Origin of the sequence: Bacillus sp. EKM501B (genome assembly GCF_011800505.1) — a bacterium.
GTDB lineage: Bacteria > Bacillota > Bacilli > Bacillales > Bacillaceae_G > Bacillus_A > Bacillus_A cereus.
This window is the reverse complement of sequence record NZ_JAALFZ010000002.1, coordinates 456428-514098: the sequence shown is the minus strand read 5'-3', so window position 1 is coordinate 514098 and position 57671 is coordinate 456428. Positions and strand designations below refer to the sequence as shown.

Here is a 57671-nt window from a genome sequence, read left to right as displayed (position 1 = left end):
GTGGTGATAAAAAAGCATACCAAAATGTTGAAAATATTTACTTCGGTATGAAAGTTTTAAAAATGATTGATGAATGTGAATATGAAGATACAATTAGGCAAACGAAAGGTTTATATGAAGGAAAAGGAGAGCGTTTCATGGAGGATGAAGCGATTAGAAATGCTTCGTTAAGCGCGATGACTTTTATGTACGCAGCTAAATATTATGGCTATGATACATGTCCAATGATTGGTTTCGATGAAAAAGCAGTACAAAGTGAATTAAATATGCCGGAGCATATAGTACCTGTTTTAATGATTACGATAGGAAAAAGTGATACGACTAAAACTCGCCCACGAGGATATCGAAAGCCGATTAGTGAGTTTGTTACATACGAATCGTTTTAATAAAGTGAAACTTTTAATCAGTGGGGGTCTTACTGCCCGTTAATGCGGGAGAAAATTTATTTAACTATAAAAACAAGGGGATTCTAAATGGAATCTTCTTGTTTTTGCAATTGACAAATGGAATGAAGTTTTATAATATATAAATCGTAATCATTACGTTTTAGTTGCGATTTTTGAAAGAAAGGAGAATTAAATATGCGTGTAAATATTACATTAGCTTGTACGGAGTGCGGTGATCGTAATTACATTTCTAAAAAAAATAAACGAAACAATCCAGAACGCATCGAATTAAAAAAATATTGTCCACGATTAAAGCGAGTAACGTTACATCGTGAAACGAAGTAGAAGACTAGAGATATCTCTAGTCTTTTTTTATAGTTCTTTAGTTTTGTTTGTTATAATTACCTTAAATTGTAATAAAGGGAGCAGTATGATGAATCAAAAAGATAAAGAAAGAAAAGAGCAAGTGGCTCATATTATTAATATTCCAGATGAATATAGTCTTGTTGTAGATGATCAAGAAGGGGTTGATGACCCGTATCATCTATTATGGTGGGAGCATAAAGAGGATCAGGAGAGAACGATACAAATTACATTGAATAGACATACTGGTAATTTAATTGAATTTAGGATAGATGATGAAAATCCTTTTTCAAGTGGCAAGGAAGCGATAGAGGAGAAGAAGGCAAGAGAGATTGCAAATGCGTTCTTGAAAAAATATACAAAAGAAGGATATGAATTCTATACATATGTAACGGTTAAGGACGACAGGCGCGGTTGGAAAGAAGTAAATTATATGCAAGAAGTGAATAGCTATCCATTGCCGAATACAGGGTGCGTTGTGCGAGTGCACTCTTCAGGTAATGTTGTGCATTTTCATTACAATGGACAAAAAGCTATAGAGAAAAAACCGTTATGGCCAAGTGAAATTGTTGAGGAGAATATCGTTTTAGAAAATTTGAAAGCTAGACAAGATATGAGACTTGTATTTATAGATTTAACATACTCTTCATGTGAGTATGAAAACGGGGAAGAAGTAAAAGGGTACCATCTTGTATATGAACCAGAGCCTAGTCATGCGTTTATTGATGCAAGTACAGGTAAAGATTTATTTGGACCAGATCATTATAAATTGCCTTCGGCTGTAGCTGTTGAAAAATCGAAAAAAGGTAACGAACGAGGTGAAGTATTCGAATTATTTGACTGGAATAAAGAAGGTTTTACAAAAGTAGATGAGACAGAAAATGATGATGAAATAAGGATGAAATTTGTTCCGAAAGAGGAATTACAAAAACAGAAAGAAGAAAAGAATCCATATTTAATGAATGAATTCTTTAAAAAGCATTTACCGATGTTGAAATATAATAATTTAGTTAGCGTTAAAATTGATAAATTAACCAATGAATTAACTGGTTTTATAAAACTGACAGATGATAAAGAAGTAAAGCAAATACTGTCTAGAGAGGAATGTTTACAAAAAGCACTTCAATTTTTAGAACGAGTTATTCCAGATATCACACAATATCTGCGTCTTTGGGAGGAACGTGAAGAAGCAGAAGATGGGATTGAAAGATTTATCTTTTCTGTATATATAAATGATATTCCGGCAGAGTATAACCAATTTATGATTAACATCAATGCAGAAAATGGTGCTGTTATGCACTACTCGGGGGAGTCTAGCAACTTTATAAAAGAATTGCTCACATACGAAATAACACCAAAAGTAACTAAAGAAAAAGCGTTAGAAATATACAGAGAGGCTATCCGAGTTAAATTAGAATGGTCTTTAGATCATGATGCAGAGGAAACGAAATACAAACTACTTTACAAACAAACGACAGATGAAAAACATAAAGAACCTTTTGATTGTAGGCGGGAAATTCGTTATATTGATGCCCAAGCGGGGAGAAAGATTTGGAGTAAGTAAAATAAAAAGAGTTATTTTTCAAAGAAAAAATAACTCTTTTTATTTTTATACTTTGCCTGTTCGTTTTTCAAAAGTAAATGTGATAGGAAGATTGGAATAAGAACTATCACTTTTAAATATTACTTTCCATTCTTTAGTATGGGCTTTAATTTCAAAATTAAGAAGATTCATCGCTCTACGTTTATCTATTTCTAAAAACATATTATGAATTTCTGGTTCTTGCTGTAAATTAAGAGCCTTTAGTGTGACTGTAAATGTGAAAAAATTCTGCCCTTCATATACTATTTTTGATATTTTTGTTTTTTGTTTATTTAACAGCACATAAAAACGGTCTGATGGAGTTAATTGTACAGAGTCATCAGTAATTTTATTCTCGCTATTATGAAGTTCAACTAAGTAAGATGTACTATGGGAAGAATCTTTTTTGCTTGTAATCTGTAATTCAGTAGGAATCATCGGTATTTCATAAAAATCATTTCTTATTATGTTGTTGTAATCCTCTGAAAATTTACGAACTTCTTTTGGAAAAGAGTCATCTTGTGTACTTAAAAAAGTTTTGTTTTGCTTTGGAATTTTTTTACTAAAATTTAATGTTTCTTTAAAGTAATAATTGGATCCAGTTAAAAATAAACAACTACAGATTAATAAAAAAATTCGATACGGATTTTGAAAGTGAAAGAATGATAGTATACATGTAATAATTCCAATTACATAGAAAATAAAGATAAGTAGTTCTAGTTTTGAGTGAAAGGAGAAACCATAGTTATGAAAAAATTTGATTCCAGTTATAATTTGAGCTCCAAAAAATAAAGAAATTCCAAATTGAAAAAATAATAAATCAGGCCCTCTTTTAATAACAAAAGTAATGAACGAAATGAAAAGTAAAAATACCCCTAAATAAATTGTTACATTTAATAATCGTTCTAATGTAATCATGAATAGTGTCCCCTTTAATAGCATATTCATATATAAATAACAATTTTATTTAATTATAATATAACGATAAAATATTTTAAATGTTAGAAGTGTTGAGTTTTATAAATAAACTGTACAGACACAAACAACCTCACGCCCACATACACATAATAAAGACCACTATTTTGGCGGAGGTGAAAGGTTTGAGTCTATTCGCCGCAATTGGATATATGGTTCGAGAAGTGTTTGTCTTTGTTTCTTATGTGAAGAACAATGCGTTCCCGCAGCCGTTATCATCAGATGATGAGAGAAAGTACTTAGAGTTAATGGAGCAAGGTGATGCTCAAGCGAGAAATCTTTTAATTGAACATAATTTACGGCTTGTAGCTCATATCGTTAAAAAATTTGAGAACACAGGAGAAGATGCAGAAGATTTAATTTCAATTGGTACGATCGGGCTCATTAAAGCGATCGAGAGCTATTCTGCAGGAAAGGGAACGAAGCTTGCGACGTATGCAGCACGCTGTATTGAAAATGAAATTTTGATGCATTTACGTGTACTAAAGAAAACGAAAAAAGATGTTTCACTTCATGATCCGATCGGGCAAGATAAAGAGGGCAATGAAATATCGCTTATTGATATATTAAAATCAGAGTCTGAAGATGTAATTGATATGATTCAGCTTAGTATGGAGTTAGAAAAAATTAAAGAGTATATCGATATTTTAGACGAAAGAGAAAAAGAAGTGATTGTGAAACGTTTTGGACTTGGGCTAGATAAGGAGAAAACACAGCGGGAAATCGCTAAGGCGCTTGGTATTTCTAGAAGCTACGTATCACGGATTGAAAAGCGTGCTTTAATGAAAATGTTCCACGAGTTTGTAAGGGCAGAGAAAGAGAAAAAAGCGAAAGAGTAAAGTGTATTAGAAGCAGCCATATTTAAAATGGGCTGCTTTTTTTATTGTAAATAAGAAAAGAAAACGCGTTATGCTAAGAAGAAATACATGTTCACTGTTGAAAATGACGGATTCTATCTGTAATATTAGAAGGTGCTAAATAATTTAAGAATAATACCATACTTAGTTTTCTGTATATATAATAAGGCTGCTTTATATGATATGTGGGAATAAGAACCAATTTTACATATGATATAGAAAGAAAAGAAGGGAAAACTAAAGTTATAGACTGATTAGGGGGTTTCGCAATTTGCGACGTACATTATATCGACTTATGATAGAACTTACAAATGGTCGCTTTACTTCTTATATATTACGTAAATTTGCACAATCTCGTTTGAGCTCTATCATTATTCCATCGTACGCGAAAGTTTTTCAAATTAATCAAGATGAGATGGAAAAGGGTTTGAAGGAATATAGAACATTGCATGAATTATTTACGCGTAAGCTAAAAGAAGGAAAGCGTAGTATTGATACAGATGCATCGAGTATTGTTAGTCCTGTTGATGGTGTTTTTGCAGATCATGGTCCTATTGAGGATACAAAAACATTTGATATAAAAGGAAAGCGCTATTCAATTGTGGATATGCTAGGTAATGAAGAACGTGCAACGCGATATGCAGGCGGTACATATATGGTAATTTATTTGAGTCCAAGTCATTATCATCGCATTCATAGTCCGCTTTCTGGTTCTGTGACTGAAAGATTTGTACTCGGTAGAAAATCATATCCGGTAAATGCAGCTGGTATGGAATACGGGAAAGAACCACTGTCAAAAAATTATCGTTCTGTTACAGAAGTAAGCAGTGATGGCGAGCATATGGCTCTTGTAAAAGTAGGTGCTATGTTTGTTAATAGTATTGAGCTTTTGCATGAGAGAGACACTGTTCAAAAAGGTGAAGAAATGGCATACTTTACATTTGGTTCAACAGTTGTGTTATTGTTTGAAAAAGATATGATAGAAGTAGTGCAGGAATTAAAGAGTGGACAAGAGCTTCGTCTTGGTGAAAAAATAGCTACTCGCTTAGCTCATAAATAAAGAAAAGCTTTTATAACCGTAAGTAAGAGTTATGGGCAAAGATACTTAATGATGAAATCCCCTAGATGGGAGTACTTGTTTATTCGAGAGCCATCGTAGGATGGCTCTTTTTACAGGGCATCTAATAATTTATCCTGTAACTGTTTGATTGGTAAGGGCTGATTAAACTTTCACTTTATATGTAATCAAGATGATTTGACAAGCTTGTCCTCTAATGAGCGTCTAATGATTTCTTGTTTTATAAGTAAAATGAAGTCGGGATTTAATTTTAGTTCTTTTGCTTTATAATAAGACTCAGTGAGTAACTCAGTGGATAACTGTTCCATATGTTTTGTTTTCAAGGTGAGTCACCTCCTAATAATATAAGGATTGATTCGTTGATGCATTTAATGTACCAAAAAAATATGACAGTCACAAACGAGTGGTTATCCACATACCTAGGTGGATAAAGTGTGTATAGTTTGTTAGTAAATTCCAAATTAACTGAAAAATTAATGTGGAAAATGTGTACAATTTTATCCACAGGTTATATATCGAAAAATGTTGTCGAAAAATTTTATGAAAAATCCTCAAAGAGGTGAAAGAAATTGAAACTATTTTTACCAAATGAATATGTGAAAAATGTATATCATGTTCAACCAGAAGATTTAAAAAAACGTGGGATTAAAGGCGTTATTACTGACTTAGATAACACTTTAATTGAATGGGATCGTCCCAATGCAACGCCGCAACTTGAAAAATGGTTCTTGGAAATGAAAGAGCAAGGCATTCAAGTAACGGTCGTTTCAAATAATAATGAGCAACGTGTGAAAGATTTTGCTGATCCATTAGGTATTCCATTTATTCATAGTGCACGTAAACCATTTGTTCGCGCATTTAAGCGTGCGATACAAGAGATGCGTTTGCAGCCAGATGAAGTTGTAGTAATTGGAGATCAGTTACTGACTGACGTGCTTGGTGGAAACCGAGTAGGCCTTCATACAATTTTAGTTGTACCGGTAGCACAAACGGACGGATTAGTAACGCGCTTTAATCGAAAAATTGAACGAAGAATTATGAAAAATATGAAGAAAAAAGGTTTAATTAACTGGGAGGAATAAAGTTTGACTGAAACAATTAAATGTATTGGTTGCGGTGTAGAAATTCAAACAGAAAATAAAAACGAAGTGGGGTATGCTCCTGCCTCATCTTTAGAGAAAGAACAAGTCATTTGTCAACGTTGTTTTCGCTTGAAGCATTACAATGAAATTCAAGATGTATCGTTAACAGATGATGACTTCCTACGCATTTTAAATGGAATTGGAAAATCAGATGCATTAGTAGTCAAAATTGTAGATATTTTTGATTTTAATGGTAGCTGGTTACCTGGCTTACATCGTTTCGTAGGGAATAATAAAGTATTACTTGTTGGAAATAAAGCTGATTTAATTCCAAAGTCAGTAAAACATGATAAAGTAAAACATTGGATGCGCTATAGTGCAAAGCAGCTAGGATTAAAACCAGAAGATGTCTTTTTAATTAGTGCAGCGAAGGGACAAGGAATTGCTGAACTAGCAGATGCTATTGAGTATTATCGCGGCGGCAAAGATGTTTATGTTGTTGGATGTACGAATGTAGGGAAATCGACATTTATTAATCGTATGATTAAAGAATTTAGTGATGAGACTGAAAATGTAATTACAACATCTCATTTCCCAGGAACAACACTGGATTTAATTGATATTCCATTGGACGAAGAGTCTTCTTTATATGATACGCCAGGTATTATTAACCACCACCAAATGGCTCATTATGTTGGAAAGCAAAGCTTAAAGCTTATTACACCAACAAAAGAAATTAAGCCGATGGTATTCCAATTAAATGAAGAACAAACGTTATTCTTTAGTGGATTGGCACGTTTTGATTATGTAAGTGGTGGTCGTCGTGCATTTACTTGTCACTTCTCGAATCGCTTAACAATCCATCGTACAAAGCTTGAGAAAGCAGATGAATTATATAAAAATCATGCCGGGGATTTACTAAGCCCACCAACGCCAGAAGAATTAGCAAATATGCCTGAGCTAGTGAAATACGAATTTAATATTCGTGAACCTAAAACGGATGTTGTATTCTCTGGATTAGGATGGGTTACTGTGAACGAACCAGGAGCAAAAATTGTTGCACACGTACCAAAAGGAGTAAGTGTTTCACTACGTAAATCTTTAATTTAATATGGAGAGGGATTTATGAAACAATTATATGGTGTAATCGGAAATCCAATTGGACATTCATTATCACCCGTTATGCATAATGATGCATTTGAACACTTGAATATGGATGCCCATTATCATGCGTTCCTTGTTGAAGAGGAATTGCTAGGGGAAGCAGTAAGAGGTTTAAAAGCATTAGGTATTTCAGGATTTAATGTAACAACTCCGCACAAGGTTGCTATTATGGAGTATTTGGATGAGATTGACCCATTGGCAAGGAAAATCGGTGCAGTAAATACAGTGGTTCATAAGGATGGAAGATTAATTGGCTATAACACAGACGGGATTGGTTTTGTTCGAGCGCTGCAGTCAATTAGTAATGAACCACTTCAAGGGAAACGTATTTTGTTACTTGGTTCAGGTGGTGCTAGCCGAGCTATTTATTTTTCTCTTGCTGATGTAGGTGTAAAAGATATTGATGTAGCTAATCGTACAGTAAATAAGGCGAAGGAACTTATTGCTGCACGTACGGCCGATGTTAATTCTGTTGCTTTGTCGTTAGAAAAAGCGACAGAAGAACAAGGAAATTATGATATTATCATTCAGACGACAACGATAGGTATGCATCCGCACGTAGAATATACGCCATTACAAATTTGTTCGTTAAAAAAAGGAACGATTGTATCAGATATAATTTATAATCCGTTTCAAACGAAAATTTTATGTGAGGCAAAAGAGCAAGGTGCAATCATTCAAAATGGTATTGATATGTTTGTTTATCAAGGAGCACTTGCATTTGAAATGTGGACAGGACGCACGCCAAATATCGAGAGAATGAAACAATTAGTTATAGAAAAGCTTGGAGGCTAACATATATGTTAACAGGAAAACAAAAAAGATTTTTACGTGCACAAGCACATCATTTAACACCAATTTTTCAAGTAGGAAAAGGCGGAGTAAATGAAAATATGATTAAACAAATTGCAGATACTTTAGAAGCTCGTGAGTTATTTAAAGTAAGTGTATTACAAAACTGTGAATTTGATCGCCGTGAGGTTGCGGAAGAACTTGCAAAAGGTGCACGTGCTGAAATCGTTCAAGTAATTGGAAGCACAATCGTTTTATACAAAGAATCAAGAGAAAATAAACAAATTAAGCTTCCTCGATAAAAAGATTAGCATGGGCTATTTTTATCGCTGATGCGTAATGATGTAGAGAGCGAAACCAATTGAACTTTTATTAATAGCAACTCTCTTCATTTCTAACCGAGGAGAGTTGCTGTATATAAAAGGAAGGGGCGTTTCTTTTGAGGAAAATTGGCATCATTGGCGGTACATTTGATCCGCCTCACTATGGACATTTGCTAATTGCAAATGAAGTATATCACGCTTTGAACTTGGAAGAAGTATGGTTCTTGCCAAACCAGATTCCCCCACATAAACAAGGGCGGAATATTACAAGTGTAGAAAGTCGTTTACATATGTTAGAACTCGCGACTGAGGCAGAAGAACACTTTTCTATTTGTTTAGAAGAGCTAAGTAGGAAGGGCCCATCTTATACGTATGACACTATGTTACAATTGACGAAGAAGTATCCGGATGTGCAGTTTCACTTTATTATTGGTGGGGATATGGTTGAATATTTACCGAAGTGGTATAACATTGAAGCTTTACTTAATCTTGTAACGTTTGTTGGAGTTGCAAGACCTGGGTATACATTGCATACACCATATAAGATTACTACAGTGGAAATTCCGGAATTTGCAGTTTCTTCATCCTTATTACGTGAGAGATATAAAGAGAAGAAAACGTGTAAATATTTACTTCCTGAAAAAGTACAGGTATATATCGAGAGGAATGGGTTGTATGAATCGTGAGAATGCACTGCATATTGTCAAACAACAAATGCATGAAAAACGTTATATACACACAATTGGTGTAATGGAGACAGCGATTGAGCTTGCTAAGTTATACGGTGTGGACGAGAAAAAAGCAGAGATGGCAGCTATATTCCATGATTATGCGAAATGTAGAGCAATTTCAGAAATGGAAGAGATTATTAAACGTGAAGATTTGCCGAAAGATTTACTTTGCTATAACAAAGAGTTATGGCATGCACCTGTTGGGGCATACTTAGTAGAAAAAGAAGTAGGCATTACGGATTCTGAAATTTTGCAAGCTATTACATATCATACAAGTGGTCATGAGAATATGACGATGTTAGATAAAGTGATTTATGTAGCTGATTACATTGAACCTGGGCGAAAGTTTCCAGGAGTGGAAGAGGCTCGTAAACTCGCATATACGGATATAAATCAAGCCCTATTATTTGCGTTAAAGAGAACAATTCAATTTTTAATGGAAAAAGATCAGACGATTTATCCATTAACATTCCAAACATACAATGCAGTTATCAAGGAGGAAATGAGTAAATGAACGATAAAGAATTATTAGTATTAGCGGCAAAAGCAGCTGATGATAAGAGAGCAGAAGATATGGTTGTCCTAAATATGCAAGGTATTTCACCAATTGCAGATTATTTCATTATTTGTCACGGAAATTCAGATAAACAAGTGCAAGCAATTGCACGTGAAATTAAATCAAAAGCACATGAGTTCCAAATCGACGTACAACGTATGGAAGGGTTTGACGAAGCACGTTGGGTATTAGTTGATCTTGGAGATGTAGTTGCTCATGTATTCCATAAAGATGAGCGTAATCACTATAATTTAGAGCGTCTATGGGGCGATGTGCCACGTGAAGATATTACAGAAGAGTTAGGCCAATGAAATACGAACAATTTGCATTGTTGTACGACGAACTAATGAATGATGTCCCTTATGATAAATGGGTGGAATTTACAGAGGGAAGTTTACAGCAGGCAGGTATGAAAGAGGCAAAAATTCTTGATGTAGCATGCGGTACAGGTAATGTAACCCTGCCGCTTGTGCAAAAGGGTTACGATTTAATAGGTGTCGATCTTTCAGAAGAAATGTTAACAGTCGCTCAGCAAAAACTAGGCGGAGAAGGGCATTTTATTCCTTTTTACCAACAAGATATGCGCGAGCTTGATGTTCCGGGTGAGTTTGACTGTGTAACGATTTTTTGTGATTCATTAAATTATGTATTGCAAGAAGATGGAGTACAAGAAACATTTAGAAGAGTATTTCACCATTTACGTCAAGATGGTTTGTTTTTATTTGATGTACACTCTTTATATAAAATACATCATGTATTTCAAAATGAAACGTATACAGTGAATGGAGAAGAAATATCTCTTATTTGGAATTGCTTCCCTGGTGAAGAATCAAATAGTGTAGAGCATGATTTAACATTCTTTGTTCAAGATCTAGAAGAAGATGTGTACCATCGGTTTGACGAATGTCACGTGCAACGTGCATATCAAGTGGAAGAGTTAACGAAATGGCTTGAAGAAGCAGGTTTTACAGTGCTTCGTGTAACAGGTGATTTTGAGCGACTTGAAGTTACAGAACAAACAGAGCGTATTTTCTTCATGGCGAAGAAAAACGGATAAAAACAAAAGCAACCGAGAAGGTTGCTTTTGTTTTATAAAGAAGATGTATTTTTAGTTCTAGCATAATCTAAAGATCGTATGCGTAAAGTGTGGGAATAGTAGTTGAAGTGAAAATGTATTGTAAAAAAGTAAGTATTTATAAAAAGGATTTGGAATGAAAATGACGTATTTATTATGTGTGTTTATTGAATTGCTGATCAACGCATTCTAAATCTTCATCAAATTTTTCATGTGTTCGCTCGATTAACTTATGGAACATATCTCCAACGTGTTCTTCTAAAACCCGAATGCCTTCCCCAGTAACGCCGCCTTTCACGCAAACCTTTTCTTGTAAGGTAGGTAATGTGAAGATTTCTTTTTCAAGTAATTTCCCCATCCCCACGACCATTTCACTTACTAAAGTAGTAGCCTCTTCGTGTGTAATATTTGTTTTATCTACAGCAGCGTTAATGAAGCATTGTAGTAAATAACTAAAGAAAGCAGGACCGCAACTTGCTATATCAGATGAAACGCGCGTTATATCTTCTTTTATTACAAGAGGTGTAGAAATGTTTTTGAATAGACGAAGTAGTTTTTGTTGCCATTCTTCAGAGCAATTATCTCCAAATGTAAATAGTGAGGCGCCAGAGAGAGCGCGATTTGTGATACTTGGAATGATACGCGCGACGTGGCAAGGTACGAGAGTCTCTAATTGTGATGGAGATATTGGACTTGTAATAGAAACTAAGCACGTTTCATCAGAAAAATGTTCAGCGTATTTTTTTAGGATAGGGTATATATCTATCGGCTTAACACAAATAAAAATAAGTTGTGATTGTTCGATTACTTCCGGGATTGTTTTTGCTATCTGAACAGAAGGGTATTTTTCTTTTATATGATATGCTTTTGCGGGCGTCCGATTAATGATTGTAAGGCAAGAAGGTTTGACAGCACGGGTTTCTAAAAATGCATCGATTAGTATATTTCCCATGTTTCCTGTCCCTATAATTCCTATGTTCAAAGTTTCATCCCTCCTTCGTAACAGCTTTCTCCTAAACAATATGAATGATGTTATAAATTTATGATTAGAGGTGTAAAATGATGTGGGATTTTCCGAAAAAGTGGTTAGGTTTAGTAGCTATTATTGGAACTTTACTTTTTCTTGTTTTTTGGAAAACGAATCAGAATGTAGAACGAACGCCTATTACAATGAATGTACAAGAGAAGGAGATAGAAAAAAAGGGTAAACCGAAAATATCGGATACAAAGGAACAGAAAAGAACAATTATAATTGATGTGAAAGGAGCGGTTAGTAAAGAAGGGGTATATGAAATGAAGGAAGGAGATCGCGTAAAGGATGCGGTTCAAAAGGCTGGTGGTTTTTTATCAGAAGTAGATATGAAAAAAGTAAATTTAGCACAAATTGTACAAGATCAAATGCTTCTTTATATACCGAGTAAAAATGAGTCAGAACAAGGTGTGCTTACTTCTTCTAAGGAAGATGGCAAGATTCGAATAAATACAGCGGCGAAAGAACAACTAGAAAAAATTACAGGGATTGGCTCTCGAAAGGCAGAAAGTATTTTGAAATATCGAGAAGAACATGGTCCGTTTCAGAAAATAGAAGATTTATTAGAGATTGATGGGATTGGTGCGAAGTCTCTTGAAAAGATAAAAGGTCAAATTATTATTCCGTAAAAGATTGACGAAGTTTTTCTTCTTTCGCTACACTACAAGTAGACAAAAAAGTAGGTGAAAAATATGGAACGAATTTCATGGGATCAATATTTTATGACGCAAAGCCATCTACTATCTTTGCGTAGTACATGTACAAGGCTTGCGGTAGGAGCGACAATCGTTCGCGATAAACGAATTATTGCTGGTGGGTATAATGGTTCAATTAAAGGTGGCGTACATTGTATAGATGATGGTTGTTACGTAATCGATAATCATTGTGTTCGGACAATTCATGCCGAAATGAATGCTTTATTACAATGTGCCAAGTTTGGTGCGAAAACAGAGGAAGCAGAAATTTACGTTACGCATTTCCCTTGTTTACAATGTTGTAAGGCAATTATTCAAAGTGGTATTACAGCGGTTTATTATGCACAGGATTATAAAAATCATCCATACGCCATAGAGTTATTTGAACAAGCGAACGTAACAGTGAAGCACGTTCCGCTAGAATATGATATTGCTGCATTAGAGGAGCAAAAACGTTATACAGAGTTGAAAGAATTATTTGCGTCTTTAGAAAAAGATAATTTATCAATGGAAGAATTACAGCATGTATTCACGAAAGCAAAAATGATGCTATAAGGAGTGAGTATAAGTTGCAGGAACAATGGGGGTATGTTGCAATCTCGTTTATAATAGGGGTTGCAATTGCCTTTTCATCGTCACTTTTATTGATAGTTTTTTGCCTCTTTTTAAATGTTTTCTTCTGTTTATATCGCACTTCGCGTAAAACCTTCATTTTTTGTATTGTAGCGTACTTTAGTAGCGCTATATACACTTCCTATGTTCAAACGTGGAATAAGCCTCTAGGGGATTCCTATGGAGTTACAAGAGGGGTTATACAAAATACACCGCTTGTTAATGGGGATCGCCTATCTTTTCAATTTGAAGATCAGAATAAAAATATAGTGCAGTTAAGTTATAGAATCAAATCAGTCTTGGAAAAGAAAAAAATGCAACAATTATACGCGGGGATATCATGTGTATTCGAGGGTGAGAGGAAAGAACCGGAAACAGCTCGGAATTTTCATGGTTTTAATTACCGTGATTATTTATACAAACAACATATTCATTTTACATTTGAGGCTACATATATTTCTGAATGCTATAAAACATCACTGTCGCTCACGCAATGGATTCTTCTTTTGAGGCAACAAGCAATCTCGAAAGTTACAGAAATGTTTCCAGAGCAATCAGGTGCTTTTATGAATGCATTAATATTTGGTGATAGACAACAAATGACGTTTGAAGTGGAAGAGCAATATCAACAATTTGGTCTTGTACATTTGTTAGCAATTTCAGGTTCGCACATTGTATTGTTAATGGTGATAGTATATTTTATTTTGCTAAGAAGCGGTGTGACAAGGGAGGTAGCAACAATTTGCCTTATCGTTTGTATTCCTTTGTATATGGTTTTAGCAGGGGCGTCACCCTCTGTTATAAGAGCTTCTATAACAGGAGTTTTGATGTTGATTGCTTTTATGTGCTCGATTCGTTTGTCTAGTTTAGATGCTTTAAGTGTAACAGCTATATGCATGCTTATATATGACCCTTATCTTGTTTTTAATATTGGATTTCAGTTTTCTTTTGTAGGTAGCTTCGCTTTACTTTTGTCTGCTCCGTTATTGTTAGGAAGTAGCAACGGAGTAATCCGGAATTCTATTTATATTTCTATCATTTCACAGCTCGTTAGTACTCCGATTTTGTTATATCACTTTGGTTATTTTTCTCCATATAGCATTCTCCTCAATCTCTTATACGTTCCGTTTTTATCTATCATTGTATTACCATGTAGCATTATTATTTTACTGTGTATGCCAATTGTCCCGTTTCTCGCAAAAGGATTTGCCGATGTATTATCAATAGGCTTGAGTATGTCTAATGATTTTCTAAGTTATTGTGAAAGTTTACCATTTACCCAGCTTATCTTCGGGGAAACGCCCTTCAATCTTGTAGCTGTATATTGCGCGAGTATTGTCAGCATATTGATGGTTTGGGAACGGAGAGCGCCGAAAAAAATAGTTTGTATAGTTGCGAGTGTATTTCTTTTTATTAGCACATGTCATTATATATATCCATATTTTAGAGGAAGCGGAAGTGTAACATTTATTGATGTTGGACAAGGTGATGCAATATTAATTCGCCTTCCGTATGATAAAGGGATTTATCTTATTGATACAGGTGGAACGCTTCGTGTGAATAAGGAAGAATGGCAACAAAAAAAGCATGAATTTTCTGTTGGAAATGATGTTTTAATACCCTTTTTACAAAAAGAAGGTATTAAAACAATTGATAAATTAATCGTAACGCATGGAGATGCAGATCATATAGGTGCTGCGCAAGAATTATTATCATATATACCTGTAAAAGAAGTGGTATTTGGCCGAAAGGGAAAAGATGCAGTATTAGAAAAAGTAGTCAAGAAACAGGCATTAGAAAAGGAAATGAAAATAACTGAAGTGGGGGAAGGGGAGAGTTGGAGTGTAAATGAAGCGGAATTTTTTGTTTTAGCTCCAAAAGGAAAAGAAAAAAGTGAAAATAACGCTTCAATTGTAATATGGGCAAAATTTGGAGGGGTGAAGTGGCTATTTACAGGCGATTTGGAAGAAGAAGGGGAAAAGATTTTAGTAGAGGCATATCCAGATTTACAAGTAGATGTTTTAAAAGTTGCTCATCATGGGAGTGATACGTCATCTATAGAGCCTTTTTTGAACGTCATACAGCCTCGTGTAGCGATTATATCTGTTGGTAAGCAGAATAGGTATGGACACCCGCATAAAGAAGTGATAGAGCGTTTTGAGAAGATGGGGAGTGCGATATGGCGCACGGACAAGCAAGGTGCTATTTCCTATGTTTTTAAAGGGAAAAATGGAACCTTTAAAAGTAAAATCACATATGATAAAACACATAATAGATGAAAAAGAGAAGACTGCCATGAAGTGGCAGTCTTTAAGAACCGATAAATTTAATAACAGTTGCAATGATGAAAAGTGTTGCGAAAAAACCAAATGAGACGATAAATCCTACCCCTGAATCAATAGCGTCATTGCGTTTACTTTGAACGTTTTGTTCAAAATCATTCATTTAGAATCCCTCCCCAACATTCCACTTTAGTATAAAATATTGTCAGAAAAAAATCTACAATTTCCATATGAAGAGAAAACGAGCTTTTTTGTTACTTGTAAATCATGAAGTAATGTGAGTTTTTCGTTTCCAAGCATGTTAACAGTTGGCACTTATACTCAAATTTTTATTGCGAATAATAAAGGGAAGGTGATTACCGCACACCAATAAGAAACCCGGGGCTTATTGCGTGGCGTTTAATATAAATAAAGGGACGGGTTATAAAGCCTGTTCCTTTGTACTTGTAAAACAAAAGCTAGGGCATTAGTATAAATATATATTGCCAAGTTAGGGAGTAGGAAAAAGTATGAGTGATATACATAAAAAAATTAAAAAGAAACAGTTTGCTCCGTTATATTTAATATATGGAACGGAAGCTTTTTTTATAAATGAAACGATAAAGCTTATTACGACAGAAGCACTTGAAGAAGAAGATCGAGAGTTTAATGTTGTGACATACGATTTAGAAGAAGCGTATTTAGAAGATGTGGTTGAGGATGCGCGTACGCTTCCTTTCTTCGGAGAACGGAAAGTACTGTTAATAAAATCACCGCTATTTTTGACTTCGCAAAAAGAAAAGTTAGAGCAAAATATAAAAATTTTAGAAGAATACATTGGTGAACCTTCTCCATTTTCTATTCTTGTTTTTGTTGCGCCTTACGAAAAACTTGATGAGCGAAAAAAAATTACAAAACTATTAAAGAAAACAGCAGATGTAGTAGAAGCGAATGCAATGCAAGTACAGGATGTTCAGAAGTGGATTGTTGCTCGTGCAGATGAAGTGCATGTGCATATTGATAACGCGGCTGTTAGTTTGTTGCTAGAACTTGTGGGAAGTAATGTAACGATGTTGGCGAAGGAAATGGACAAGTTAACGTTATACGTTGGTATGGGCGGAGAGATTACGACGAAACTTGTTGCAGAGCTTGTGCCAAAATCAGTTGAGCAAAATGTATTTGCTTTGACAGAAAAAGTGGTGAAAAAAGATATTGCAGGTGCAATGCAAATTTTGGATGGATTATTTACGCAGCAGGAAGAGCCGATTAAATTGCTTGCGTTATTAGTGAGTCAATTCCGCTTGTTGTATCAAGTGAAAGAGCTACAGCAACGTGGTTATGGACAAAATCAAATTGCGTCTCATATTGGTGTACATCCGTATCGTGTAAAGTTAGCAATGAATCAAACGAAGTTTTTCTCTTTTGAAGAATTAAAAAAAGTGATTATAGAATTAGCGGAAGCTGATTATAGTATGAAGACGGGAAAGATGGATAAGAAGCTTGTGCTCGAATTTTTCTTAATGCGATTAAATCATATGTGATGACACAAAAAAGTTCATGCACTTAGTGCATGAACTTTTTTGTATATAAAAAAACGATCCAAATGGATCGTTTTTTAAACGCCTTACGCGTTTACTTGTTTCGCTAAGCGAGATTTTTGACGAGCTGCAGCGTTTTGGTGGATAAGACCTTTACGAGCTGCTTTGTCAAGTTTTTTAGAAGCAGTTTTGAAAGCTTCTTTAGCATTTTCAAGATCGTTATTAGTAACTAAAGCTTCTACAGTTTTAACAGCAGAACGCATGTCAGACTTGATAGAAGCGTTATGTGCACGACGCTCTTCGCTAAGTTTAGCGCGTTTGATAGCAGATTTGATGTTTGCCATACTTTTCACCTCCCTGGTGCAATCGAATGACTCGATTCTTACATAGAACAAGTGATATTCTATCAAACGGTGAAGAGAATTGCAATAGTATATCCATGAAATTTCACGTAAAGGAAAGAATGACCTTATATAACTTTGGGAAATCTAACGATATTTACTATGAATTACGGAGGAGATACGATGAAAGAACCATTAGATTTAAGTAAATATAGCATTAGAACTGACCTTGCTGTAGAAGCTCATCAAATGTTGCAAGAAAGCCAAGAAGAACAAAAAGGGATACAGGGAGTTATTGTAAAAGAGAGAGAAGAAGAAGGTACTATAATTACAAAAGTAACGATTGATGAAGCTGCCTCTGAAGCGATGGGGAAAAAACCTGGAAATTATTTAACACTTGAAGTACAAGGGATACGTCAGCAAGATACAGAACTTCAACAAAAAGTGGAGCGTATTTTTGCAAAAGAATTTTCTTGTTTCTTAGAAGAGGTTGGAGTTACAAAAGAAGCAAGCTGTTTAATTGTAGGTCTTGGGAATTGGAATGTAACACCAGATGCTCTTGGACCGATAGTTGTAGAGAATGTATTAGTAACGAGACATTTGTTTCAATTGCAGCCTGAAAGTGTAGAAGAAGGATTTAGGCCTGTTAGTGCAATTCGGCCGGGGGTAATGGGGATTACAGGAATCGAAACGAGCGATGTTATTTATGGAATTATTGAGAAGACGAACCCGGACTTTGTAATTGCAATTGATGCATTAGCTGCCCGTTCTATTGAACGAGTAAATAGCACGATACAAATTTCTGATACTGGAATCCATCCTGGTTCGGGGGTTGGGAATAAACGTAAAGAACTAAGTAAAGACACATTAGGTATCCCTGTTATCGCAATTGGTGTTCCGACTGTGGTCGATGCTGTTTCGATTACAAGTGATACGATTGATTTTATTTTGAAACATTTTGGTCGAGAGATGAAAGAAGGAAATAAACCTTCACGATCTTTGTTACCAGCGGGATTTTCATTTGGAGAAAAGAAAAAATTAACAGAAGAAGATATGCCGGATGAAAAGAGCAGAAATATGTTTTTAGGTGCTGTTGGTACATTGGAAGAAGAAGAAAAAAGAAGGCTGATTTATGAAGTGCTATCTCCTCTTGGTCATAATTTAATGGTAACCCCAAAAGAAGTAGATACTTTTATTGAGGATATGGCGAATGTAATAGCGAGTGGTTTAAATGCAGCGCTACATCATCAAATTGATCAAGATAATACGGGAGCATATACACATTGAGGGGAACAGATGATTATGGTTTGAGTCGCTTTGCGCTTTTGTGTATATGTAGTGTAGCTTTATGTTTACTTATGATGATAGCAGGAGTGGCACTTGCTAATCATGGTTTGAAAAGTATGAAAGGCTATCAGCAATTGTCATATGAACAAATAGCTCATATGACAGGGACAGAAAGTACAGGTGCTGAATCAGAAATTTTGGGTAGCTCGTTTTCGGCCTCAGAAAAACAACAGCAATTAGAACGTTTAAGAAGTTTTAATGTTGTAGAAGGAATTGGGATGGCGGTAGCAAGTGTAGCTTATGAAATGACGAAGTTCGGGACGGATATAGTTGTTGGGAAAATAAAAGGAATTTTTAGCTAAGAGTAACATGGGAGGCGGTTGTTTTACTGATTTGTAAGACAGCCGTTTTAAAATTTGAAAAGGGTTTGTCTCTTATGGTTTATTCGCATAAGATATAGATAGAATGATTTGTATCGTAAGCAGCACGAGTTTTCATTGAATCTTTGTTGCTCTATTGATATAATCAGTGCTAGTGTATATTGGCGAGACTATTAGGAGTTGAGAACATAGATGAATAAAGAAGAAAGAGCAAAAAGACAGTCCAAAATTCGTAATTTCTCTATTATTGCTCATATTGACCACGGAAAATCAACGTTAGCAGACCGTATTTTAGAGAAAACAAACGCGTTAACACAACGCGAAATGAAAGCTCAGTTGCTTGACTCTATGGATTTAGAGCGTGAGCGTGGTATTACAATCAAATTAAACGCAGTACAATTAAACTATAAAGCAAAAGATGGTGAAGAGTATATTCTTCATTTAATTGATACACCAGGACATGTCGACTTTACGTACGAAGTATCTCGTAGTTTAGCGGCTTGTGAAGGCGCGATTCTTGTAGTAGATGCAGCGCAAGGTATTGAAGCGCAAACGTTAGCAAACGTATACTTAGCGCTTGATAACAATTTAGAAATTTTACCAGTTATTAATAAAATCGACTTACCAAGTGCGGATCCAGAACGTGTACGTCAAGAGGTAGAAGATGTAATTGGTTTAGATGCATCAGAAGCGGTACTTGCTTCTGCGAAAGCTGGAATTGGTATTGAAGAAATTTTAGAACAAATTGTTGAAAAAGTACCAGCTCCTTCGGGTGATTCAGAAGAGCCATTACAATGTATGATTTTCGACTCTTTATATGATCCGTACCGCGGTGTAATTGCTTATATCCGTGTTGTAAATGGAACAGTAAAAGTTGGCGATAAAGTACGTATGATGGCAACGGGTAAAGAATTTGAAGTAACAGAAGTAGGTGTATTTACACCGAAAACTACGCAACGTGACGAGTTAACAGTAGGTGATGTAGGTTTCTTAGCAGCATCGATTAAAAATGTTGGTGACACACGTGTTGGTGATACGATTACGCATGCGAAACGTCCAGCTGCAGAGCCGTTAGCAGGTTACCGTAAGTTAAATCCGATGGTATTCTGTGGTCTGTATCCAATTGACTCTGCTCGTTATAACGATTTACGTGATGCATTAGAAAAATTAGAGTTAAACGATTCTGCTCTTGAGTTTGAACCAGAAACATCTCAAGCGCTAGGATTTGGTTTCCGTTGTGGTTTCTTAGGGCTTCTTCACATGGAAATCATTCAAGAACGTATTGAACGTGAATTTAAGATTGACTTAATTACAACAGCGCCAAGCGTTATTTATAAAGTTTATTTAACTAACGGTGAAGATGTTATTGTTGATAACCCATCTAATATGCCAGATCCACAGTCTATCGATCGTGTAGAAGAGCCGTTTGTGAAGGCTTCAATTATGGTTCCGAATGACTATGTTGGAGCTGTAATGGAGATTTGCCAAGGTAAACGTGGAACGTTTATTGATATGCAATATTTAGATGAAACGCGTGTTACATTAACATATGAAATCCCGTTATCAGAAATCGTATATGACTTCTTCGATCAATTGAAATCAAATACGAAAGGGTATGCATCATTTGACTACGAGTTAATTGGCTATAAACCATCTAAACTTGTGAAAATGGATATTCTTTTAAATAATGAACAAGTGGATGCTTTATCATTTATCGTACACCGTGATTCAGCGTATGACCGTGGTAAAGTAATCGTAGAGAAATTAAAAGAATTAATTCCGAGACAACAATTTGAAGTGCCAATTCAGGCGACTATCGGAAATAAAGTTGTAGCACGTTCTACAATTAAAGCGATGCGTAAAAACGTACTTGCAAAATGTTACGGCGGTGACATTTCTCGTAAGCGTAAACTTCTTGATAAGCAAAAAGAAGGTAAAAAACGTATGAAGTCTGTTGGTTCTGTAGAAGTACCGCAAGAGGCATTTATGGCTGTACTGAAAATGGATGACAACTAATATTTGAAATAAAAAAGAAGTCGTTTGTGCGGCTTCTTTTTTCTGTATAATTACTTTTTAGACATCTGAGCAGCTCTCATTTACAATAATGAGAGAGCTTTTTAGTTCATATAGAGTTAGGAGATTGTTAATGTCCGAAAATATTCGAAAAGATATTCAAGATAAAATACAAAATGGTAATTTTAATTGTGAAAAGGAATTGACGCTTTCTATTATTAGTGGAAAGTGGAAAGTTGTGATACTGTGGCATCTTGGTGTGGAAGGACCACATCGTTTCAGTGAATTACAACGGTTATTCCCAAGCATTTCTCATAAAGTTTTGTCGAACCAATTAAAAGAGTTAATGGAAGATGGAATTGTTGATCGGACAGTATATCCCGAAATTCCTCCTCGCGTTGAGTATTATATGACGGAACTAGGCATGTCACTTTTACCGATCGTTGAAATGATGTATGATTGGGGAAAAATGCGAATGGAACAAATTCGTAATACGTTAGAGAAGTAGAGAACCCTCCGGAGTGCGGAGGTTTTCTTTTTAGAAAGGTAGGAGTTATATTTGGTACAAGCTGCATATATTCATATTCCGTTTTGTCAGCACATTTGTCACTATTGTGATTTTAATAAAGTGTTTATTGAACGCCAACCGGTTGATCAATATTTAGATTATTTAGAGAAGGAAATAATAAATACGGTTCAAAAAGTTCCGTTTGATAGTATAAAAACGATTTTTGTGGGCGGGGGAACTCCGACAGCGTTAAATATGGAACAGACAAAAAAATTACTCGAGATTATTAATCGTCATTTGCGTCCGTTCGCCCCAAATTGTGAATTAACATTTGAAGCGAATCCAGGAGATCTGCCGAAAGAGAAGTTGAATGTACTGCTAGAAGGTGGAGTGAATCGAATTAGTTTTGGTGTGCAAACGTTCCGTGATGAACTGCTTGAGAAAATCGGGCGCAAGCATACGAGGGAAGATGCATTCCTCGCGATTCGAGAAGCACAGGAAGTAGGATTTAAAAATATTAATGTAGATATTATTTATGCTTTGCCAGGACAGACGATAGAAGATGTAAAAGAAACATTAGATATTGCTTTTACGCTTGGTGTACAACATTTCTCTGCATATTCATTAATTGTGGAACCTAAAACAGTGTTTTATAACTTAATGAACAAAGGGAAATTGCGTCTTCCGGGTGAAGACCATGAAGCGAAAATGTATGAAATAGTAATGGATGAAATGGAGAAACACGGTTATAACCAGTATGAAATTAGTAATTTCTCAAAAGGTGACAATAAAAGTAGACATAATCTCACATACTGGAATAATGAAGAGTATTATGGATTTGGAGCTGGAGCTCATAGTTATGTGAACGGGGAACGTATTCAAAATGTAGGTCCGCTGAAGCAATATTTTAATAAAATTGATGAAACAGGATTTCCGTATTTAGATGTTCACAAAGTGACGGAGAAAGAAAGAATGGAAGAAGAGCTGTTCTTAGGGCTTCGAAAAACAAAAGGTGTTTCTAAAACGGCGTTCCGCAATAAATTTAATGTAGAGATGGATCAAGTTTTCGCGAAGCAGTTACAAAGCAACCAAGAGCAGGGATTGCTTGAAGAGGAAGATGGACATGTGCGTTTAACGCGAAAAGGAAAATTATTAGGGAATGAAGTATTCCAATCATTTTTGATTGACTAATTAAATGTTCCATAGGCGTGAAAAAGTTTCATTATTTCGTGACGTTTCCGTTGACAATTGAATGTCAATTTTGGTAAGTTATTAATAGATTTAGCACTCAAAGACAAAGAGTGCTAACAGAGGTGATGATGAGATGCTTACGGAACGTCAGCTCTTAATTTTACAAACAATTATTGATGACTTTATTGGATCAGCGCAGCCCGTTGGGTCTAGAACGTTGGCTAAAAAAGATGAAATTACATTTAGTTCAGCTACTATTCGAAATGAAATGGCGGACTTAGAAGAATTAGGTTTTATTGAAAAAACGCACAGTTCTTCTGGACGTGTTCCTTCTGAGAAAGGCTACCGATTTTATGTAGACCATCTTTTAGCACCGCAAAACTTACCGAACGCTGAAATTGTACAAATTAAAGATTTATTTGCTGAAAGAATTTTTGAAGCGGAAAAAATTGCACAACAATCTGCTCAAATTTTATCAGAACTTACGAATTATACGGCCATTGTTCTTGGACCGAAGTTAAGTACAAATAAACTTAAAAATGTACAAATTGTGCCGCTTGATCGTCAAACTGCTGTCGCTATTATTGTAACCGATACAGGGCATGTACAAAGTAAAACGATTACCGTTCCGGAATCTGTTGATTTATCAGATTTAGAAAAAATGGTTAATATTTTAAATGAAAAGCTATCTGGCGTACCGATGGAAGAACTTCATAATAAAATCTTTAAGGAGATTGTTACAGTTTTACGTGGGTATGTTCATAATTACGATAGTGCAATAAAAATGTTGGATGGTACATTTCAAGTTCCGTTATCGGAAAAGATATACTTTGGAGGAAAAGCAAATATGCTTTCGCAGCCAGAGTTCCATGACATTCAAAAGGTTAGATCTTTACTTACCATGATTGATAATGAAGCCGAATTTTATGACATTTTGCGTCATAAACAAGTCGGGATTCAAGTGAAAATTGGTAGGGAAAACTCTTCGACGGCTATGGAGGATTGTAGTTTAATTTCTGCAACATATTCAATCGGCGAAGAGCAACTTGGAACAATTGCTATTTTAGGTCCTACGAGAATGCAATATTCTCGTGTAATTAGTTTGTTACAGTTATTTACGAGACAATTTACTGATGGACTTAAAAAGTAAATGAGAGTAATACATTCGCTCAAGTGATGAAATTTTCATTGCTGTGTGTAATATATAATGCTTAGGTAATCATGCTATGCATGATACCTAATACCTTTTAAGGAGGTGAATATTGTGGAAGAGCGTAACGAACAAGTGGTAGAAGAAGTAAAAGAAGCGCAAGTTGAAGAAGCTGTCACGCCAGAAAACAGTGAAGAAACTGTAGAAGAAAAAAGTGAGGCTGCTCTTTTACAAGAAAAAGTAGATGAGCTACAAGCGAAACTAACGGAAACGGAAGGTCGCACATTACGTCTACAAGCTGATTTTGAAAATTATAAGCGCCGTGTCCAAATGGATAAACAGGCTGCTGAAAAATATAGAGCACAAAGTCTAGTTTCAGACATCTTGCCAGCTCTTGATAATTTTGAAAGAGCAATGCAAGTGGAAGCGACTGATGAGCAAACGAAATCCTTGTTACAAGGTATGGAAATGGTGCATCGTCAATTGTTAGAAGCGCTGACTAAAGAAGGTGTGGAAGTGATTGAAGCTGTTGGTAAACAGTTTGATCCTAATGAACACCAAGCTATTATGCAAGTGGAAGATAGTGAATTTGAATCAAACGCGGTTGTGGAAGAATTCCAAAAAGGTTATAAACTAAAAGACCGTGTGATTCGCCCATCAATGGTAAAAGTAAATCAATAATTTACATAAAACTAGGAGGATTCGCCATGAGTAAAATTATCGGTATTGACTTAGGTACAACAAACTCTTGTGTAGCTGTTATGGAAGGTGGAGAACCAAAGGTTATCCCAAATCCAGAAGGAAACCGTACAACACCTTCTGTTGTAGCTTTCAAAAATGAAGAACGTCAAGTTGGGGAAGTTGCAAAGCGCCAAGCAATTACAAACCCAAATACAATCATGTCTGTTAAACGTCATATGGGTACAGACTACAAAGTAGAAGTTGAAGGTAAAGATTATACACCTCAAGAAATTTCTGCAATCATTTTACAAAACTTAAAAGCTTCTGCTGAAGCATACTTAGGTGAAACAGTAACGAAAGCTGTTATTACAGTACCTGCATACTTCAACGATGCAGAGCGTCAAGCAACGAAAGATGCTGGTCGTATCGCTGGTTTAGAAGTTGAGCGTATTATTAACGAGCCAACAGCAGCAGCACTTGCTTACGGTTTAGAAAAACAAGACGAAGAACAAAAAATCTTAGTATATGACTTAGGTGGCGGTACATTTGACGTATCTATCCTTGAGTTAGCAGACGGCACATTCGAAGTTATTTCAACTGCTGGTGACAACCGTCTTGGTGGCGATGACTTTGACCAAGTTATCATCGATCACTTAGTAGCTGAGTTCAAAAAAGAAAATAACATTGATTTAAGCCAAGATAAAATGGCGCTTCAACGCTTGAAAGATGCAGCTGAAAAAGCGAAAAAAGATCTTTCTGGTGTAACACAAACTCAAATTTCATTACCATTCATTAGTGCTGGAGCTGCTGGTCCATTACACTTAGAATTAACGTTAACAAGAGCGAAATTCGAAGAGCTTTCAGCAGGTCTTGTTGAAAGAACATTAGAGCCAACTCGTCGTGCATTAAAAGACGCTGGTTTTGCTCCAAGCGAATTAGATAAAGTTATTCTTGTTGGTGGATCTACTCGTATCCCAGCTGTACAAGAAGCTATTAAACGTGAAACTGGTAAAGAGCCATATAAAGGTGTAAACCCTGATGAAGTTGTAGCATTAGGTGCTGCAGTTCAAGGTGGCGTACTTACTGGTGATGTAGAAGGCGTTCTATTATTAGACGTAACTCCACTTTCTTTAGGTATTGAAACTATGGGTGGCGTGTTCACGAAATTAATCGAGCGTAACACTACAATTCCAACAAGTAAGTCACAAGTATTCTCGACAGCTGCTGATAATCAACCAGCAGTAGACATTCACGTATTACAAGGTGAGCGTCCAATGTCAGCTGACAACAAAACGTTAGGTCGTTTCCAATTAACTGACCTTCCACCAGCACCACGTGGTATTCCACAAATCGAAGTAACATTCGATATTGATGCGAACGGTATCGTTAACGTACGTGCGAAAGACTTAGGAACAAGCAAAGAGCAAGCTATTACAATCCAATCTTCTTCAGGTCTTTCTGATGAAGAAGTAGAACGTATGGTACAAGAAGCGGAAGCAAATGCTGACGCTGACCAAAAACGTAAGGAAGAAGTAGAACTTCGTAACGAAGCTGACCAACTTGTATTCCAAACAGACAAAGTTGTAAAAGATTTAGAAGGTAAAGTAGATGCAGCTGAAGTTGCAAAAGCAACAGAAGCGAAAGAAGCATTACAAGCTGCAATTGAGAAAAACGAGCTTGAAGAAATTCGTGCGAAAAAAGATGCTTTACAAGAAATCGTACAACAATTAACTGTTAAATTATACGAGCAGGCTCAAGCAGCTGCCGGTCAAGCAGAAGGTGCGCAAGGTGCACAAGACGCTGGCGCAAAGAAAGACAATGTAGTTGACGCTGAGTTTGAAGAAGTAAAAGAAGACAAGTAATTCAACTGTAAACATAATAAGTAAGATGACAAAAAGTCAAAGTCAAGCGTGCCTTGACTTTGGCTTTTTTCACGAATGAGAAGCGATGTGTGAGGATCTTAAGTTTTTCGCTTTGCATACTGTAAGTGAGGAAACTTTGTTGCAAAGCACTTTCTTTCGGTGTTAAAATTACGTTTATGTGAAAGATTCGGGGGTTGTAAATTTATGAGTAAACGAGACTATTATGAGGTCCTTGGACTTAGCAAGGGCGCTTCAACAGATGAAATTAAAAAAGCGTATCGTCGTTTGGCTAAAAAATACCATCCAGACGTAAGCAAAGAAGAAAATGCAATTGAAAAGTTTAAAGAAGTACAAGAAGCATACGAAGTGTTAAGTGATGATCAAAAGCGTGCACAGTACGATCAATTTGGTCATGCTGGTGCAAATCAAGGATTCGGTGGATTTGGCGGCGGAGGAGACTTCGGCGGTGGCTTCGGTTTTGAAGATATATTTAGTTCTTTCTTTGGCGGTGGCGGCGGCAGACGTCGTGATCCAAATGCTCCGCGCCAAGGTGCTGACTTACAATATCAAGTCACTTTAGATTTTGAAGAAGCTATTTTTGGTAAGGAATTAAATGTGGAAATTCCAGTAGAAGATCCATGTGATACTTGTAAAGGTAGTGGAGCAAAACCAGGAACTTCAAAAGAAACATGTAAACATTGTTCAGGCTCTGGTCAAGTGAGTGTAGAACAAAACACACCGTTTGGTCGTATCGTAAACCGTCAAGCTTGTGGTCATTGTTCAGGAACTGGACAAATTATTAAAGAAAAATGTACGACATGTCACGGTTCAGGTAAAGTTCGTAAACGTAAAAAAATCAATGTTAAAATTCCAGCGGGTATCGATAATGGTCAACAAATTCGTGTGTCTGGAAAAGGTGAAGCCGGCGTAAATGGCGGACCAGCAGGAGACTTATATGTTGTCGTTCATGTAAGAAATCATGAATTCTTCGAGCGTGAAGGAGATCACATTATTTGCGAAATGCCATTAACATTTGCGCAAATGGCGCTTGGTGATGAAGTGGAAGTTCCTACTGTTCATGGTAAAGTGAAGCTGAAAATTCCAGCAGGAACACAAACTGGAACAGAATTCCGCTTAAAAGGAAAAGGTGCTCCGAACGTACGTGGATACGGCCAAGGAGATCAATATGTAGTCGTTCGTGTTGTTGTACCGACGAAATTGACTTCGCAGCAAAAAGATTTATTACGTGAATTTGCAGGACAAGAAGAGCAGGATGATAGTTTATTCGGAAAGCTTAAACGTGCTTTCAAAGGGGAATAATGGAAATAAAAAATGGAGTTGGTAAATTGTGAAATGGTCAGAAATTAGTATTCATACAACAGAAGAAGCAGTAGAAGCTGTCTCTCATATTTTACATGAAGCTGGTGCTAGTGGAGTTGCGATTGAGGATCCAGCGGAGTTAACGAAAGAGCGCGAGCAACAATATGGTGAAATTTATGCATTGAACCCAGATGAATATCCGGCGGAAGGTGTATTAATAAAAGCGTATTTCCCGCAAACGGATTCTTTACATGAAACGATTGCAGGTGTAAAATCATCTATTGATGTGCTTCCATCTTACGACATCGAAATTGGTACTGGAAATATTACCGTTAACGAAGTCAATGAAGAAGATTGGGCTACTGCTTGGAAAAAATATTACCATCCAGTACAAATTTCTGATACATTCACAATCGTACCGACTTGGGAAGAATATACACCATCTTCTCCTGATGAAAAAATCATTGAATTAGACCCGGGTATGGCGTTTGGTACAGGAACTCATCCGACAACAACGATGTGTATCCGTGCTTTAGAAAAAACAGTACAGCCAGGTGACACTATTATTGATGTAGGAACAGGTTCTGGTGTACTTAGTATTGCGGCTGCAAAATTAGGTGCGTCTTCTGTTCAAGCATATGATTTAGATCCGGTTGCGGTTGAAAGTGCAGAAATGAATGTACGTTTAAATAAAACAGATGATATCGTGTCTGTTGGACAAAATAGTCTTTTAGAAGGCATTGAAGGTCCTGTTGATTTAATCGTAGCTAACTTATTAGCAGAAATTATTCTATTATTCCCTGAAGATGCAGCAAGAGTTGTGAAGTCAGGTGGATTATTTATTACATCGGGCATTATTGCTGCGAAGGAAAAAGTAATTTCTGAGGCGTTAGAACAAGCTGGATTTACAATTGAAGAAGTGTTACGAATGGAAGATTGGGTAGCAATTATTGCACGAAATGCGTAATATAGATTTTAGTCTATAATGAAAAGGGGAGTCTCTCACTATAAGGTGAGAGACTTGCCGTTTGTTATATGAAAAATGATAACGTTTCGTTCTTTTCGTAAGTGTTGACTTACGAAAGGAACGAAACTCTACTAAGGTGATTATATGCAACGTTATTTTGTAGAAGAGAAATATGTAAATGAGACAAGTATTCGCATTGTAGGTGATGACGTACATCATATCGCAAGAGTGATGCGTATGTCAGCTGGTGATCATATTTATTGCTGTGTAAACGGAAAAACAGCAGTATGTTCAATTGATGAAATTACCAGTGAATTTATTAATACGGCTATTGTAGAATGGGTAGAGGCGTCAAGTGAACTTCCTGTTTTCGTGACGATTGCAAGTGGACTGCCAAAAGGAGACAAGCTAGAGTTAATTTTTCAAAAAGGAACTGAGCTTGGGGCAGCTGCATTCTTACCATTTCAAGCATCTCGCTCTATCGTAAAATGGGATGCGAAAAAAGCTGATAAAAAAGTTGAGCGTTTAAGAAAAATTGTGAAAGAAGCTGCGGAACAATCACATAGAAGTGAAATTCCAGAAGTACATGCTCCGGCATCATTTAAGCAATTGCTTTCAATGAGTGGTGAGTATGATGTTTGTCTTGTTGCTTACGAAGAGGAAGCAAAACAAGGTGAGAAATCTAATTTTGCGAAAGCTTTAACGACAATGAAACCAGGTCAAAAGCTATTGATTGTATTTGGCCCAGAAGGCGGTTTAGCTGAGGAAGAGATTACAGCGCTTCGTGAACATAAATTTGTACCATGTAGTTTAGGACCAAGAATTTTAAGAACAGAAACGGCGCCGTTATACGCGTTAAGTGCTGCTTCGTATCATTTTGAATTGATGGGGTGATGATCAATGTCAACTGTTGCGTTCCATACGTTAGGTTGTAAAGTAAACCACTATGAAACAGAAGCCATTTGGCAATTGTTTAAACAAGGTGGTTATGAAAGAACAGAATATGAAAAGAAAGCTGATGTATATGTTATTAATACATGTACAGTAACGAATACTGGGGACAAAAAAAGCCGTCAAGTAATCAGACGTGCTGTGCGTCAAAATCCAGATGCAGTTATTTGCGTAACGGGATGTTATGCACAAACATCTCCAGCTGAAATTATGGCGATTCCGGGTGTAGATATTGTAGTTGGTACACAGGATCGTGAAAAGATGTTAGGTTACATCGAAGAATTCCGTAAAGAGCGTCAACCAATTAATGCTGTCCGTAATATTATGAAAACACGTGTGTACGAAGAACTTGATGTACCTTATTTCACGGATCGTACACGTGCGTCTTTAAAAATACAAGAGGGTTGCAATAACTTCTGTACATTCTGTATCATTCCTTGGGCGCGTGGTTTAATGCGTTCTCGTGATGGAAAAGAAGTTATTAAACAAGCACAACAATTAGTGGATGCAGGCTATAAAGAAATCGTATTAACGGGTATTCATACAGGTGGATACGGCGAAGACATAAAAGATTATAACTTAGCTGGATTACTTCGTGATATGGAAGCGGAAGTAGGCGGATTAAAACGTCTTCGTATTTCTTCTATTGAAGCGAGTCAAATTTCAGATGAAGTAATTGAAGTGTTAGATAAATCTGAAGTAGTTGTACGCCACTTGCATATTCCGTTGCAATCTGGTTCTAATACTGTATTAAAACGTATGCGTCGTAAATATACGATGGAGTTCTTCCAAGAGCGTTTAGATCGTTTGAAAGAAGCGTTACCAGGCCTTGCGATTACATCTGACGTAATCGTTGGTTTCCCAGGTGAAACAGAAGAAGAATTCATGGAAACATACAATTTCATTAAAGAGAACCGCTTCTCTGAGTTACATGTGTTCCCTTACTCAAAACGTACAGGAACACCTGCAGCGCGCATGGAAGATCAAGTTCCTGAAGATGTGAAGAATGATCGTGTTCATCGTTTAATTGAGCTATCTAATCAATTAGCGAAAGAATATGCATCAGCGTTTGAAGGTGAAGTGCTTGAAATCATTCCAGAAGAGCAATTTAAAGACGGCGACCGTGAAGGGTTATATGTAGGGTATACAGATAACTACTTAAAAATTGTATTTGAAGGATCAGAAGAATTAATTGGTAAGCTAGTGAAAGTGAAAATTACGAAAGCTGGTTATCCATATAACGAAGCGCAATTTGTTCGTGTTCTTGAAGATGATGTAAAAAAAGAATCAGCTAGCGCATAAAAAGAGCGTGCAACCGGAAACGGTTTGCATGCTTTCTTTATTTGAAGCGCTTAAGTACTATAAGGTGGGGAGGCGTTTCATGCATCCCTGTATGAAAAAAGATGAAATGATAAAAATATAGTTGTCTTCATCAGTAAAGGATACTAGCTATTTGCATAACTTTTGAAAAGGAAATGCTTCTATTCTTCTTTTATTCTGCCAAATAGTTGACCTGAAGTGATAAAATGTATTATAATCGTAAAAGACATGCTGAAGAAGTGTTTCTTTTTGCATGCTGAAGTTAGTATGTAAGTGTGATGTTTCGGAGGGAGGGAAAGAGAATGTCAAAAACAGTCGTTCGTAAAAACGAGTCTTTGGAGGATGCACTTCGCCGTTTTAAAAGATCGGTTTCTAAAACTGGTACACTTGCTGAAGCAAGAAAGCGCGAGTTTTATGAAAAACCAAGTGTAAAACGTAAGAAGAAATCTGAAGCGGCAAGAAAGCGTAAATTCTAAGAGAGGGTGTAAGTTATGAGTCTTCTCGGTCGTTTAAACGATGATATGAAACAAGCGATGAAGAATAAACAAAAAGAAAAATTAACCGTTATTCGTATGGTTAAGGCTGCTTTACAAAATGAAGGTATTAAACTGCAACATACTCTTACTGAAGAAGAGGAAATAACAGTTTTAGCTCGTGAAGTAAAACAGTATAAGGACTCCCTCCTTGAATTTAAAAAAGCTGGTCGTGAAGACCTTGTTAATAAACTGCAAAGTGAAATTCAGATTTTAAGCGCATATTTGCCAGAGCAATTAACTGAAGAAGAACTAGTTGATGTAATCAAGCAAGTTATTTCTGAAGTTGGTGCGACTTCTAAAGCAGATATGGGTAAGGTGATGACTGCTGTTATGCCGAAAGTAAAAGGTAAAACAGACGGATCACTTGTGAATAAGCTGGTTATCCAGCTATTAGCGTAAAAAAACGTCTCATTTCGTATGAGACGTTTTTTTATTGTTCTTATTAAGGAGAAACGCTATATTGCTTAAAAAGGGTTTCTATAAGTGATAGAAACCCCTCTAGTTAAAGTTTCAATTTATTATTTCCTTGTATAATTCCGATTCTACACCTATTCTTACTTCCTTGACTAAAACTTCTTTCGCAAATAAAAGCTAAGTACCGAACCTTCTGAAAATCAGATTGAAGTTTTATAGCTTGCTCTTCAGCATAATCCTCAAAGGTAACGAAAGAGATTCTAACTATTTTAGATTTTGCATCAGTTGCATAAAATGGCCGGATATTACTGTCGATAATTTGTTTTATAACATTCGAAATTTCTTGACTAAAGCCAATTTACTTTCGTATTTCCTCATTTATTAATTCATTTTTTAATGAACCCTAATATTTTTTGAAATTCATATAACAACCATCTATAAAATATTCTTACTTACAACGTAACATTCAGAGTGGAGAAATTTTCTTTTTTTTGATTTTATCCCTCATTAACGGGCAGCCCGATTGGTGAGGGGGGATTAAAGTTTCACTTTATCTCATTTGTCCAATAAATGACAACTACTTATTCTATGGTCAGTATGTCACATCCAGAACGAATTGTAACAGTTTTTTTCAAGTTTCTAACTTCTCGCTAGGCTCAATTTCTTAATGTAACTTGTACTGATATCCTGTAGGGGCGCATATTCTTGTATTAATACTTCTATTATTAAAGGTAACATCCTCTGATCCATCATTGTCCTGACAAATATGATTTCATATAGCGACTGTTTTAATTAACATGATATGAACTCTTACAGAATATAGTTATGTTAGTGAAGTCGTTATAACACGATAGGCACTTGTGAAGAAATACATATATATGGGATGAGAGGGGGTCTTTCGAGATGAAGAAATTAGAACAAATGAAAAATTGGTTGACAAAACAAGTAGACCTACCAGTGGATGTATTAATGGATCTACCTCGGATTACTCTTGTTGGGCAAATACATATTTATATAGAAAATCATCGGGGGTTATTAGTGTTTTCAGATAAAGAAGTGCGATTGCTTTTAAAACACGGTCAATTATTAATTAAAGGACAATCCTTTGTTATTAAAACGATTCTTCCAGAAGAGCTTTTGCTCGAAGGGATAATTGAGCAAGTAACATTTTTAGAAAATGAAAAAAAAGGTGATTGAAGTGAAACTTCCATTTGTGAAGTTTTTCTTCTTTATCCTGTAAAAGTTCCGTTGATAGAGACTGATTACAGTTTTACTCGGTTTCATTTTAGTACGAGCTATTTTAATGTTTCAAATAAAAAGTAGTATATCTACTTTTAGAAAGGTAGTGAAGGTGGTAAATGAAAAATAAATGGTTTATAAAGTGGCTTGGATATGTAAAAGTGCGAATTGAAGGTAGAGGAGCGGAACGGTTTGTTAATGAATGTGTACGGAGGAATTTATTAGTTTGGGATGTTAAAAAGATAGCTGATGAAACGTTAGTTTTTTGTATGTTGTTACGCGATGTGAAAAAAATAAAACCAATTTATAGAAAAAATGAATGTAAATTATATTTTATTGGACGTTATGGTTTTCCTTTTTGGAATAAGCGTTTAATTAAAAATAGTGGATTTTTAATTGGTTTTTTAATTTTCTTTTTTGGTGTGATTGCAATGTCAAATATGGTTTGGAAAATTGAAATTACAGGAGCAAAACCTGAAACGGAATATATATTGATGAAAGAATTGGATAAAATGGGTATTAAAAAAGGGAAACTACAATTTCAAATGCCGAATGTAGAAGATGTACAACGCCATTTGACAGATAATATTAATGCCATTACTTGGGCGGGACTAGAAGTAAGAGGAACGACGTATCATTTTAAAATTGTTGAAAAAAACGAACCGAAGAAAGAAAAGGAACAAAGGCCGCAAAATTTAGTAGCAAAAAAAGAAGCGATTATTACAAAGACGTTCGTAGAAGTTGGAAAGCCGGTTGTACTGAAAAATGATCATGTAGAAAAAGGGCAGATTCTCGTATCAGGAATATATGGTAATGAGGAAAGTCCGACGATTGTTTCAGCGAAAGGTATTGTGTATGGAGAAACGTGGTATACATCTAAGGTGGATGTCCCGTTAAAGACGCAATTCCAAGTGTATACTGGTAATGTATACAATGAACATTTTCTTAAATTTGGGGATACGAAAATAAAAATATGGGGATTTCAGCATGATAAGTATAAACGCTCTCGTACTGAAAGTGTAAAGCATGATGTGAAATTATTTGGTTTTACACTGCCGATTGCATATGAAAAAGATGTTGTGAGAGAAGAGGAAGAAGCGAATCGAGAATATACAGAAAAGCAAGCGCTGAAAGTAGCGAAAGAGATGGCCGAAAAAGAACTAAAGAAAAAATTGGATGAACATGCTATGATTGTAAGTGATAAGATTTTGAGTAAAGAGGTTGAGGCGGGTCAACTAAAGGTCACATTGCATTATACTGTGGTTGAAAATATTGCAGAGCCACAACCAATATCCGAATCCGATATTCAAGGAGACTGAGTAATGGCAGAACAATTAGTAGAAATGAACCAACAATTGGAAAATACTAACGAAGCAATCGCTCTTTTTGGAGTCAATGATGCACATTTAAAAGTAATTGAACGAGAACTGAATGTATCGATCGTAACTAGAGGAGAAACTGTTCATGTATCTGGGGCAGTTGAAACGGTGACACTCGTAGAAAAAATCTTACAGCAATTACTTGTTGTAATTCGTAAAAGTATATCAATTTCAGAGAGAGATGTTGCGTATGCAATTCAGCTTGCACAACAAGGGAAAATTGCTCAATTTGAAGAGTTATATGAAGAAGAAATTTTCAAGACTGCAAAAGGTAAATCCATTCGTGTAAAAACAATGGGGCAAAGACGATATATTCATGCGATGAAGAAGAATGATATTGTCTTTGGGATAGGGCCTGCAGGAACTGGAAAAACATACTTAGCTGTAGTAATGGCTGTGAGGGCTTTAAAACAAGGGTATGTAAAGAAAATTATTTTAACAAGACCTGCTGTAGAAGCTGGAGAAAATTTAGGTTTTTTACCAGGGGATTTGAAAGAGAAGGTAGATCCATACTTACGCCCATTATATGATGCCTTACATGATATTCTTGGACAAGAATATACGCAGCGTATGATGGAGCGAGGAGTAATTGAAATCGCGCCGCTTGCTTATATGAGGGGGCGTACGCTTGATGATTCATTTGTTATTTTAGATGAGGCTCAAAATACAACGGGTGCTCAAATAAAAATGTTTTTAACAAGATTAGGTTTTAGTTCTAAAATGGTTATTACAGGGGACCCTTCACAAGTAGACTTGCCAAAAGGGGTAAAATCAGGGCTATCTATAGCTGCTAATATTTTATCTGGTGTATCAGGTCTGTCATTTATTACATTAGAACAAACGGACGTTGTGAGACATCCATTGGTGCAACGTATTATTGAGGCATATGATAAAATGGAATGATCCTATTTGTCAGGATCATTTCTTTTTGTATGATAAGGTTGGCGAACGTCATATTTTTTACTATCATGAAAGATAAGGAAAATAAACTATAGGTACTAGTGTATAAAATGTTGCCTCAAAGTATCGTTTGGTAGAAGAAATGAAAGCTATAAATAGTTTCACTTTATTTCTGGAGAGGAGAAGGTATTGAAATCATGTCAAGATCTCAAGAAATTTCTAAGTGGTTTCGTAATTTACAACATTCGAAAAAACTAAGTTGGATTTCTTACGTTGTATTAGGAGCAGTGCTGTTTTTTGCGCTTATGAATAATGTAAAACCAGAGCAATTAGATGTTAATATGTATTCTATTGCGAAAAAGACAATCCATTCTCCTATAAAAATTGAAGATAAAGTTACAACGGATAAAAAGAAAAAAGAAGCCGCTACAAAAGTTGAAGATCAATATACATATAAAAGTGAGTATAAACAAAACAAAGTTGATATTGTGAATGACGTCTTTGCTAAAGTGGATGAAGTGGTGCAAGAGATTAAAGCTGTTGGACCGGATGATCAAAAAAAGATGACTGATGCTGAGAAAGTGGAGAAGTTAAAAAAGAAACTACCCGCTGACTTAACGAAAGAATTATCTGATTCAAACTTACTAAGTTTGATTAATGCAGATTCGAGCCAATTAGTATTAGCGAAAGATGCTGCGGTCACAGCGATTAATAGTATCATGACTGAGCATATTAAAATGGACGAATTGAAAGATGCGAAAGAACGATATGTAAGTGAGATGAATAGTGTTAATGTTGATAATGGTTTAAAAGAGTCAATTAAGGCGCTAGGAAGATATGCAATTTCAGCAAACTATTTTTATGACCCGATCTTAACGAAAGAGAAGAGAAAAGCAGAGGAAGATTTAGTTCCACCTGTTTATATTCTTCAAGGACAAGTTCTTGTTAGAGAAGGTGAAACAATTTCAAGTGATGTGTATAATCAGTTGAAATTAGTTGGTTTGTTAGAAAAAGGGAACGGCTTTCAACCTTATGTTGGATTAGCGGTACTCATTGGTGTGTTACTATACTTTATGCATAAACAATTTGAATTATTTTTAAAGAGAAAAAGAGAAGATAGACCGTATGTTTTAGCGTATATTACAATTTTGTCTATCACAATCGTCTTAATGAAAATCATTAGTTTGTTTCAAAAACTTGAATACGCGGGGATTGCATATGTTGTCCCAGTTGCGATGGGAACAATACTTGTAAAACTAATGATTGGTGATCGATTTGTCTTTTTAACGAGTATGATTTTTTCTGTATGCGGAAGTATTATGTTTAATGAAGGAGTAACGAGTACATTAAATTATAGTGTAGGGATTTACGTATTGTTAAGTTCATTATCGGTTAGTATTTTCTTGCGAGAAAAAAATCGTCGTACAATGATTTTACAAGCTGGTATACTCGTTTCTGTATTAAATGTAGTCGTATTGGCGGCGCTCTTATTATTACGTAATGGGAATTTTTCGCCTCTTGAAATTGGTACGCAATTATTAATGGCTTCACTTTCAGGGATTATATCATCCGTTTTGGCTATGGGGATTTTACCATATTTAGAAAGTGGACTTGGAATCGTATCAAGCATGAAGCTTATGGAACTATCAAGTCCAAATCATCCGCTTTTACGCAGAATTTTGTTAGAAGCGCCAGGGACATATCATCATAGTGTAATGGTAGCGAATCTTTCTGAGGCTGCTTGTGAAGCAGTCGGGGCAAATGGTGTATTAGCGCGTGTAGGGGCATATTATCATGATGTAGGAAAAACAGTACAACCGCAATTTTTTATTGAAAACCAAATGGGAATTGAAAACCCGCATGATAAATTAGATCCTGTAACGAGTAAAGATATTATAATTGCTCACGTAACGGATGGAGTAAGAATGCTCGAAGAATATCATATTCCACAAGAAATTATTGATATCGCTGGGCAACATCACGGTACAACGTTACTGAAATATTTTTATTATAAAGCTATTAAAGAAGATAAAGAAAAATATACAGAAGAGATGTTCCGTTATCCAGGTTCAAAAGCAACTTCGAAAGAATCGGCAATTGTTGGTATTGCTGATAGTGTAGAAGCTGCGGTACGTTCTATGAATCACCCAACGCCAGAACAAATTAATAATTTGGTGCAAAGTATTATTAAAGATCGACTACAAGACGGTCAATTTAGTGAATGTGATTTGACGTTTAAGGAGCTACAAATCGTTGGAAAAACGTTGTGTGAAACGTTAAATGGTATTTTCCATTCGCGTATTACATATCCGGAACTTCCGGAAGAAAAGGAGAAAGAATGAGTTTGTTAATTGATTTTATTGATGAAACAGAAGAAGTAAAAGAAGCGTATATGAGTTTAATTCGTGAAGTGTTAGAAAAAGCAGCTCAAATGGAAAATATCGAGGATGGTGCGGAGGTATCGGTGACATTTGTAGATAATGAGCGCATTAGAGAAATTAATCGTGATTACCGAGATAAAGATCAACCTACAGATGTAATATCCTTTGCGATGGAAGAAATGGGAGAAGGAGAAATGGAGATTGTTGGTGCAGAGATGCCACGCATGTTAGGTGATCTTATTATCTCTATTCCAAGGGCGAAAGAGCAAGCTGAAGAGTACGGACATTCTTTCGATCGTGAACTTGGATTTTTGGCATTACATGGCTTTTTACATTTACTTGGTTATGATCACATGACAGAAGAAGATGAAAAAGAAATGTTCGGAAGACAAAAAGAAATTTTAGAAGCTTTTGGATTAGGACGATGAAAAAAGGAAAACTTATAGATAGTTTTGGATATGCTATAGCTGGTATATTCTTTTGTTTTCGTCATGAGCGAAATATGAAAATCCATTATTTAGCCGCAGTCATTGTTATATGCTGCGGCTTTTATTTCCATATTACGAGAACAGAGTGGATGATATTACTTATTGTAATAGGGAGTGTAATGAGTTTAGAAATGGTAAATACGGCTGTGGAAAAAACAGTAGATTTAGCGACTGCCGATATTCATCCATTTGCAAAAATTGCAAAGGATGTTGCGGCAGGAGCGGTTTTATTGTTTGCAATTATAGCTGTTATAATTGGTGCTATTATCTTTTTACCGTATATGGTATAGTTGCATTCCGAAGCTTTTATTAAGCTTTGGAAGTGCCGTAAGGGGCTTTAATGAGAGAGTGTACCTCTTCATAGCTGTGAACAGGAAGGATGCGGGAATATGAATAGTAAACAATTAATTCTAGAAGCAATCGAAGCGCGTAAACAAGCGTACGTACCATATTCTAAATTTCAAGTAGGTGCAGCACTATTAACGCGCGATGGAAAAGTATATCGTGGATGTAATGTTGAGAATGCATCATATGGCTTATGTAATTGTGCTGAAAGAACAGCTTTATTTAAGGCGGTTTCTGAAGGAGATAAAGAATTTGTAGCCATTGCGGTTGTAGCAGATACAAAGCGCCCAGTACCTCCTTGTGGAGCATGTCGACAAGTTATGGTAGAATTATGTAAACAGGATACGAAAGTATACTTAACAAATTTACATGGTGACGTTCAAGAGACGACAGTCGGAGAATTGTTACCAGGAGCATTTTTAGCGGAGGATTTACATGAATAGAAAAGGTTATAAATCAGGTTTTGTCTCTATTATTGGCAGACCGAATGTTGGGAAATCTACATTTTTAAATCGTATTATCGGCCAGAAAATTGCTATTATGAGTGATAAGCCACAAACGACTCGTAATAAAATTCAAGGTGTATATACAGAAAATGATGCACAAGTTATTTTCATTGATACACCAGGAATACATAAACCTAAACATAAACTAGGCGACTTCATGGTGAAGATGGCGCAAACGACATTAAAAGAAGTTGATATCGTTCTGTTTATGGTTAATGCTGTCGAAGGCTTTGGTCGTGGTGAAGAATTCATCATCGAGAAGTTAAAAGAAACGAAACAACCAGTATTTTTAGTAATTAATAAAATTGACCAACTTCATCCAGAGCAATTACTAGAGTTAATTGATCAATATCGTAAACTACATGAGTTTGCAGAGATTGTACCAATTTCTGCGTTAGACGGTAATAATGTGGACGCTTTAATTGGAACAATTAAAAAGTATTTACCAGAAGGACCACAATACTATCCAGATAATCAAGTAACGGATCATCCGGAGAGATTTATTATTGCAGAGCTTATTCGTGAGAAAGTACTACATTTAACACGTGAAGAAGTGCCGCATTCTGTGGCTGTTGTTATCGATGCGATTCAAAAGCGTGAGGGCGGGGCAGTTTATATAAATGCAACGATTGTTGTTGAACGTGCATCACAAAAAGGAATCATCATCGGAAAACAAGGGAAAATGTTAAAAGAAGTTGGTAAGCGAGCTCGTTTTGATATTGAAGCGCTACTTGGTTCTAAAGTATTTTTAGAAGTATGGGTAAAAGTGCAAAAAGATTGGCGTAATAAAATGTCTCAGCTTCGTGACCTAGGTTTCCGCGAGGATGAGTACTAAAATAGAGTCAAGCTGTAATCAGTGGATGGTTGGTTCATCCACTGATTATTGGTTTTTATGAACTTTGATAAATTAGGAAAAATTTTTCTCACATGAAAATGGACAAAATGGGTCAATTTAATAACAACAAAGGAAATTGGTTTATAGGCTACGCTTATTGAGAAAGGTGGATTCTTATGCTAGATTTTACCTGGAAGTTTTTCTCCAAAACAGGAAGCATTGAAACGTACTTGCTTTTGAAAGAAATGGAAAAAGACGTAAACGATGAGATGGATCAACATGAAGAGGAGCTAGCGCATCTAGACTCTCCAATTTCTTGACCCGTTTTGTTCAAACCTTGGATGGTGACGAACATGTTTCAAAAAGTTGAGGGCATCGTTATCCGTACGACAGATTACGGAGAAACGAACAAGATTGTTACAATATTCTCAAGAGAACTTGGTAAGGTAAGTGCAATGGCAAGAGGGGCAAAAAAACCGAAAAGCCGATTAGCATCTGTGTCGCAATTAATGACACATGGCCAGTTTCTTATTCAAATGGGATCTGGGCTTGGAACATTGCAACAAGGCGAGATTATTTCAACTATGAAAGAAATTCGCGAGGATATATTTTTAACTGCTTATGCATCATTTATTGTTGAATTAACTGATAAAGCAACAGAAGATAAAAAACATAATCCGTATTTATTTGAAATGTTATATCAAACGTTGCATTATATGTGTGAGGGTGTTGATCCAGAAGTATTATCATTAATTTATCAAACGAAAATGCTTCCGGTATTAGGGATGCGCCCGTACTTTGATACATGTGCGATTTGTCATCAAGAAACAGACTTTGTCGCCTTCTCCGTTAGGGAAGGCGGTTTTCTGTGCTCACGTCATGCAGAGCAAGACCCGTATCGTATACCGGTAGGAGAAGCTGTTCATAAATTATTACGTCTTTTCTTCCATTTCGATTTACATAGGCTCGGAAATGTATCGGTAAAGGATAGCACAAAAAAACAAATGCGTTTAGTATTGAATACATATTATGATGAATATTGCGGAATTTATTTGAAATCAAGACGTTTTTTAGAACAACTTGATAAGTTTCAAATATAATTTTGGGCCGTATACGGTCCTTTTTACATACTTTCTTTTTCGAATAGCATATTTAGTATATAATATTTAAGAGATAGTATAACTTTTTTCGTTGTGCATTAAAGGTGGTGATTATCATAGAGCTGAATAAACGGCAAGAACATATCATTCAGATTGTAAAAGATCACGGTCCTATTACAGGGGAATCAATTGCAGCGCAATTGGGTCTAACACGTGCGACGCTAAGACCAGACTTAGCAATTTTAACGATGGCTGGTTATTTAGAAGCACGTCCACGCGTAGGTTATTTTTATACGGGTAAAACTGGGGGGCAGCTATTATCTGAAGCTGTTAAGAAAATTAAAGTACAAGATTATCAATCTAGACCGGTTGTAATTGATAAAAATGTTTCCGTATACGATGCAATTTGTACGATGTTTTTAGAGGACGTTGGTACATTGTTCGTTGTAGATCAGATGACTCTATTAGTTGGTGTTGTGTCTCGTAAAGATTTATTAAGAGCGAGCTTAGGAAAGCAGGATTTAACCTCTCTTCCGGTTAATATTATCATGACAAGGATGCCAAACATTGCGATGTGTCGTAGAGAGGATTCTTTATATGATATTGCGATGGAATTAATAGAAAGACAGATTGATGCAATGCCAGTTGTAAAAGATACGAAACAAGGTTTAGAAGTGATTGGGCGAATTACAAAAACAAATATTACACGTGCGTTTGTAAATTTAGTAAATAACGAATAAGTGTAATTTGTTTAAAGTGAGGTAATGTAATGGATAATAAAATCGTATATGTCGTATCTGACTCTGTAGGGGAAACGGCTGATTTGGTTGTTCGAGCAGCAATGGGGCAATTCCCGTTTGCTCCTGATATTAGACGTGTACCATATGTAGAAGATACAGGGACACTAAAAGAAGTGATTTCGATTGCTAAGAGTAATCAAGCACTTATATGTTTTACGTTAGTTAAGCCTGATATGCGCAAATATTTAGTAACAGAGGCTGCAAAAGAAGGGGTAGAGGCATACGATATTATCGGCCCTCTTATTGATCAAATAGAAGAAATTACGGGGCAAGTGCCGAGATATGAGCCAGGCGTTGTCCGTAGGTTAGATGAAGAATACTTTAAAAAGATTGAAGCGATTGAGTTTGCTGTGAAGTATGATGACGGCAGAGATGCACGAGGTATTTTAAAAGCGGATATCGTGTTGATTGGTGTTTCGCGTACATCAAAAACACCACTTTCCCAATATTTAGCTCATAACAAACGCTTGAAAGTTGCGAATGTACCACTCGTGCCAGAAGTTGACCCACCTGAAGAACTATATCAAGTGGCAAAAGAAAAATGTTTCGGTTTGAAAATTACGCCAGATAAGTTAAATCATATTCGAAAAGAACGATTAAAATCACTTGGATTAAGTGATGGAGCAACATATGCAAATATTAATCGTATTCAAGAAGAAATTAATCATTTTGAGGAAGTAATTAGTAAAATAAATTGCCAAGTAATCGATGTATCGAATAAAGCGATTGAAGAAACAGCAAATATTATTGTGAATGCAGTGCAAAACCAAAAAATGTTTTAGCACATTTACCGAAGGTGAATGTGCTTTTTTCGCTCGTGTGAAATATGATACCTATGGATTTTGTAATAGATTGTAGTGTAATGGTTATACTTATACTCCTTTGTCTTTTAGTATATTCAAGGTGTGAGTTTGTCATCCTGAAATGTAAGATGAAAAAATAAAGGGATATGTAGCGTAGTTGAAGAAAATATATTATAATAAAAAATTGTGATAAAAACCTATATTTTACGTTTAGACTTTAATTTTTCAGAATAAACTAGGGATAGGATTTACGAAAAAGACATGTAATTACGTTAAATCGACAAAATCTATACAAGAAAACGCACATTATGGAAGGATTCGCAGAAGGGATGTAGAATACAGAAATATGCAAAGCATCAACAACATATTAGTTGGTGTAGATGTATATCCCGTGAAGGCTGAAATTGTGCAAGTTGGAGCGGAATTTCATGTCGGAATTTTGTTTGTCGCATCATATGCTCATCCTTTAAGGAAATAGCAAGGCAATTGGATCTTTGTAGATACTGAACAAAATGGAGTTGATCGTTATATGGATCAACATGAAAAAGTTACAAATCTCAAGATCAAACAGTATATGTGGCTTGCTACTCTTCTTATAAAAAGGTGTATATGTATTGTTTCTAAGAGATACATTTGTAACAGATGAGCAAATGTATACAATTTTATATAGCAAGTATGTATATGCGATTTATGCAGATAAAGGACCTATAGGAAAGGTTCAAAATCGTTTATACAATGTAATCGGCAACACTTTCTAACAAGTTTAGAAAAATATTGTCGAATTATAAAGGAATTTTTTAATTTATATCGAATACAAAATACGACACGGAGATGGAGTTATGGGGAACAGAATTCCCGAAGAAGTTGTTGAACAGATTCGGACATCATCCGATATTGTAGAAGTCATTGGTGAATACGTTCAACTTAGAAAACAGGGGCGTAACTATTTCGGCCTTTGTCCATTTCATGGTGAGAATTCTCCTTCATTCTCTGTTTCATCTGATAAGCAAATTTTTCATTGCTTCGGATGTGGAGAAGGTGGAAATGTATTTTCCTTTCTAATGAAAATGGAAGGACTGGCTTTTACCGAGGCTGTTCAAAAGCTAGGCGAAAGAAATGGAATTGCGGTTGCAGAGTATACATCAGGGCAAGGACAACAAGAAGACATATCTGATGACACTGTCATCATGCAACAAGCTCATGAATTATTGAAAAAGTATTATCATCATTTATTAGTAAATACGGAAGAGGGAAATGAAGCACTTTCATATTTATTAAACCGTGGTATTACGAAAGAGATGATTGAGAAGTTTGAAATTGGTTATGCATCACCTGCTTGGGATGCAGCGACGAAAATTTTACAAAAAAGAGGTTTATCGCTGTCTAGTATGGAACAAGCTGGCCTTCTAATAAGAAGTGAGAAGGATGGTAGTCATTATGATCGCTTCCGTGGAAGAGTTATGTTCCCGATCTATACGTTACAAGGTAAGGTGATAGCGTTTAGTGGAAGGGCGTTAGGAGATGACACTCCGAAATATTTAAATAGCCCTGAAACACCGATTTTTCACAAAAGTAAATTGTTGTATAACTTCCACCAAGCAAGACCGTTTATTAGAAAGCGTGGGCAAGTGGTTCTTTTCGAAGGATATGCCGATGTACTAGCTGCGGTAAAAAGTGGTGTGGAAGAAGCTGTTGCGACAATGGGAACAGCTTTAACTGAAGAACAAGCAAAACTTCTGCGACGTAACGTTGAAACTGTTGTTCTTTGCTATGATGGTGATAAAGCAGGGCGAGAAGCGACGATGAAAGCAGGGCAATTATTGCTAAAAGTTGGTTGCCAAGTGAAAGTCACATCCTTGCCAGATAAGCTTGATCCTGATGAATATGTGCAACAATATGGGACTACTGCTTTTGAAAATCTTGTGAAATCAAGTGTGAGTTTTGTTGGTTTTAAAATAAATTATTTGCGTTTAGGGAAAAATTTGCAAGATGAGTCTGGCAAAGAAGAATATGTGAAGAGTGTTTTAAAAGAGTTATCGTTGTTACAAGATGCGATGCAGGCAGAGTCATATTTGAAGTCATTATCGCAAGAATTTTCGTATTCAATGGAAACACTTTTGAACCAATTGCACCAATATCGCAAAGAACAAAAGGTACAGCAAAAACAAATAAAGCAGGTTGCTAAACCGTCTCAAGTCGTTCAAACAAAACCGAAGTTAACAGGTTTTGAAAGAGCGGAAAGAGAAATTATTTACCATATGTTGCAAAGTGCAGAAGTAGCTGTTCGTATGGAATCCCATATAGAAGATTTTCATACAGAAGAACATAAAGGGATTTTATATGAACTATACGCATATTATGAAAAGGGAAATGAACCTTCAGTTGGAACATTTTTAAGTTGGCTCTCTGATGAAAAGTTGAAAAATATTATCACTGATATTTCGACGGATGAATTTATTAATCCAGAATACACAGAAGAAGTGTTGCAAGGCCATTTGGAGACGCTTAGACGGCATCAGGAAAAACTTGAAAAGATGGAAATTATCTTTAAAGTGAAACAAATGGAAAAAACAGATCCTGTAGAGGCTGCTAAATATTATGTAGCATATTTACAAAATCAAAAAGCGAGAAAATAGCTTTTTTGATAAAGTTTTAGTATAATGAATGTTTGTATCTCGCGTAAGGAGGGGAACAGATGGCTGACAAACCAGCTCGTTCTAAACAAATTGAAACTGAAATGACCCTTGAGCAAGTGAAAGAACAACTCACTGAGCTCGGAAAAAAACGTGGCGTTCTTACATATGAAGAGATTGCAGAACGCATGAATGGATTTGAAATTGAATCCGATCAAATGGATGAATACTATGAATATTTAGGTGAACAAGGCATTGATTTAGTTGGTGATAATGACAACGAAGAAGGCCCTAATAATCGCCAAATTACAAAAACAGAAGAAGAGTTTGACCTCAATGATTTAAGTGTACCACCTGGGGTTAAAATCAACGATCCTGTTCGTATGTATTTAAAAGAAATTGGTCGTGTAGACTTACTATCTGCAGAAGAAGAAATTCGACTTGCAACGCGTATTGAAGAAGGCGATGAAGAAGCGAAACGTCGTCTTGCAGAAGCAAACTTACGTCTTGTAGTAAGTATTGCAAAGCGCTATGTAGGCCGTGGTATGCTTTTCTTAGACTTAATTCAAGAAGGTAATATGGGTCTAATTAAAGCTGTTGAAAAGTTCGATTATCGTAAAGGTTTCAAATTTAGTACGTATGCAACTTGGTGGATTCGCCAAGCTATTACACGTGCCATTGCAGACCAAGCGCGAACAATTCGTATTCCAGTTCATATGGTTGAAACGATTAATAAGTTAATTCGTGTACAACGTCAATTATTACAAGATTTAGGTCGCGAACCATCTCCTGAAGAGATTGGTGAGGAAATGGATCTTGCTCCAGAAAAAGTACGTGAAATCTTAAAAATTGCACAGGAGCCAGTTTCTCTTGAAACACCAATTGGTGAAGAAGATGACTCCCATTTAGGTGACTTTATTGAAGACCAAGAAGCAACATCGCCTGCGGACCATGCAGCCTATGAATTGCTAAAAGAACAATTAGAAGATGTGTTAGATACACTAACAGATCGTGAAGAAAATGTTCTACGTCTTCGTTTCGGTTTAGATGATGGACGAACTCGTACGCTTGAAGAAGTTGGGAAAGTATTCGGCGTAACGAGAGAGCGTATTCGTCAAATTGAAGCAAAAGCACTTCGCAAATTAAGACATCCAAGCCGTAGTAAGCGTCTTAAGGATTTCTTAGAATAGGTTATTTTTTAAGTTTACTTCACTTTTGTGAAGTAAACTTTTTTATTTTGTTAATTTTTGTTAAAATTTAGCTATGGGCAACGATTACAATTTCTTGTAATTTATTTTACAGAATTGTCTTTTGATTTGCAAATGCTCATTTTTCGATTTTTCGATTAATTTTGTTTATTATATACAAAAATATATGTAGAAAAGCGAAAAATATGATGAGAAACGTTAATAATTATCGAAATAATAAGCGATATGACAATAAAAAACAATAAACTGAATTTATGGAATATTTTTAACAAGTAGTAGTTTGCTCTTTTCTGATAGAGCGTTTTCAAGTACAATATAAATGACTGAATCATCTAACTATTTAGGGGTATAGAGGGGGGAGAAGAGATATGAAACGTAATCCGCTGATTCCGTTCGCTCTTATTGCAGCATTGGGTATTATCGTTATGTTTGTATTTTCATTTCAGGGGCTAAATAAATCTAAAGAGTTAGCTGATGCAAAAAATGGCGGGAAGCCAGCACAAACGGCATCAAAACCAGAAGATATTGTGAAGCAAAGCTGTACGAGCTGCCATGGTGATCAGTTACAAGGGGCAGTTGGACCTAACTTACAAAAAATTGGTGGGAAACTTTCAAAGGATGAAATTAAAGAAATTCTTTCGAAAGGAAAAGGCAATATGCCTGCCAATATAGTTCCAGCTGATCAAGCCGCTAAAGTAGCTGATTGGTTATCGAAGAAAAAATAAAGTTCCGTATGACAAGCCTTTTGCTTATGCAAAGGGCTTGTTTTTCTATATTTTCTAAAATACGATGAATGATAGAGCGGTGAATTGTTGTTATGGGCTTGCAACAACTACTATAAATTCATTATCATGGAGACAGACTGACAAGAGAAGGAGTAATGGAAATACATGAATGAAGTAAAGCTTTCAAAACGATTAGAAGAAGTTGTACGTGAAATACCAGTAGGATCTACAGTTGCTGATATTGGATCGGATCATGCGTATTTACCGTGTTATACAATTATAAATAATATTGCTACAAAAGCAGTTGCAGGAGAGGTTGTAGATGGACCATTTCGCTCTGCGCAAGCAACTGTAGCTGAAAGTGGTTTACAAGATAAAGTAGATGTGCGTAAAGGGAATGGATTAGCTGTTATCGCACCAGGAGAAGTAGATGTAATTACGGTTGCCGGAATGGGCGGAGCGTTAATTCGTGACATTTTAGAAAGTGGTAAAGAAAAATTAGAAGGTGTAACACGTTTAATTTTACAGCCTAATATTGCAGCGCATCATATTCGTGAATGGTTTATTGAGAATGGTTGGGAGCTTATCCATGAAAAAATCGTAAAAGAAGATGGGAAAATTTACGAAATTTTAGTAGGGGAGCGCGGAAATGTTGTAGCGCCTTACTCTGAAAATAAACAAGCTGAATTGTTTATGGGACCATTTTTAATAACAGAAAAAAGTGAAGCCTTCGTTGAAAAATGGGAAGGAGAATTAAAAAACTTCCAAAATATTTTAAAACAGTTAGAACGTGCGGCTGATTCTGAAGAAACAAAAGCGAAGCGTGGGGAAGTAGAAGCGAAAATGAAAATGATAGGGGAGGTTTTATCATGAGTAAAATTCCAAACGGCCATGAAATTATTTCTTTATTTGAAAGTATGTATCCGAAGCATTTGGCAATGGAAGGAGATAAGATTGGTCTGCAGATTGGAGCGCTTAATAAACCCGTGCAGCACGTATTGATTGCGCTAGATGTAACGGAAGAAGTTGTGGATGAAGCAATTCAATTAGGGGCAAATGTCATTATTGCTCATCATCCTTTAATTTTTAACCCGTTAAAAGCGATTCATACAGATAAGGTGTATGGGAAAATTATTGAAAAGTGTATTAAAAATGATATTGCAATCTATGCAGCGCATACAAATGTGGATGTTGCTAAGGGCGGGGTAAACGATTTACTTGCTGAGGCGTTAGGATTGCAAAATACAGAAGTTTTGGCACCGACATATGCAGAAGAAATGAAAAAAGTTGTTGTGTTTGTGCCAGTCACTCATGCAGAAGAAGTAAGGAAAGCATTAGGAGACGCAGGTGCTGGTCATATCGGCAATTATAGCCACTGTACGTTTAGTAGCGAGGGTACAGGCACATTTGTACCTCAAGAGGGGACAAATCCTTATATCGGGGAAACTGGACAGTTAGAACGTGTAGAAGAAGTGCGAATCGAAACGATTATTCCAGCTTCCTTACAGCGGAAAGTGATTAAAGCAATGGTAACGGCGCACCCTTATGAAGAAGTAGCGTACGATGTGTATCCGCTTGATAATAAAGGTGAAACGTTAGGCCTAGGAAAAATAGGATACTTACAAGAAGAAATGACGCTTGGCCAATTTGCAGAACATGTGAAACAATCATTAGACGTGAAGGGCGCAAGAGTTGTCGGTAAGTTAGATGATAAAGTGCGTAAAGTAGCTGTACTTGGTGGAGATGGTAATAAATATATAAACCAAGCGAAATTTAAAGGAGCAGATGTATATGTAACTGGTGACATGTACTATCATGTTGCTCATGATGCGATGATGCTCGGTTTAAATATAGTTGACCCAGGACATAATGTTGAAAAAGTAATGAAACAAGGTGTGCAAAAGCAATTACAAGAAAAAGTGGATGCAAAGAAACTCAATGTACACATTCATGCTTCGCAGTTACATACAGATCCATTTATATTTGTATAAGAAAAATAAAAACCGTTGCTCATGTAAGCAACGGTTTTTATTATTGTTCTTTTTTCACTTTCACGCGAGGTAATATTTTTTGTAACGGTACTTTTCGAACTCTTTCCCATGTAGCGGGATTCATTGGGTCATATTGCTCTAAGAAAGCGATAACTTCTTTCGTAATTGGCGTTGGAGTAGAAGCACCTGCTGTAACAGCTACGTTTTCTACACCTTGTAGCCACTCTAATTGAATTTCGCTTACATCAGCAACTCGATATGCTTTTGTACCCGCGATTTCTTGTGATACTTGTGCTAAGCGATTTGAATTGTTACTTTTCGGATCACCAACAACAATTGTTAAGTCTGCAACATCAGCTTGTTTAGCGACAGCTTCTTGGCGAACTTGAGTAGCTAAACAAATTTCTTTATGGAATTCTGCTGTTGGGAATTTTTTTTGAATGTCCTCCATTAAATGTTGAACATCCCATTGACTCATCGTTGTTTGATTTGTTACTAAAATTTTATCTGTTGGGATTTCTAATGTTTTTAAATCATCGGCTCTTTCGATAAGGTGAACGATGTCAGGTGCAATACCAACTGCGCCTTCTGGCTCTGGATGATTTTTTTTACCGATATAAATGACATGATACCCTTCCGCTTTCTTAGCTTCGATAAGGTCATGCGTCTTGGTAACATCTGGGCAAGTGGCATCGATTGTTGTTAAACCTTTTTCTTTTGCGCGTTGTTTAACTTCTGGAGAAACACCGTGTGCTGTGAAAATAACAGTACCAGAATCAATTTTATCTAAAATTTCTAAGCGACTTGGACCGTCTAATGTGATGATTCCATCTTCTTCAAAAGCGTCTGTAACATGTTTATTGTGAACAATCATACCTAAAATATAAATGGGTCTCGGCAATGATTTATCTAATGCAGCATTACGTGCAATTACCATTGCATCGACAACACCGTAGCAATAACCACGAGGGGAAATTTTAACAATTTTCATATGAGTAATCCTCTCCTTCTAAACAAGGGATACTTTTGTGCATAGTCTTTTACATTATAAAGGAGGAGTGGATAGAAAACAAAGGATTGTTACACATATAGTTTTGGTTTTGTTGCTGTTTGTTGAACTGGTTCTTTCGGTAACTCTTTTTCTATTACAGGTTCAATCACTATTTTCTTTCGTTTTCGTTTCTTTTTTTGAGGTGCAGGAGGCGGACTTTCTACCTCAACTGGCTCTGTTACATTTTCCGTTTGATTTTCTTCCGTACTTTTTCCAGAGGTGAGGATTTTAACAATGCTTGGTAGACTACGCATAATAGGACCATACTGTTCGACGACAGGACCTACAGATTGAACGACTTGAGATACTTTTTCGATGTTGTTTATCATATTAGTGGGATTCGAAATTAAGTTCGAAAAGAAACTGCCGATGCCACTGCTTGCTGTTGCCGCAGCTGTAGTTGCGCCGCCGCGCGTTTCATTTGATTCATACATTTGAGGCGGTATCATTTGCTCAGGGTGTTGCTGCATGTATGGTTGATATTGTGGATGTTGCTGCTGATATTGTTGGTGGTATTGCTGCTGATATTGCTGTTGATATTGTGGCGGTGGTGGTTGCTGATGCATCATCGGTTGCCCTTCCATTTGTCGGTAAGGTGGAACCATTTGCATAAAAGGCTCGGTTGGATCGTGTTTTTTAAAAAGCTTAGCAAGAAAACCTTTCTTTTTTTGTGCCATTGGTGGTAGTTGTGGAATTGGATATGGTGTATAAGGTTGTTGCCCTGGATTCGGATACATTTGCCTTGTAGGGGATTTCGGAAACATGTGAGAAATCCTCCTTTCTTCAGTTAGGTATATACACATACAATATGCAATAAAAGGGAAGAAGGTTAGTTTTTGAAGTGAAAACCTAAACTAAAGATGGATTTTACTTGTAGATTTCGATATAATGTAGACTTGACTGATTTGTGCGCGCAGTAGAAATTTTAGAAAGAAGGTGTAACTTATGACACAACAAACTTTTACACAGTATGATTTTAAACCATTTTTAATAGATGCAGTTCGTGAACTACGCTTTACAGAGCCGACAGGAATTCAGCAGAAAATTTTCCCGGTCGTGAAAAAAGGTGTAAGTGTAATTGGACAATCCCAAACAGGTTCTGGGAAAACACATGCATACTTACTTCCTACATTAAACAGAATTAATGCAAGTCGTGAAGAAGTACAACTTGTTATTACAGCGCCTACTCGTGAGTTAGCACAACAAATTTACGAAGAAATCGTGAAATTAACAAAGTTTTGTGCGGAAGACCAAATGATTACAGCACGTTGTTTAATTGGTGGAACTGATAAACAACGCTCAATTGAAAAGTTGAAAAAACAACCTCATATCGTAGTTGGAACACCAGGACGTATTAAAGATTTAGTAGAAGAGCAAGCATTATTTGTTCATAAAGCAAATACGATTATTGTCGATGAAGCAGACTTAATGCTTGATATGGGATTCATTCATGATGTAGATAAAATTGCAGCACGCATGCCTAAAAACTTGCAAATGTTAGTTTTCTCTGCAACAATTCCTCAAAAACTAAAACCGTTTCTGAAGAAGTATATGGAGAATCCAGAGCATATTCATATCAATCCAAAACAAGTTGCAGCTGGAAACATTGAACACTATTTAGTGCCTTCTAAACATCGTAATAAAATTGATTTAGTGCATAAAATGCTACTTCAATTTAAACCGTATTTAGCAGTTGTTTTCACGAATACGAAAAAGATGGCAGACCAAGTTGCTGATGGATTAATGGAACGCGGCTTAAAAGTTGGACGAATTCACGGGGATTTATCACCACGTGATCGTAAAAAAATGATGAAACAAATTCGTGACCTTGAATTCCAATATATTGTTGCGACTGATTTAGCAGCACGTGGTATTGATATTGAAGGGATTAGCCATGTTATTAACTATGAGCTACCATCAGATTTAGATTTCTTCGTTCACCGCGTTGGAAGAACAGCACGTGCGGGGCATTCTGGTATTGCAGTGACGATATATGATCCAGCAAACGAAGAAGCATTAGATAGTTTAGAAAAACAACGTCATATTGAGTTCAAGCATGTAGATTTACGCGGAGATGAGTGGGCCGATTTAGGTGAGCGTCGTCGTCGTAAGAGCCGTAAAAAACCAAATGACGAACTTGATGTTATGGCGACGAAAGTTATTAAAAAACCGAAAAAAGTAAAACCAAACTATAAACGTAAACTTGCAACAGAACGTGACAAAGTGAAGAAAAAATATGGCAATAAAAAAAGATAAGGGGTTTCCCTTATCTTTTTTTTATCCCGCTATTTGTGGGGGGTGTAATCAATATGGATAGAAAAGTATTGATTAAAGTTCCACTTAATCCAGCTAATTTAAATGAAAAGTATAGTTTGTATAAATAGTCATATAAATTTGTGTAGTGCGTCTTTTGTGAACAAACAATTCACTACATATTTCTACAAATTATGCTATCATTATATCTATTGTATATTGAAGAGGTGATTGTATGTTAAAGATTGGATCTCATGTTTCCATGAGTGGTAAGAAAATGTTATTAGCAGCAAGTGAAGAGGCTGTTTCATACGGTGCAACAACGTTTATGATTTATACAGGTGCACCGCAAAATACACGAAGAAAACCAATTGAAGAATTGAACATAGAAGCAGGAAGAAAACATATGGAGCTGAACGGAATTGAGGAAATTATCGTCCATGCGCCGTATATTATTAATGTTGGGAATACGACGAAGCCAGAAACATTCCAATTAGGCGTAGACTTTCTTCGCATGGAAATTGAAAGAACATCGGCATTAGGTGTAGCGAAACAAATTGTTCTTCACCCAGGAGCGCACGTTGGTGCTGGAGCAGATGCTGGTATTCAACAAATTATTAAAGGGCTTAATGAAGTATTAACGCCAGAACAGACGGTTAACATTGCGTTAGAGACGATGGCAGGAAAAGGAACAGAATGCGGTCGTAGCTTTGAAGAAATTGCAAAAATTATTGATGGTGTAAAATATAATGAAAAGCTATCTGTATGCTTTGATACGTGTCATACGCACGATGCAGGATATGATATTGTAAATGACTTTGACGGCGTATTAAACGAATTTGATAAGATCGTTGGTATAGATCGTTTACAAGTACTTCATATTAATGATAGTAAAAATGTACGCGGAGCAGGAAAAGACCGTCATGAAAACATTGGATTTGGTCACATTGGGTATAAAGCATTGCATCACATTGTACATCATCCACAGTTAATGCATGTACCAAAAATTCTTGAAACACCGTATGTAGGGGAAGATAAAAAAGATAAGAAGCCACCATACAAATTGGAAATCGAAATGCTGAAAAACGGCACTTTTGATGAAGGGCTTCTTGAAAAAATTAAAGCGCAATAAGGAGGGGGAAATCCCCTCCTTATTTTAGTAGTTGCTGAAATAATGTATTTACTTGTTGGGCAGTGGCAGGGGAAGTTACTTTTGCGATTTGTTTTAAGAGCTCTAGTCGCTCGTTGTTATCGTAAATATTAATATTTTTACCCTTCATAAGTAAAACGATTTGATCAGCTTGTGCGGCTGTAATGGGAACTTCATATTCTTTGCTATATTTTAATAACTCTTTTGTAGAAATATGATTTAATTTTTTATTAACAATTTGTTTAATGAGGTTCATCTTATTATCCTCCTTCACGCGTTCTTCTATCGAAATATATGAGCATATAGCTTGTACATATTCGTATGGAGTTTCTTTTTTCATGAGGAAAAGAAGCGTATGTTATAATATAAGGACAAAACTACAGAAAAAGAGTAAAGGGAGGACTTATGGAGCAAAAGCAACATCGAAAAGAAAGTGTTATTCATCTCATTTATCGTTTAGTTATGATTATTTTTGGAGCAGCATGCGCGGCGGTAGCAATTGAACTATTTTTAATGCCAAATAAAATTATTGATGGTGGAATTATTGGTATTTCTCTTATATTAGATTATCTTACTCCTAACATTTGGTGGTTAAGTTTTTCTACTTTAGTCGTTGTTCTCAATATCCCATTTATGTATTCCGGTTATAAGCAAATTGGAAAAACATTTATGTTATCTTCGACATTTGGTATTGTAGCATTAGCTTTCATTGAGTCAACGTTACATGCGGTACCACCATTTACAACAGAACCTATTTTAGCGACAGTGTTTGGTGGTCTTATTTTAGGTCTTGGTGTAGGACTTGTAATTCGTCATGGTGGATCGCTAGATGGAACTGAAATTATGGGGATTTTATTAACGAAGAAATTACCGTTCTCTGTTGGTGAATTCGTAATGTTTGTGAACTTATTTATTTTTGCATGGGCAGCATTTGTGTTTGGTGTGGAACAAGCGATGTATTCTGTTATGACGTACTATATCGCATTTAAAACGATCGATACAGTAATTCAAGGGCTAGATGAAACGAAGGCGGTTTTAATTGTATCTGATCAATATGAGGAAGTATCAAACGCGATTTTGCATCGTCTTGGCCGTGGAACTACAAAGCTTGTAGCGAAAGGTGGTTACACGGATAAAGAAAAAGAAGTTATTTATGCAGTTGTAACGCGTCTAGAAGTGACGAAGTTAAAATCAATTGTGCATGAAATTGATGAAAATGCGTTTGTTACGATTATGAGCACGCAAGAGACAAATGGTGGTAAGTTTAAATCGGCTATTCACTAAAAAGTTTATAGGAATATTTTTCGAAAGCAGAGAATTTTTCTCTGCTTTTTGTTATAATAGTAAGGTTTCTTGAAAAAATAGATATATTTTAGGCAGATTGGTTTACAACTATAATAAGCTGTACTATAATTCAAATAGATATAAATCGGAATCATTCTGAATTAAAATAGGTGAGATGCTATGAATAATATATTAGAAATTGAAGGTTTAACATTCCGATACGAAGATCGGAATGTGTTAGAAAATATTAATTTGCAAGTTCCGAAGGGAGCTTTTTTAGGTTTAGTGGGACCGAATGGTTCAGGTAAATCAACTTTACTTAAGTGTTTATTAGGTGTTTTAAAGCCAAAAGAAGGAAGTATTCGCGTGTTTGGCGTTGATAGTAAGAAGTTTAAGGAATGGAACAAAGTTGGTTATGTATCCCAAAAGGCAAATAGTTTCAATTCTGGTTTTCCAGCAACTGTTTCTGAAGTTGTGTCAATGGGACTTGTTTCGAAAAAAGGGCTTTTTCGCTTTTTCACAAAAGAGGATAAGAAAAAGGTAGAAAAAGCAATTGCTGATGTAGGGATGAGTGAGTTTCAAGGTCGTAACATTGGAGAGCTTTCTGGTGGACAGCAACAGCGTGTATTTATTGCTCGTGCGCTCGTTAGTGATCCTGAATTGCTTATTTTGGACGAGCCTACTGTTGGAATCGATGTGAAAAATGTGGAAAGTTTTTACGAAATATTAGAGGATTTAAACAAAAGGCTCGGGATCACATTAATTCTTGTTACTCATGATATGGGAGCTGTTACTGAAAAAGTAACACATGTTGCATGCCTAAACCAACATCTACATTTCCATGGGAATGTAGAGAAGTTCCGAGAGTTAGAAGATGCAGAAATGTCCGTCTTATATGGACATCATGTTCATCGTTTAGAACACGAACATGAGCATCACGGGAGGATATAATGATACAAGATTTTTTACAATATGACTTTTTACGTAATTCTTTATACGCAGGTATTTTAATTGGACTTGTTGCACCGTTAATTGGTGTGTTTGTTGTTATTCGTCGTTTATCTCTTATTGCGGATGCATTAAGTCACGTGACGTTATCGGGTATTGCAGCAAGTTTATTACTTGAAAAAACCATTTTTACAGGTGGGTTTTTAAACCCCTTATATATGGGGATGATTTTCTCGATTGGTGGAGCGCTACTAATCGAAAAGTTACGAACTGTATATAAGCACTATCAAGAATTAGCAATTCCAATTATCCTTTCGGCAGGGATGGGGGTTGGAGTTATTTTCATTTCACTTGCAAATGGATTTAACACAGACTTATTTAGTTATTTATTTGGTAGTGTCAGTGCTGTAACAAGTACAGATTTAATTATTATTGGGATTGTAGCAATTGTTGTTGTTGCGACAATTATTTTATTATATAAAGAGCTGTTTCTATTATCATTTGATGAGGAATACGCAGTATCAACTGGTTTAAGAGCGAAATGGATTCACTTTATTTTCATTATATTAGTTGCTCTTGTCATTGCAGTATCAATGCGTGTAGTGGGGGTTCTTCTTGTATCATCATTAATGACGTTACCAGTTGCAGCAAGTATTCGTATTGCTAAAGGATTTAAACAAACAATTTTCTTTTCCATTTTATTTGGTGAAATTGCAGTAATTGGTGGAATGTTTGCTTCGTATCAACTTGATCTAGCGCCAGGTGGTACAATTGTTATGATAGCAGTTCTTATTTTAATCGGTGCGATTTTATGGAAGAAGAAAAAAACTGCATAAAGTAGGGATAGGTATGAATCTAACAGAAGCTTTACGCCTAATGAAAGAAAAAGGATACAAACATACTGGAAAAAGAGAAGAGATGCTCAGATTATTTGCAGCACATAATCGTTATTTAACTGCGAAAGACGTTTTAGAGCATATGAAGGACGATTATCCGGGGCTTAGTTTTGATACGATTTATCGTAACTTAACAGTTTTTGCTGAGATTGGTGTTTTAGAACAAACGGAATTAAATGGTGAAAAACATTTTCGTTTTACTTGTTCTATTATGGAACATCATCATCATTTTATTTGTTTGGATTGTGGGGGAACGAAAGAGATTACTTCCTGCCCAATGGATTTTATGAATAAAGATTTTACCGGTTATGAAGTAACGGGGCATAAGTTTGAAATATATGGTCGTTGTCCAAAATGTGCAAAGTAAAAGCTCGTCGGTTATATAACTGACGAGCTTTTTTACGTAGAAAAGAAGGTTGCTCACAAATGTTGTGGCAACCTTCTTTTTATTGTTCTTGTGTCTCTTTTTCTTTTTCTCGTTCAGCAGCCATTTCAGCAGCAATTACGTCGATTTCTTTTTTCAGTTCTTCTACCATTGTTTCTTCTGGTACTTTACGAACGACTTGCCCTTTACGGAATAATAATCCCTCTCCACGTGCACCGGCAATACCGATATCAGCTTCACGAGCTTCACCAGGGCCATTTACAGCGCAACCAAGTACTGCAACTTTAATTGGTACTTGAAGTGTAGAGATGTATTCTTCCACTTCGTTAGCGATGCTAATTAAATCAATT

At 36.0% G+C, this 57671-nt stretch carries 64 protein-coding genes (2 of these 64 running past the window's edge); 55 read left to right on the top strand and 9 right to left on the bottom strand.

Features of this window, described 5'->3' with window-relative positions:
* The 3 genes from HFD78_RS07480 to HFD78_RS07470 all read left to right on the top strand — a co-directional run.
* A protein-coding gene (locus HFD78_RS07480; RefSeq protein ID WP_000245978.1) for a nitroreductase family protein crosses the window boundary here: on the top strand, positions 1–386 show its 3' portion. It extends 241 nt beyond the left edge of the window; only the last 386 of its 627 coding nucleotides appear in the window; its start codon lies off the left edge, out of view; the stop codon is at positions 384–386.
* A 195-nt stretch (positions 387–581) separates the two neighbouring features.
* Complete coding sequence (gene rpmG, locus HFD78_RS07475; RefSeq protein WP_001265617.1) at positions 582–731, top strand: 50S ribosomal protein L33; 150 nt, start codon at positions 582–584, stop codon at positions 729–731.
* Positions 732–819: 88 nt separating this feature from the next.
* Positions 820–2313 (top strand): YcdB/YcdC domain-containing protein, encoded by a 1494-nt coding sequence (locus HFD78_RS07470; protein WP_001072071.1) that lies wholly within the window; start codon positions 820–822, stop codon positions 2311–2313.
* A gap of 45 nt (positions 2314–2358) precedes the next feature.
* On the opposite strand, the gene HFD78_RS07465 is transcribed toward HFD78_RS07470, so the two are convergent.
* Complete coding sequence (locus HFD78_RS07465; RefSeq protein ID WP_002196900.1) at positions 2359–3279, bottom strand: hypothetical protein; 921 nt, start codon at positions 3277–3279, stop codon at positions 2359–2361.
* 152 nt (positions 3280–3431) lie between these two features.
* On the opposite strand from HFD78_RS07465, the gene sigK reads away from it, so the two are divergent.
* The gene (sigK, locus tag HFD78_RS07460) at positions 3432–4145 is read left to right on the top strand and encodes an RNA polymerase sporulation sigma factor SigK (RefSeq protein WP_000051382.1); all 714 of its coding nucleotides are present in this window, start codon (positions 3432–3434) and stop codon (positions 4143–4145) included.
* Positions 4146–4434: 289 nt separating this feature from the next.
* Entirely contained in the window at positions 4435–5223 is a 789-nt protein-coding gene (locus tag HFD78_RS07455; protein ID WP_001255000.1) for a phosphatidylserine decarboxylase, read from the top strand.
* 185 nt (positions 5224–5408) lie between these two features.
* On the opposite strand, the gene sda is transcribed toward HFD78_RS07455, so the two are convergent.
* Complete coding sequence (gene sda / locus HFD78_RS07450; protein ID WP_000850094.1) at positions 5409–5564, bottom strand: sporulation histidine kinase inhibitor Sda; 156 nt, start codon at positions 5562–5564, stop codon at positions 5409–5411.
* Positions 5565–5810: 246 nt separating this feature from the next.
* Here sda and HFD78_RS07445 point away from each other — a divergent pair, with 246 nt between their 5' ends.
* From HFD78_RS07445 to HFD78_RS07410, 8 genes are all read left to right on the top strand, one after another.
* A complete protein-coding gene (locus HFD78_RS07445) occupies positions 5811–6323 on the top strand; it encodes a YqeG family HAD IIIA-type phosphatase (RefSeq protein ID WP_000765314.1) in 513 nt (170 codons plus the stop codon).
* A 3-nt stretch (positions 6324–6326) separates the two neighbouring features.
* Positions 6327–7433: a ribosome biogenesis GTPase YqeH gene (yqeH, locus tag HFD78_RS07440; RefSeq protein ID WP_000140799.1), complete on the top strand. Its 1107-nt coding sequence runs from the start codon at positions 6327–6329 to the stop codon at positions 7431–7433.
* 15 nt (positions 7434–7448) lie between these two features.
* Positions 7449–8282: a shikimate dehydrogenase gene (gene aroE, locus HFD78_RS07435; RefSeq protein WP_000812073.1), complete on the top strand. Its 834-nt coding sequence runs from the start codon at positions 7449–7451 to the stop codon at positions 8280–8282.
* 5 nt (positions 8283–8287) lie between these two features.
* Complete coding sequence (gene yhbY, locus HFD78_RS07430; RefSeq protein WP_000955224.1) at positions 8288–8581, top strand: ribosome assembly RNA-binding protein YhbY; 294 nt, start codon at positions 8288–8290, stop codon at positions 8579–8581.
* A gap of 137 nt (positions 8582–8718) precedes the next feature.
* Positions 8719–9288 carry a nicotinate-nucleotide adenylyltransferase gene (nadD, locus tag HFD78_RS07425; protein ID WP_001226048.1) on the top strand — a complete coding sequence of 190 codons (570 nt, stop codon included), beginning with the start codon at positions 8719–8721 and terminating at the stop codon, positions 9286–9288.
* Entirely contained in the window at positions 9278–9847 is a 570-nt protein-coding gene (gene yqeK / locus HFD78_RS07420) for a bis(5'-nucleosyl)-tetraphosphatase (symmetrical) YqeK (RefSeq protein WP_001078477.1), read from the top strand. The genes nadD and yqeK overlap by 11 nt, the downstream gene beginning before the upstream one ends.
* Positions 9844–10200 (top strand): ribosome silencing factor, encoded by a 357-nt coding sequence (gene rsfS / locus HFD78_RS07415; protein ID WP_000998193.1) that lies wholly within the window; start codon positions 9844–9846, stop codon positions 10198–10200. The genes yqeK and rsfS overlap by 4 nt, the downstream gene beginning before the upstream one ends.
* On the top strand, positions 10197–10946 hold the full coding sequence (locus tag HFD78_RS07410; RefSeq protein WP_061654485.1) for a class I SAM-dependent DNA methyltransferase: 750 nt from the start codon (positions 10197–10199) through the stop codon (positions 10944–10946). Before rsfS ends, HFD78_RS07410 begins: the two co-directional genes overlap by 4 nt.
* Positions 10947–11118: 172 nt before the next feature.
* Here the strand turns inward: HFD78_RS07410 and comER are convergent, their stop codons facing one another.
* Positions 11119–11946, bottom strand: coding sequence for a late competence protein ComER (gene comER, locus HFD78_RS07405; RefSeq protein ID WP_001020560.1), 828 nt, complete (start codon positions 11944–11946; stop codon positions 11119–11121).
* A gap of 77 nt (positions 11947–12023) precedes the next feature.
* Here comER and HFD78_RS07400 point away from each other — a divergent pair, with 77 nt between their 5' ends.
* From HFD78_RS07400 to HFD78_RS07390, 3 genes are all read left to right on the top strand, one after another.
* On the top strand, positions 12024–12623 hold the full coding sequence (locus HFD78_RS07400; RefSeq protein WP_000989929.1) for a helix-hairpin-helix domain-containing protein: 600 nt from the start codon (positions 12024–12026) through the stop codon (positions 12621–12623).
* 63 nt (positions 12624–12686) lie between these two features.
* Positions 12687–13244 carry a ComE operon protein 2 gene (locus tag HFD78_RS07395; RefSeq protein WP_000439773.1) on the top strand — a complete coding sequence of 186 codons (558 nt, stop codon included), beginning with the start codon at positions 12687–12689 and terminating at the stop codon, positions 13242–13244.
* A 14-nt stretch (positions 13245–13258) separates the two neighbouring features.
* A complete protein-coding gene (locus HFD78_RS07390; protein ID WP_001157844.1) occupies positions 13259–15580 on the top strand; it encodes a DNA internalization-related competence protein ComEC/Rec2 in 2322 nt (773 codons plus the stop codon).
* A gap of 31 nt (positions 15581–15611) precedes the next feature.
* Here the strand turns inward: HFD78_RS07390 and HFD78_RS07385 are convergent, their stop codons facing one another.
* On the bottom strand, positions 15612–15746 hold the full coding sequence (locus HFD78_RS07385; RefSeq protein WP_000997609.1) for a YqzM family protein: 135 nt from the start codon (positions 15744–15746) through the stop codon (positions 15612–15614).
* Between the two features lie 346 nt (positions 15747–16092).
* Here HFD78_RS07385 and holA point away from each other — a divergent pair, with 346 nt between their 5' ends.
* Positions 16093–17103: a DNA polymerase III subunit delta gene (holA, locus tag HFD78_RS07380; protein ID WP_001279908.1), complete on the top strand. Its 1011-nt coding sequence runs from the start codon at positions 16093–16095 to the stop codon at positions 17101–17103.
* Positions 17104–17186: 83 nt separating this feature from the next.
* Here the strand turns inward: holA and rpsT are convergent, their stop codons facing one another.
* Entirely contained in the window at positions 17187–17444 is a 258-nt protein-coding gene (rpsT, locus tag HFD78_RS07375; protein ID WP_001274011.1) for a 30S ribosomal protein S20, read from the bottom strand.
* A gap of 180 nt (positions 17445–17624) precedes the next feature.
* On the opposite strand from rpsT, the gene gpr reads away from it, so the two are divergent.
* From gpr to HFD78_RS07215, 32 genes are all read left to right on the top strand, one after another.
* Entirely contained in the window at positions 17625–18728 is a 1104-nt protein-coding gene (gpr, locus tag HFD78_RS07370) for a GPR endopeptidase (protein ID WP_000662616.1), read from the top strand.
* Complete coding sequence (locus HFD78_RS07365) at positions 18725–19090, top strand: YqxA family protein (protein ID WP_001215034.1); 366 nt, start codon at positions 18725–18727, stop codon at positions 19088–19090. The genes gpr and HFD78_RS07365 overlap by 4 nt, the downstream gene beginning before the upstream one ends.
* Before the next feature lie 210 nt (positions 19091–19300).
* On the top strand, positions 19301–21124 hold the full coding sequence (gene lepA, locus HFD78_RS07360) for an elongation factor 4 (RefSeq protein ID WP_001030951.1): 1824 nt from the start codon (positions 19301–19303) through the stop codon (positions 21122–21124).
* 130 nt (positions 21125–21254) lie between these two features.
* Positions 21255–21629 (top strand): winged helix-turn-helix transcriptional regulator, encoded by a 375-nt coding sequence (locus HFD78_RS07355; protein WP_001293539.1) that lies wholly within the window; start codon positions 21255–21257, stop codon positions 21627–21629.
* 51 nt (positions 21630–21680) lie between these two features.
* A complete protein-coding gene (hemW, locus tag HFD78_RS07350; protein WP_000249427.1) occupies positions 21681–22820 on the top strand; it encodes a radical SAM family heme chaperone HemW in 1140 nt (379 codons plus the stop codon).
* A 133-nt stretch (positions 22821–22953) separates the two neighbouring features.
* Positions 22954–23970 (top strand): heat-inducible transcriptional repressor HrcA, encoded by a 1017-nt coding sequence (gene hrcA / locus HFD78_RS07345; protein WP_000954941.1) that lies wholly within the window; start codon positions 22954–22956, stop codon positions 23968–23970.
* Positions 23971–24084: 114 nt separating this feature from the next.
* Positions 24085–24651 (top strand): nucleotide exchange factor GrpE, encoded by a 567-nt coding sequence (grpE, locus tag HFD78_RS07340; RefSeq protein ID WP_000392711.1) that lies wholly within the window; start codon positions 24085–24087, stop codon positions 24649–24651.
* A 26-nt stretch (positions 24652–24677) separates the two neighbouring features.
* On the top strand, positions 24678–26513 hold the full coding sequence (gene dnaK / locus HFD78_RS07335; protein ID WP_000034700.1) for a chaperone protein DnaK: 1836 nt from the start codon (positions 24678–24680) through the stop codon (positions 26511–26513).
* 204 nt (positions 26514–26717) lie between these two features.
* Positions 26718–27833, top strand: coding sequence for a chaperone protein DnaJ (dnaJ, locus tag HFD78_RS07330; protein ID WP_000043947.1), 1116 nt, complete (start codon positions 26718–26720; stop codon positions 27831–27833).
* A gap of 28 nt (positions 27834–27861) precedes the next feature.
* The gene (gene prmA, locus HFD78_RS07325) at positions 27862–28800 is read left to right on the top strand and encodes a 50S ribosomal protein L11 methyltransferase (protein WP_000872103.1); all 939 of its coding nucleotides are present in this window, start codon (positions 27862–27864) and stop codon (positions 28798–28800) included.
* A 144-nt stretch (positions 28801–28944) separates the two neighbouring features.
* Complete coding sequence (locus HFD78_RS07320; protein WP_001190159.1) at positions 28945–29694, top strand: 16S rRNA (uracil(1498)-N(3))-methyltransferase; 750 nt, start codon at positions 28945–28947, stop codon at positions 29692–29694.
* Positions 29695–29700: 6 nt separating this feature from the next.
* Complete coding sequence (mtaB, locus tag HFD78_RS07315; protein ID WP_000108679.1) at positions 29701–31053, top strand: tRNA (N(6)-L-threonylcarbamoyladenosine(37)-C(2))-methylthiotransferase MtaB; 1353 nt, start codon at positions 29701–29703, stop codon at positions 31051–31053.
* 320 nt (positions 31054–31373) lie between these two features.
* Positions 31374–31547 (top strand): 30S ribosomal protein S21, encoded by a 174-nt coding sequence (gene rpsU, locus HFD78_RS07310; RefSeq protein WP_000048061.1) that lies wholly within the window; start codon positions 31374–31376, stop codon positions 31545–31547.
* A 15-nt stretch (positions 31548–31562) separates the two neighbouring features.
* Complete coding sequence (locus HFD78_RS07305; RefSeq protein ID WP_000054562.1) at positions 31563–32006, top strand: GatB/YqeY domain-containing protein; 444 nt, start codon at positions 31563–31565, stop codon at positions 32004–32006.
* A gap of 918 nt (positions 32007–32924) precedes the next feature.
* The gene (gene yqfC / locus HFD78_RS07300) at positions 32925–33218 is read left to right on the top strand and encodes a sporulation protein YqfC (RefSeq protein ID WP_000732269.1); all 294 of its coding nucleotides are present in this window, start codon (positions 32925–32927) and stop codon (positions 33216–33218) included.
* Between the two features lie 161 nt (positions 33219–33379).
* Positions 33380–34579, top strand: a complete 1200-nt coding sequence (yqfD, locus tag HFD78_RS07295; protein ID WP_000792499.1) for a sporulation protein YqfD — start codon at positions 33380–33382, stop codon at positions 34577–34579.
* A 3-nt stretch (positions 34580–34582) separates the two neighbouring features.
* Positions 34583–35542: a PhoH family protein gene (locus HFD78_RS07290; RefSeq protein WP_000840520.1), complete on the top strand. Its 960-nt coding sequence runs from the start codon at positions 34583–34585 to the stop codon at positions 35540–35542.
* 194 nt (positions 35543–35736) lie between these two features.
* Complete coding sequence (locus tag HFD78_RS07285) at positions 35737–37881, top strand: HD family phosphohydrolase (RefSeq protein ID WP_000091514.1); 2145 nt, start codon at positions 35737–35739, stop codon at positions 37879–37881.
* Positions 37878–38348, top strand: a complete 471-nt coding sequence (gene ybeY / locus HFD78_RS07280; protein ID WP_000054679.1) for an rRNA maturation RNase YbeY — start codon at positions 37878–37880, stop codon at positions 38346–38348. The genes HFD78_RS07285 and ybeY overlap by 4 nt, the downstream gene beginning before the upstream one ends.
* Entirely contained in the window at positions 38345–38698 is a 354-nt protein-coding gene (locus HFD78_RS07275; protein WP_000715469.1) for a diacylglycerol kinase family protein, read from the top strand. The genes ybeY and HFD78_RS07275 overlap by 4 nt, the downstream gene beginning before the upstream one ends.
* Positions 38699–38797: 99 nt before the next feature.
* Positions 38798–39196: a cytidine deaminase gene (locus HFD78_RS07270; RefSeq protein WP_001086282.1), complete on the top strand. Its 399-nt coding sequence runs from the start codon at positions 38798–38800 to the stop codon at positions 39194–39196.
* Entirely contained in the window at positions 39189–40094 is a 906-nt protein-coding gene (era, locus tag HFD78_RS07265; RefSeq protein ID WP_001080229.1) for a GTPase Era, read from the top strand. The genes HFD78_RS07270 and era overlap by 8 nt, the downstream gene beginning before the upstream one ends.
* Positions 40095–40270: 176 nt before the next feature.
* Positions 40271–40414 carry a YqzL family protein gene (locus HFD78_RS07260; RefSeq protein ID WP_000883924.1) on the top strand — a complete coding sequence of 48 codons (144 nt, stop codon included), beginning with the start codon at positions 40271–40273 and terminating at the stop codon, positions 40412–40414.
* Positions 40415–40447: 33 nt separating this feature from the next.
* Entirely contained in the window at positions 40448–41194 is a 747-nt protein-coding gene (gene recO / locus HFD78_RS07255) for a DNA repair protein RecO (RefSeq protein ID WP_000487013.1), read from the top strand.
* Positions 41195–41301: 107 nt separating this feature from the next.
* Entirely contained in the window at positions 41302–41934 is a 633-nt protein-coding gene (gene ccpN, locus HFD78_RS07250) for a transcriptional regulator CcpN (RefSeq protein WP_000583756.1), read from the top strand.
* 29 nt (positions 41935–41963) lie between these two features.
* Positions 41964–42776, top strand: a complete 813-nt coding sequence (locus HFD78_RS07245) for a pyruvate, water dikinase regulatory protein (protein ID WP_000368937.1) — start codon at positions 41964–41966, stop codon at positions 42774–42776.
* Between the two features lie 635 nt (positions 42777–43411).
* A complete protein-coding gene (locus tag HFD78_RS07240) occupies positions 43412–43555 on the top strand; it encodes a hypothetical protein (protein WP_000479733.1) in 144 nt (47 codons plus the stop codon).
* A gap of 81 nt (positions 43556–43636) precedes the next feature.
* Complete coding sequence (gene dnaG, locus HFD78_RS07235) at positions 43637–45433, top strand: DNA primase (RefSeq protein ID WP_000528221.1); 1797 nt, start codon at positions 43637–43639, stop codon at positions 45431–45433.
* Between the two features lie 59 nt (positions 45434–45492).
* Complete coding sequence (gene rpoD, locus HFD78_RS07230; RefSeq protein WP_000764066.1) at positions 45493–46620, top strand: RNA polymerase sigma factor RpoD; 1128 nt, start codon at positions 45493–45495, stop codon at positions 46618–46620.
* Between the two features lie 386 nt (positions 46621–47006).
* The gene (cccA, locus tag HFD78_RS07225) at positions 47007–47363 is read left to right on the top strand and encodes a cytochrome c550 (RefSeq protein ID WP_000828141.1); all 357 of its coding nucleotides are present in this window, start codon (positions 47007–47009) and stop codon (positions 47361–47363) included.
* Positions 47364–47528: 165 nt separating this feature from the next.
* Complete coding sequence (locus HFD78_RS07220; protein WP_001006545.1) at positions 47529–48236, top strand: tRNA (adenine(22)-N(1))-methyltransferase; 708 nt, start codon at positions 47529–47531, stop codon at positions 48234–48236.
* Complete coding sequence (locus HFD78_RS07215) at positions 48233–49354, top strand: Nif3-like dinuclear metal center hexameric protein (protein WP_000036233.1); 1122 nt, start codon at positions 48233–48235, stop codon at positions 49352–49354. Before HFD78_RS07220 ends, HFD78_RS07215 begins: the two co-directional genes overlap by 4 nt.
* Positions 49355–49394: 40 nt before the next feature.
* Here HFD78_RS07215 and HFD78_RS07210 read toward each other — a convergent pair whose 3' ends face one another.
* Both HFD78_RS07210 and vrrA read right to left on the bottom strand, forming a co-directional pair.
* A complete protein-coding gene (locus HFD78_RS07210) occupies positions 49395–50345 on the bottom strand; it encodes a 4-hydroxy-3-methylbut-2-enyl diphosphate reductase (protein ID WP_000706659.1) in 951 nt (316 codons plus the stop codon).
* An 89-nt stretch (positions 50346–50434) separates the two neighbouring features.
* Positions 50435–51169: a VrrA/YqfQ family protein gene (vrrA, locus tag HFD78_RS07205; RefSeq protein ID WP_000484170.1), complete on the bottom strand. Its 735-nt coding sequence runs from the start codon at positions 51167–51169 to the stop codon at positions 50435–50437.
* Between the two features lie 181 nt (positions 51170–51350).
* Here vrrA and HFD78_RS07200 point away from each other — a divergent pair, with 181 nt between their 5' ends.
* Together HFD78_RS07200 and HFD78_RS07195 are read left to right on the top strand one after the other, a co-directional pair.
* On the top strand, positions 51351–52661 hold the full coding sequence (locus HFD78_RS07200; RefSeq protein ID WP_000194015.1) for a DEAD/DEAH box helicase: 1311 nt from the start codon (positions 51351–51353) through the stop codon (positions 52659–52661).
* Between the two features lie 232 nt (positions 52662–52893).
* Positions 52894–53790 (top strand): deoxyribonuclease IV, encoded by an 897-nt coding sequence (locus HFD78_RS07195; protein ID WP_000912460.1) that lies wholly within the window; start codon positions 52894–52896, stop codon positions 53788–53790.
* 19 nt (positions 53791–53809) lie between these two features.
* Here the strand turns inward: HFD78_RS07195 and HFD78_RS07190 are convergent, their stop codons facing one another.
* Positions 53810–54064: a DUF2624 domain-containing protein gene (locus tag HFD78_RS07190; RefSeq protein WP_001048954.1), complete on the bottom strand. Its 255-nt coding sequence runs from the start codon at positions 54062–54064 to the stop codon at positions 53810–53812.
* Positions 54065–54213: 149 nt separating this feature from the next.
* Between HFD78_RS07190 and HFD78_RS07185 the strand changes: the two genes are divergently transcribed.
* The 4 genes from HFD78_RS07185 (at position 54214) to HFD78_RS07170 (ending at position 57303) form a co-directional block, all read left to right on the top strand.
* Positions 54214–55092 carry a YitT family protein gene (locus HFD78_RS07185; RefSeq protein WP_000435963.1) on the top strand — a complete coding sequence of 293 codons (879 nt, stop codon included), beginning with the start codon at positions 54214–54216 and terminating at the stop codon, positions 55090–55092.
* Between the two features lie 180 nt (positions 55093–55272).
* Positions 55273–56043, top strand: coding sequence for a metal ABC transporter ATP-binding protein (locus tag HFD78_RS07180; protein ID WP_001059662.1), 771 nt, complete (start codon positions 55273–55275; stop codon positions 56041–56043).
* Complete coding sequence (locus tag HFD78_RS07175) at positions 56043–56876, top strand: metal ABC transporter permease (RefSeq protein WP_000613815.1); 834 nt, start codon at positions 56043–56045, stop codon at positions 56874–56876. Before HFD78_RS07180 ends, HFD78_RS07175 begins: the two co-directional genes overlap by 1 nt.
* Before the next feature lie 13 nt (positions 56877–56889).
* Positions 56890–57303, top strand: a complete 414-nt coding sequence (locus tag HFD78_RS07170) for a Fur family transcriptional regulator (RefSeq protein WP_001054516.1) — start codon at positions 56890–56892, stop codon at positions 57301–57303.
* Between the two features lie 79 nt (positions 57304–57382).
* On the opposite strand, the gene ispG is transcribed toward HFD78_RS07170, so the two are convergent.
* Positions 57383–57671, bottom strand: partial view of a flavodoxin-dependent (E)-4-hydroxy-3-methylbut-2-enyl-diphosphate synthase gene (ispG, locus tag HFD78_RS07165; RefSeq protein WP_153577907.1) — the end only. Its footprint extends 815 nt past the window's final position; the window shows 289 of its 1104 coding nt (coding positions 816–1104); the start codon falls outside the window, past its right edge; the stop codon is at positions 57383–57385.

What these genes read in the sequence shown, in the direction of transcription:
- rpsT (WP_001274011.1), bottom strand. Translation starts at nt 17,444, where the DNA reads ATGGCAAACATCAAATCTGCTATCAAACGCGCTAAACTTAGCGAAGAG.
- HFD78_RS07410 (WP_061654485.1), top strand. Translation starts at nt 10,197, where the DNA reads ATGAAATACGAACAATTTGCATTGTTGTACGACGAACTAATGAATGAT.
- hrcA (WP_000954941.1), top strand. Translation starts at nt 22,954, where the DNA reads ATGCTTACGGAACGTCAGCTCTTAATTTTACAAACAATTATTGATGAC.
- yqfD (WP_000792499.1), top strand. Translation starts at nt 33,380, where the DNA reads ATGAAAAATAAATGGTTTATAAAGTGGCTTGGATATGTAAAAGTGCGA.
- HFD78_RS07395 (WP_000439773.1), top strand. Translation starts at nt 12,687, where the DNA reads ATGGAACGAATTTCATGGGATCAATATTTTATGACGCAAAGCCATCTA.
- mtaB (WP_000108679.1), top strand. Translation starts at nt 29,701, where the DNA reads ATGTCAACTGTTGCGTTCCATACGTTAGGTTGTAAAGTAAACCACTAT.
- yhbY (WP_000955224.1), top strand. Translation starts at nt 8,288, where the DNA reads ATGTTAACAGGAAAACAAAAAAGATTTTTACGTGCACAAGCACATCAT.
- HFD78_RS07190 (WP_001048954.1), bottom strand. Translation starts at nt 54,064, where the DNA reads ATGAACCTCATTAAACAAATTGTTAATAAAAAATTAAATCATATTTCT.
- HFD78_RS07470 (WP_001072071.1), top strand. Translation starts at nt 820, where the DNA reads ATGAATCAAAAAGATAAAGAAAGAAAAGAGCAAGTGGCTCATATTATT.
- yqeK (WP_001078477.1), top strand. Translation starts at nt 9,278, where the DNA reads ATGAATCGTGAGAATGCACTGCATATTGTCAAACAACAAATGCATGAA.
- HFD78_RS07215 (WP_000036233.1), top strand. Translation starts at nt 48,233, where the DNA reads ATGAGTAAAATTCCAAACGGCCATGAAATTATTTCTTTATTTGAAAGT.
- vrrA (WP_000484170.1), bottom strand. Translation starts at nt 51,169, where the DNA reads ATGTTTCCGAAATCCCCTACAAGGCAAATGTATCCGAATCCAGGGCAA.
- HFD78_RS07245 (WP_000368937.1), top strand. Translation starts at nt 41,964, where the DNA reads ATGGATAATAAAATCGTATATGTCGTATCTGACTCTGTAGGGGAAACG.
- HFD78_RS07320 (WP_001190159.1), top strand. Translation starts at nt 28,945, where the DNA reads ATGCAACGTTATTTTGTAGAAGAGAAATATGTAAATGAGACAAGTATT.
- cccA (WP_000828141.1), top strand. Translation starts at nt 47,007, where the DNA reads ATGAAACGTAATCCGCTGATTCCGTTCGCTCTTATTGCAGCATTGGGT.
- HFD78_RS07385 (WP_000997609.1), bottom strand. Translation starts at nt 15,746, where the DNA reads ATGAATGATTTTGAACAAAACGTTCAAAGTAAACGCAATGACGCTATT.
- HFD78_RS07195 (WP_000912460.1), top strand. Translation starts at nt 52,894, where the DNA reads ATGTTAAAGATTGGATCTCATGTTTCCATGAGTGGTAAGAAAATGTTA.
- HFD78_RS07270 (WP_001086282.1), top strand. Translation starts at nt 38,798, where the DNA reads ATGAATAGTAAACAATTAATTCTAGAAGCAATCGAAGCGCGTAAACAA.
- aroE (WP_000812073.1), top strand. Translation starts at nt 7,449, where the DNA reads ATGAAACAATTATATGGTGTAATCGGAAATCCAATTGGACATTCATTA.
- dnaG (WP_000528221.1), top strand. Translation starts at nt 43,637, where the DNA reads ATGGGGAACAGAATTCCCGAAGAAGTTGTTGAACAGATTCGGACATCA.
- HFD78_RS07185 (WP_000435963.1), top strand. Translation starts at nt 54,214, where the DNA reads ATGGAGCAAAAGCAACATCGAAAAGAAAGTGTTATTCATCTCATTTAT.
- HFD78_RS07210 (WP_000706659.1), bottom strand. Translation starts at nt 50,345, where the DNA reads ATGAAAATTGTTAAAATTTCCCCTCGTGGTTATTGCTACGGTGTTGTC.
- HFD78_RS07180 (WP_001059662.1), top strand. Translation starts at nt 55,273, where the DNA reads ATGAATAATATATTAGAAATTGAAGGTTTAACATTCCGATACGAAGAT.
- dnaK (WP_000034700.1), top strand. Translation starts at nt 24,678, where the DNA reads ATGAGTAAAATTATCGGTATTGACTTAGGTACAACAAACTCTTGTGTA.
- HFD78_RS07275 (WP_000715469.1), top strand. Translation starts at nt 38,345, where the DNA reads ATGAAAAAAGGAAAACTTATAGATAGTTTTGGATATGCTATAGCTGGT.
- rpoD (WP_000764066.1), top strand. Translation starts at nt 45,493, where the DNA reads ATGGCTGACAAACCAGCTCGTTCTAAACAAATTGAAACTGAAATGACC.
- gpr (WP_000662616.1), top strand. Translation starts at nt 17,625, where the DNA reads ATGAAAGAACCATTAGATTTAAGTAAATATAGCATTAGAACTGACCTT.
- rsfS (WP_000998193.1), top strand. Translation starts at nt 9,844, where the DNA reads ATGAACGATAAAGAATTATTAGTATTAGCGGCAAAAGCAGCTGATGAT.
- HFD78_RS07285 (WP_000091514.1), top strand. Translation starts at nt 35,737, where the DNA reads ATGTCAAGATCTCAAGAAATTTCTAAGTGGTTTCGTAATTTACAACAT.
- HFD78_RS07355 (WP_001293539.1), top strand. Translation starts at nt 21,255, where the DNA reads ATGTCCGAAAATATTCGAAAAGATATTCAAGATAAAATACAAAATGGT.
- HFD78_RS07175 (WP_000613815.1), top strand. Translation starts at nt 56,043, where the DNA reads ATGATACAAGATTTTTTACAATATGACTTTTTACGTAATTCTTTATAC.
- dnaJ (WP_000043947.1), top strand. Translation starts at nt 26,718, where the DNA reads ATGAGTAAACGAGACTATTATGAGGTCCTTGGACTTAGCAAGGGCGCT.
- HFD78_RS07465 (WP_002196900.1), bottom strand. Translation starts at nt 3,279, where the DNA reads ATGAATATGCTATTAAAGGGGACACTATTCATGATTACATTAGAACGA.
- HFD78_RS07200 (WP_000194015.1), top strand. Translation starts at nt 51,351, where the DNA reads ATGACACAACAAACTTTTACACAGTATGATTTTAAACCATTTTTAATA.
- recO (WP_000487013.1), top strand. Translation starts at nt 40,448, where the DNA reads ATGTTTCAAAAAGTTGAGGGCATCGTTATCCGTACGACAGATTACGGA.
- lepA (WP_001030951.1), top strand. Translation starts at nt 19,301, where the DNA reads ATGAATAAAGAAGAAAGAGCAAAAAGACAGTCCAAAATTCGTAATTTC.
- yqfC (WP_000732269.1), top strand. Translation starts at nt 32,925, where the DNA reads ATGAAGAAATTAGAACAAATGAAAAATTGGTTGACAAAACAAGTAGAC.
- ybeY (WP_000054679.1), top strand. Translation starts at nt 37,878, where the DNA reads ATGAGTTTGTTAATTGATTTTATTGATGAAACAGAAGAAGTAAAAGAA.
- HFD78_RS07290 (WP_000840520.1), top strand. Translation starts at nt 34,583, where the DNA reads ATGGCAGAACAATTAGTAGAAATGAACCAACAATTGGAAAATACTAAC.
- HFD78_RS07305 (WP_000054562.1), top strand. Translation starts at nt 31,563, where the DNA reads ATGAGTCTTCTCGGTCGTTTAAACGATGATATGAAACAAGCGATGAAG.
- HFD78_RS07220 (WP_001006545.1), top strand. Translation starts at nt 47,529, where the DNA reads ATGAATGAAGTAAAGCTTTCAAAACGATTAGAAGAAGTTGTACGTGAA.
- HFD78_RS07260 (WP_000883924.1), top strand. Translation starts at nt 40,271, where the DNA reads ATGCTAGATTTTACCTGGAAGTTTTTCTCCAAAACAGGAAGCATTGAA.
- rpmG (WP_001265617.1), top strand. Translation starts at nt 582, where the DNA reads ATGCGTGTAAATATTACATTAGCTTGTACGGAGTGCGGTGATCGTAAT.
- HFD78_RS07170 (WP_001054516.1), top strand. Translation starts at nt 56,890, where the DNA reads ATGAATCTAACAGAAGCTTTACGCCTAATGAAAGAAAAAGGATACAAA.
- era (WP_001080229.1), top strand. Translation starts at nt 39,189, where the DNA reads ATGAATAGAAAAGGTTATAAATCAGGTTTTGTCTCTATTATTGGCAGA.
- holA (WP_001279908.1), top strand. Translation starts at nt 16,093, where the DNA reads ATGAGTGATATACATAAAAAAATTAAAAAGAAACAGTTTGCTCCGTTA.
- HFD78_RS07400 (WP_000989929.1), top strand. Translation starts at nt 12,024, where the DNA reads ATGATGTGGGATTTTCCGAAAAAGTGGTTAGGTTTAGTAGCTATTATT.
- rpsU (WP_000048061.1), top strand. Translation starts at nt 31,374, where the DNA reads ATGTCAAAAACAGTCGTTCGTAAAAACGAGTCTTTGGAGGATGCACTT.